The organism is uncultured Aquimarina sp. (assembly GCF_947500065.1).
In the GTDB taxonomy this organism is placed as follows: domain Bacteria; phylum Bacteroidota; class Bacteroidia; order Flavobacteriales; family Flavobacteriaceae; genus Aquimarina.
On record NZ_CANMQT010000006.1, the window covers coordinates 346,029 to 403,699 of the forward strand.

The window sequence follows — 57,671 nt, forward strand, 5'->3', positions numbered from 1 at the left end:
CAGGAAAGTTTTATGGAAAGGATAAAACTTTTGATAATTCATACAATTTCATGATGTATCAGGTGCTTTCTGCTTTGGGTAAATATGAAAAAGCGATTGATTTTCTAGCGTTATATAAAAAGAACGATGAAACGATCGAGTTAAATAAATCAAATGCCATAGCTATAATAGAAACTTTTAAGCTTAAAGATGATGATTATACTATAAAACCTCTTGAATTTAATTCTAAAGCATCAGAATTTGGTGCGGTAAAACTTGATAGTACTATATACTTTACTTCAGATAGAAGTTCTAATGGTTTTATGAGTAAGAATTATAAATGGACACACCGACCGTTTTTGGATATATATGCTGTAAAAGTTAATCAAGAAAATGCTGCTGTTTCAGAGATTGAAGCTATTTCAAGAGAAATTAATTCTAAGCTTCATGAAGGTAATTTTTGTTTCACCTCTGATGGTAATACTATATATTTTTCAAAAAGTAATTCAGAGAAAGGAAAAAAGAAATTTGATAGTTTAAGAAACAATGCAGTCCACTTATATAAAGCAGTAAAGGTAGATGGTTCTTGGCAGACTCCGGAAAAGCTAGTATTTAATAATACAGGATATTCTTTTGAGCATCCAACAATTACTGCAGATGATAAAACTTTATATTTTTCATCCAATATGTCAGGAGGATATGGAGATTTTGATATTTATACCGCAGAAATTAATGAAGATGGAACATACGGAACGCCAGTTAATCTCGGAAGTACTATAAATACAGCAAATAGAGAACAGTTCCCTTTTATTTCTAAAGAAGGGCATATGTTCTTTTCTTCTAATGGTCATTTGGGATTAGGAATGATGGATGTTTTTGTTTCAGAAGTAAAAGAAGGAACATTCACGAAGCCTATAAATTTGGGAACGCCAATTAATTCTAGTTATGATGATTTTTCTTTAACTTATTATAATGAAAATGATGGTTTTTTTGCTTCGAATAGAAAGAATAAAACAGAAGATGATATGTATTCTTTTTCGCAGATTGGAGAGATATTTTTAAAAGAGTATAAAGTAAGGTTTGAGGTAAGGGAATTTGCGACAGACAATTACATTCCTAACTCAAGTGTAACTCTATATGATACTGACAAGAAGATAGTTTATGAAAAAAAGTTAGGTTCTATAGCATCTTTTAATATACGTATTTTTTCAGGAAAGTATGATTTTAAAGCTTCTTCTGATGGGTATGAAACTAAAATCAAGCCCGTTGTGATTAAGGAAAAAGATGAGGAGACGTATATTATTTATTTAGAAAAGAAGAAAGAACCTGCTATTGCTGAAAATTCTGAAGAAAATAAAACAGAAGCTGTTAATGCTTCTAAAGAAGATAGGCGAACAAAGAATGAAAAACTTACAGCAGAAGAACTAAGACTGAAGCTGCTTTCTGATAAAGTAGGTCCGCAGGTAATTGAAAAGAATGGTAAGCTTTATTTTGATCTTCCTCCAATCTATTTTGATTATGATAAGTGGAATATTAGAGCAGATTCTAAAAAGGTATTAGATGAGTTTGCACTAAAACTAGATAAATATAAAACTGTGTATATTAAGATTGATTCTCATACAGATAGTAGAGGAACTGATTCTTACAATCAGGTATTATCAGAAAAAAGAGCAGAGTCCACACGTAATTATCTGGCATTAGTTGGGTATGTAAATGCAAGGAGAATGCAATTTGAAGGATTTGGAGAATCGAAACCCTTGATAAGTTGCGAAGATAAAATATGTACAGAAGAAGAACATCAAACAAACAGAAGAAGTGAGTTTGAGATTGTAAAATACTAAGTTAGAATATTAAGCTATGTTTTATTATTCATATTAAAAGATTATTTAATGAATCCATTAACACGTTTTAAAATAGAAGAATCTGAATATTTGGAGAAAATAGGAATGGATTATGAGGTAGTTAAATTAAGAATGAGAGCGTTGATTTTCTTACTTGATTATTCTCTATTCTTTATATTAATTTATTTAACGAATGAATTTGTGAAACTTTTTATTCCAGAAGTGCCTAATATCATTTTGTATGTATTGATAACATTTTATTCATTAGTTTTTATTGCTATAGAGTATTATTTTGATGGGACAATATTTAAGGTTTTATTTAATGCTCGATGTATGTCTCTAAATTGTGAAAAACTAAGATTACATATTTACCTTATTAAATTTTTACTGAGACCAATTGCTTTTGTCTTAGCTGTATTATATCTTAAGTTTTGTTTTTCCATAATTTTATGGCTTTTTGGAATTCATAAACCGTTATTTAAGTTTTTAGATGGTAGAATGGTCTTTATCTGGTATGATGAGCATATAAACCAAATGGTAACTAAAGTTCCAATAGAAAATGCATAGTAGAAGTAAAAGGAATTCAGTATCGTTTTTTAAATGGCTGGCAATTATAATTGTTTTTTTTACTTTGTCTTTGAGTTTGTGGGCTGTAATTTTGAACAAAGAAATAGTTTCAAAACTTGAATATGTAAAAATTCCCTTATCAAACTATTATGGAGTTTATCATTTAAATGGCGGGATTAATGATATCAATATTGAGTTTATTTTAGATACTGGTGCAAGCGAATCGATGATTTCCAAAAATGTACTTGATAGAATTACCGAAAAGGGTAATTATAATGTTGACCATTTAGAAGGAGGATATTATTCCTTAGCGGATGGTTCAAACGTTTTTTGTGAAAGGATAAATATTAAAACAATGATGATAGGAGGTTATACTATTCGTGATGTTGTTTTTGGAATAATGCCAACCGAAACAGATAATTTGTTAGGCAGAAATGTTTTAGATCAATTTAAGAAATGGACAGTCAATAAAAACTTAAATGAGCTTACACTAGTTAAATGATTTATTTATATAACTCTCTTTGCTTTCTAGTAAATTAAATTGTATTTTTGCAGCCCTTTTTAGCGAATAAGAGAATTTAAAAAGGATTAAAATGATTTAATTTAACGCTTCTGTATACGTTTTCGTATTGATTCTCAAACAAATACAGGATACAAATTTTATCTTCAATGTCTGAAGAAACAAAAAACACAGACGTTCAGGAAGTAGAGGCTCCAAAGGCAGCTCCAGCTGTATCTCCTCAACAAGAAAACCCTGAACAATTTTTAAAAGATTTTAACTGGCACAACTACGAGGAAGGTATTGACCCAATCGAAGATTCAAAACTTGTAGAGTTTGAAAAGCTAGTTGCAGAAAATTTTGTTGACACCCTAAATGATGAGGTAGTGGACGGAACTGTAATAAATATTACGGATCGTGATGCTATCATTGACATTAATGCAAAAAGTGAAGGTGTTATTTCATTAAATGAATTTCGTTACAACCCAGATCTTAAAGTAGGTGACAAGGTTGAGGTATTAATTGATGTACGTGAAGACGCTACAGGTCAATTAATCTTATCTCACCGTAAAGCACGTGTGATTAAGGCTTGGGATAGAGTAAATAATGCTCACGATACAGGCGAAATCGTAAACGGTTTTGTTAAGTGTAGAACTAAAGGAGGTATGATTGTAGACGTATTCGGTATCGAAGCGTTCTTACCAGGTTCTCAGATTGATGTGAAGCCAATTCGTGATTATGATGCATATGTTGGTAAAACAATGGAGTTTAAAGTGGTTAAAATTAATCACGAATTCAAGAACGTTGTTGTATCTCATAAAGCACTTATCGAAGCTGATATCGAAGAGCAGAAGAAAGAGATTATCGGTCAATTAGAAAAAGGTCAAGTATTAGAAGGTACTGTTAAGAATGTTACTTCTTACGGTGTATTCGTTGATCTTGGTGGAGTTGATGGACTTATCCATATTACAGATCTTTCTTGGTCTAGAATCAACCATCCAAATGAGATCGTTGAGCTTGATCAGAAATTAAATGTAGTAATCTTAGACTTTGATGAGGCTAAAACACGTATCCAATTAGGTCTTAAGCAGTTAAAACCACATCCGTGGGAAGCTCTTAACAATGAACTTAAAGTTGGAGACAAAGTAAAAGGTAAAGTAGTTGTAATCGCTGATTACGGTGCGTTTATTGAAGTTGAAGAAGGAGTAGAAGGATTAATCCACGTTTCAGAAATGTCTTGGTCTACACATTTACGTTCTGCACAAGATTTCGTAAAAGTAGGAGACGAGGTAGAAGCTGTAATTCTTACGTTAGATAGAGAAGAAAGAAAAATGTCTCTTGGTGTTAAGCAATTAACTCCAGATCCTTGGACTGATATTACAACTAAATACCCTGTTGGTTCTAAGCACACAGGTATCGTTCGTAACTTTACTAACTTTGGTGTATTCGTAGAGTTAGAAGAAGGTATCGACGGATTAATTTATATCTCTGATCTTTCTTGGACTAAAAAAATCAAGCATCCATCAGACTTTACTAATGTTGGTGATAAACTTGATGTGTTAGTTCTTGAGTTAGATGTAGAAGGACGTAAATTAAGTCTTGGACACAAACAGACTGAGGATAATCCTTGGGACAAATATGAAAAAGAGTTTGCTGTTGGAACTAAGCATACCAATACCATTACAGAGATTGTAGACAAAGGTGCTACTATCGATTTTAATGAAGATATTGTTGCTTTCGTACCATCACGTCATCTAGAAAAAGAAGACGGTAAGAAGCTGACTAAAGGTGATGAAGCTGAATTCCAGATCATTGAATTCAATAAAGAATTCAAAAGAGTTGTAGCTTCTCATACTGCCTTATTCAAAGAAGAAGAAGCTAAGATCGTTAAGCAAGCTGCTAAGAAAGCTGCTGCAAGTTCATCTGAAAAAACCACTCTTGGTGATATCGATGCATTAGCAGATCTTAAAGCTAAAATGGAAAAAGGAGGTAACTAAACTTCTTAATTTCAATATATAATGAAAGACCGTTCGAGAGAACGGTCTTTTTTTTTGTTTGTTGATTTTCCACGGAATCCTTACCAAGGTGTATTTAGAATTGTTAAAACTTATGATGATCTACTGATGTTATAACTCTAAAATTTATTACTTTTGTATACCAAATATCTATTTGGAGATTATGAGTCAAAAATTACTACTTAGTGCAAAAGAGATAGATATTATTCTGCACCGTTTGGCTTGTCAATTAATAGAAAATCATACTCATTTTGAAGATACAGTTCTGGTAGGAGTTCAACCTCGAGGGATTTTTTTAGCAGACAGGATAAAGAATATTTTAGTTAAAGATTATAATTTAACTGAGCTTAAAATGGGGTATCTTGACATCACCTTTTATCGTGATGATTTCAGAAGAGGAGAAAAACCTTTGGAAGCGAATAAAACACATATTGATTTTACTGTGGAAGATAAGAGAGTCGTTTTTATAGATGATGTTTTGTATACAGGACGAAGTATAAGATCTGCTTTGACGGCGATACAATCTTTTGGTAGACCTAGAGAGATAGAGTTACTTACGCTAATTGATAGACGTTTTAGCCGCCATCTACCAATACAACCTAACTATCGAGGTAGACAAGTGGATGCGATTAATCAGGAAAAAGTAAAAGTGCATTGGATAGAAAATGGAGGAGAAGATGCAGTTTATTTGATAAATAATTAAAGTTGAATAATTTTTGAAAAGTTAATCTTAACGTTTCAAAATACATAAGAAAGTAAACGAATGAGCGAATTAAGTGTAAATCACTTACTAGGAATTAAGTATCTTACAAAGGAAGATATAAATCTCATTTTTGAAACGGCGGATCACTTTAAGGAGGTGATTAATAGACCGATAAAAAAAGTTCCTTCGCTTAGAGATATAACGATTGCCAACCTTTTTTTTGAAAATAGTACGAGAACGAGGTTGTCCTTCGAACTAGCTGAAAAAAGATTATCTGCTGATGTTGTTAATTTTTCTGCAGCATCATCTTCAGTTAAAAAAGGAGAAACACTTATTGATACAGTTAATAATATCCTTTCAATGAAAGTGGATATGGTGGTGATGAGGCACCCAAATCCAGGAGCAGGTGTTTTTCTTTCTAAGCATGTAAATGCAAGTATTATAAATGCTGGAGATGGAGCTCATGAACATCCAACTCAAGCATTGTTAGATTCATATTCGATAAGAGAAAAATTAGGAGAAGTACAGGGGAAAAAAGTAGTTATTGTTGGAGATATTTTGCACTCTAGAGTGGCGCTATCTAATATTTTTGCACTTAAATTGCAAGGAGCTGAAGTAAAAGTGTGTGGTCCAAAAACCTTAATACCAAAATATATTGATAAACTTGGAGTTACTGTAGAAACTGACCTTACCAAAGCTTTACAATGGTGTGATGTAGCTAATATGTTACGCGTACAAAATGAGCGTATGGAAATAAGTTATTTTCCATCTACAAGAGAATATACTCAACAATTTGGAGTAAATAAAAGGTTATTGGATAGCCTTGATAAAGAGATTGTAATAATGCATCCGGGTCCCATTAATCGTGGAGTAGAGATCACGAGTGATGTTGCTGATTCTAAACAAGCCATAATATTAGATCAGGTTCAGAACGGAGTAGCAGTGAGAATGGCGGTTATTTATCTTTTAGCTTCAAAAATAAAACAATAAACTTATGATATTTAATAAAGAAGGTAGTACCACTATAATAACGCAGGAGAAAGCTACTATAGTAGAATTTGTAAAGGGAATTGAGGATAAGTATGAATCCATGAAAAACGATAATATTGTGGCAAATCTTTTTTCATTAAAAGAGATTTCTGTCGATGATATTAATGAGTTTCTAAGAGTTTCAAAAAAACATAAGACAAATAGAAGGTCTTTTGTTATTGTTACTGATAAAATAGCGTACGATGATACTCCTAAAGAAATTACCATTGTTCCGACTTTGATAGAGGCATTAGACTTAATCGAAATGGAAGAAATAGAACGAGATCTTGATTTCTAAAGTTTTGTTGTTTATTCTGTAATCTACAGTAATTTTTTACGTCATATCATATATGAATAAATTAGCCCCATTTATTCTTGTGCTAACATCCATGCTTTTTAGTACCGTTTATGCGCAAGATTGGAAGTACGATTTTGATGAAGCAAAAGCTTTAGCAAAAGAAAAAAACCAAAATATTGTTTTACTTTTTACCGGATCAGATTGGTGTCCGCCTTGTATTAAACTAGAGAGAAGAGTGTTTTCTGATCCTGAATTTGAGGAATTTGCGAATCAAAATTTTGTTTGGGTAAAGGCAGATTTTCCCAAACGTAAAAAAAATAGATTATCAGAAATTCAGCAGCAAAAAAACTTAGAACTCGCAGAACAATATAATCGAAAAATGGTATTTCCAGTTATTTTGATGATTGATAAAGAAGGTGAAGTTCTTGGTGCAACGGGGTATAGAAAAATGTCTGTTAAACGTTACATAGAGTTGCTTACTACTTTTGATTCTTTTGGCGACTGAGATTGATTAATATATCAGATTAGAGTATATTCACGCTGTTTTAAATTAAGATGTAAAATAAATTGAAAGTAACTATTTTAGGTTGTTATTCTGCAACTCCCAGAACGTTCACAAATCCAACCTCTCAGGTATTAGAAATAAATAACCACATTTTCCTTATCGATTGTGGAGAAGGTACTCAGGTGGAACTTAGAAGAAATAAAGTAAAATTCTCCAGAATTAATCATATTTTTATTTCTCATCTCCATGGAGATCATTTTTTTGGGTTAGTAGGATTGGTTTCTACATTTAGAATGCTAAATAGAGAAAATCCACTTCATATATATGGACCAAAAGGAATTAAAGAAGCAATTACATTGCAGTTAAAACTTGCTAGTTCTTGGACAGATTATCCTTTACATTTTCATGAACTTACCAGCCAAGATTCGGAAGTAGTATTTGAGGATGACGCGGTAGTGGTTCGTACAATTCCACTTCAACATCGAATATATTGTAATGGATTTTTGTTTGAAGAGAAACCTGGTGACCGAAAATTAGTAATGAGTAAGGTTCTTAACTATGATATTGATAAGGCCTATTATAAGTCAATTAAGAAAGGTAAAGATGCAATATCTGAAGATGGAGATATTATACCTAACTCCGAATTGACGGATGAACCTCTTCCTGTAAAAAGTTATGCTTTTTGTAGTGACACTAGGTATGATGAGCATAAAATTCCTTTAATTAATGGAGTAACTGCTTTGTATCATGAATCAACCTTTCTGGAAAGTCATAAACATTTATGTGAGAAAACTGGACATAGTACTGCTATGGAAGCAGCTACTATTGCAAAGAAAGCAAATGTGAAAAACCTAATTTTAGGACATTATTCAACCAGATATGGTAATATAGAACAATTTAAAGACGAAGCTTTAACAGTTTTTGAAAATGTTGAAGTTGGTGATGATGGTAAAGTTTTTACCTTTTAGATGAATGTACTTTCCTGATTTTAAAAATTTACCTTCAATAAAGTAGGGTGTTTTTAATGTAGTTTGTTTTTAATTATAGATACTCGAGTGTGTCTAATAACTTTTAAAACCAACTACCAATGAAAAAGATATCATTCTATTTTCTATTTTTTTTAGTATTCCATTTAGGTTTTAGTCAACAACAAAAATATGTTCCTGGAGAAGTTTTAGTTAAACTTCAAAAAGAATATTCAGCTAAAGCTTTTTTACAAGATTTTAAAAAATCAAATACGCAATTAAGTAATCCGGTTTTAGTTTCAAAATCATTAAATATTTGGAAATACAGTTTTGATGCTAATTCAATAAAAATGGAAGACGTGTTAAAAAATGTATCGAGAAATGAAAATACGCAAATCGTTCAAGTAAATCATATTATTAAAAAGAGAGCTACTATTCCCGATGATACTGATTATGATAGACAATGGCAATATTTTCAAGCAAACGATAAAGATATTGATGCAGATGAAGCTTGGGATATTACAACAGGAGGTACAACTGCTAATGGTCATGAAATAGTAGTTGCGGTTATTGATGATGGGTTACAATTCGATCACCCAGATATGCAAGGTAATATTTGGATGAATTCACAAGAAATAGCAGGAAACAATATTGATGATGATGAAAATGGATATGTGGATGATGTAAAAGGATGGAATACTGCAACTAATGATGACAACGTTGGAGATTTGGGACATGGAACTCCGGTTAGCGGAATAATAGGAGCGAAAGGAAATAATAATCTTGGAGTAGCTGGAGTGAATTGGAATGTAAAAATAATGGCTATAGATGGGGGAACGGGTGTCGAAGAAGAAGTTATTAGAGCGTATTCTTACATATTAGATAATAGGAAATTGTACAATGATACCAATGGAGCAAAAGGCGCTTTTGTAGTTGCTACAAATGCTTCTTGGGGAGTTGATTTTGGCCAACCGGCCGATGCTCCATTATGGTGTGCATTATATGATGAGTTGGGACGGATTGGAATTTTGAATGCTGGTGCAACAATTAACGATGATCAAAATATTGACGTGGTAGGAGATTTGCCAACGGCATGTCCGAGTGATTTTCTGATATCAGTTACTAATATGAATCAAAATGACGAAAAAGTTCAATTCGCGGGTTATGGAGAAACCACTATAGATCTTGGTGCGCATGGTGAAAATGCATATACAATAACTTCTGGAAGCGGTTATGGGGGATTTGGAGGTACTTCTGGAGCAACACCTCACGTAGCAGGTGCTATAGCTTTATTGTATGCTGCTCCTAGTAATACTTTTGCTGAGTTGGCTATAAGTAATCCGGAAGAAGCAGCAATAAAAGTGCGTGGATATATTTTAGATAATGTTGACCCCAATCCTAGTTTAGAGAATATAACAACTACTGGTGGACGATTAAACCTGTTTAAAAGTTTACAAGCATTAATGAATGACCAAACACTTTCTATAGATGACCTACCTAGTCAGCCTAATAATGAATTTTTCTTGTACCCAAATCCTGCCAAGGATGTAGTACATTTTAAAACCAATTCTGATATAAAGGTTACATCGATATCTATTTACACGACTACAGGGAAATTAGTAAAAGAATTTAGAGAAACCATGTCATCCATAGACGTTTCTAATTTAAATAATGGTTTATATATTGTTAGGTATAAAATAGAAGGGACTAGCTCCTTGTATCATACTATGTTGTTAAAAAGATAGGATCATTTTTATTGAATAAAGGATTAGAACTGTTGTTTTTGATCCTTTATTTAAAATCAAAAATGTATACCTTTACAAGATTGTTTATTTAATCAAAAAACTCTTTTTTTAATGAATAGAGATCTTACCGATTATAGAAAATCCTATGATAAAAAGGCTTTGGAAGAAAGCGAGTTACCAGCATCTCCTTTTCAGTTATTTTCTGATTGGTTTAAAGAAGTAGAAGCAGCAGGTGGAGTAGAAGAAGCTAATGCGATGACGCTAACAACTTCGGGATTAGATGGTTTTCCTAAGGCGAGAATTGTGTTGTTAAAACAATTTGATGAAAATGGATTTGTATTTTATACCAATTATGAATCTGAAAAAGGAAAAGCTATTGCGAATGACAATAAGGTTTGTATTTCTTTTTTTTGGCCTAATTTGGAACGTCAGGTCATAATCAAAGGAGAGGTGAACAAAATATCTGAGAAGAAAAGTATCGACTATTTTGAATCTCGTCCAAGAGGAAGTCAATTAGGCGCATTGGCATCTGATCAAAGTGTTATTGTAGGTTCAAGAGAAATTCTGGAAGAAAAACTTATATCATTAGAAAAGGATTTTGACAATAAAAAAATACCAAAACCCGACTTTTGGGGAGGGTATTGTGTCGAACCTATTGAATTTGAATTCTGGCAAGGTAGACCTAATCGATTACATGATAGAATACGGTATATAATAGCTAATGAAAACCAATGGAATTTTGATAGATTATCACCGTGATAAATAACTGCAAAAAAAAACTAATTACATAATAACAAAACTAGATCTGCGATTTTTGCGATATTCTTCTTCAGAACAATCTTCACCATCTTCACATTTATTCACTGGTTTAGCTTCTCCAAAACCAACGTACGATAAAATTCTATTTTCAGAAATATCTTTACTTAATAAGTATTTATAGATAGATTCAGCTCTTTTTTGAGACAATGCTAAGTTGTAATCAGTATCTCCACGACTATCCGAATGTGTCTCTATTTTAATGATCATGTCTGGATGCTCTTCATTCATAAGTGATACAACCTTGTCAAGCTCTACGATCGCTCTTTCGGTAATATCCCACTTATCAAATTCAAAATAAATTTCATTTAGTTTGATTAGATCATTTAAAGTTTTACTAAGTTTTATATTAGAATTTAATCCAGATTTTGGATCTCGCTCTGTTGTAACCACATCGTTATTATTGATCCCTGTACTTTCTGTGTTTTCTGACCTGTTTGATGTGTTTATTTCAACAATATTTTTATCTAATTCTTTTGTTCTATCTGCAAAATTTGTATTTGCATTAGGACAATTTAAACCACTCATATCAATAGCTAATTTAAGCTGATAATAATCCGGAAGGTTACATTTATTCATATAATTGTATCCTTTAGAATGTTTTTTTGTTTCATTAAGAGAACCATTAAATTCTGCAATTACCGGTTGATCTACAATGGTAACTTCTCCCATTTCATTTAATAGATCACAACTAGTGTTTACCTTTATAGAGTAGCGAATTTCAAAAGGTTCACTATCAATTTTTACCATCTTATTAGGTACAGAGAAACTTAATGTTCTAGAAGGTTTATTATATGTTACTTTGATTTTTTTAGAAGGAAGAATGATAGATTCTTTAGAAAAAATTACATTTTCTGGGAGTATATCCTTAATAATCGTATTCTTCGCATCATCATTACCATCATTACTAACAGTAAGGCTATAAATTATGTCCTGGTCAGGTTCAACCATATCATTAGGGAAAACAAAACTGTTATCGGTATAACGTGATCTCTTTATAATTTGTATTGCCGGCTCATATATTTCTACACTAAATGCCACTGCCATAACAGAATATCCATCATTATCTGTGAGCAATCTAAAACTTGATTTTGTTTGATTGTTACCTATAATACTATTTCTTGGGTTTTTTATATCAAATAGGTCAGCATCATATCCTAATGTATTTTGACTAGCAGGAACTCTGCTAGTAACATTCTTTCCATTTTCCGTAATGTTTGCATTAAAGAAATTGTTCATTGGATTGGTGTTGTCTGTGATACCTTTATATTTATTAGTTTCATTAGACATTACCTGAAAACGATCTCCACGTATTCCTTTATCACCTTCATAAGATATTACTCCAATTTTTCCATGTACCGCACCTTCTGGAATTGTCTGGAAGTTGTCAAAAGAAAACTCCACAGGTTTAGCCTTTGAATCAATGTTTACAAAACCGTCATACACATAAAAACGTTTTCGGGGTTTTGAGTTATCTTCATAAATAACTACCATTGTCCAGCCACCAGCAAGACCATTTCCTAAAGTGGCATCATCATTAACTTCCGAAGTAGTAGCAGGAATATTTGCGACTGTATAAGTTCCAGTTGGATTGTCTAGTTTTATAACTTCATTGGTAATATCTTTATAACAAGAGTATTGTTTAAACAAGGATTTAGAGTCATTATAATAATCATGAATTACTTGACCATTTGTAATAGAAGTATAAGATTCGGCACCTGGATATTTAATTTTTATGGAAGTAATATCATTTTTCCTATCTTCATCTGCATAAGAAGCAGTCCAGTATAGACCTACATGTTTAATAGAAGCGCAACCAGATTTAATATTTAAATCTGCACTACTAGAATTAAAAGTAGATGGGTCATTATCAATATCTATAAAGCCCATTCTAAATTGATTATTTAACCCACCATTATTATAGCTCTTGTTTGGGTTAAAAGGATCAGTTCCATCATCATTACTTACTTTTCCTAAAATAGTATTAGAAACAAACTTAAAGTCTCCTTTAATAGTAAACTCTGTTCTTTTCTCAAGAGGCACTTCTACCTGACCATATATATTACAAGAAAAATATAATATACCGATGATAAGGCTAAAATGAACCTTTTTAAGATTTATTATTTGATTTAAATTTTTTTCCACTTTTCCTTTTTTATTCCCTATATGTTTAACTTAAATTTTGTCCTTAAATTTTGTCCTTAAATTGTATTTAAATAATCAGGGTGTGCGTCTTCATTTTAAGGGGAAACCGTAGGTAAATTTAAATTTTAACATTTGATTATGTAAGTAAAAACTGTTATTTTCGATATAAAATACACTTTTACCGATTAAATGCATGTTATTATTTAGCTCATTTTCATCGTTTTATATGTTTTGTTTCACAAAAAATTATGATATACCATCTACTTTATTTGTTTTGTTGGAAATGTTTTGTTATTAAACATTTTTTTCACGGAAGCGTTTTTTTTTGATATTATACTAAGAATTGTAAATGCTTATTCTTAAACTTGCGTATGTAAAATCTATCTTGATTAAAATTTTCCTGAAGTATGAAAACTTTATATATTATTAGACATGCTAAATCTTCTTGGGAGTTTGATCTACAAGATCATGAGAGACCCCTTAATAATAGGGGATTAAGAGATGCTGATTTGGTTGGAAAGAACCTGAAAACCCTTATAAAACCTGTAGATAAAGTGTTAAGTAGTGATGCGGAAAGAGCGAAAACTACGGCAAAGATCATTTTAGATAACCTTGATTTAGACGATGATATATTTAGTTTGGAATCAAAACTTTATGATTTTAATGGTCATCAGGTTATAGAGGTGATTAAAAGTTGTGATGAAGATGTGAATACTTTAATGATTTTTGGGCATAATCACGCATTTACTTCTATTGCAAACCTTTATGGTAGTGAAGTAATAGATAATCTGCCTACTGCAGGAGTTGTAGGTATCCAATTTGATGTAAATAATTGGAAAGACATATCTGTAGGAAAAACCGTACTAACTATTTTTCCAAAAGAATTAAGGTAAATGACATATAATCAGTCGAATAGGTATATTAATCGAGAATTGAGTTGGTTGCAGTTTAATGCTAGAGTATTACAAGAAGCTGCTGATGATAGTGTTCCATTACTAGAAAGATTAAGATTTATTGGGATATTTTCTAATAATTTGGATGAATTTTTTAAGGTACGGTATGCGGCAATTAAGAGGATAGACCTTGCTGGTCGAGATGGAAAAAATGTTCTTAAGGGTAAGACCGCAAGTGAATTGTTGGAACAAATTACTAAAATTGTAATTAAACAGCAGTCTGAAAGTTTAAAAACCATTAGTATAATTGGTGAAAAACTGAAAGAACATGACATTTTTATGATTAATGAAAATGAAGTGACTGCTGAACAAGATAGTTTTATACGTAGATATTTTGTAGATAAAGTTAGTCCTGCACTGGTTACATATATGCTTAATGATCTAGATAAGTTTCCACATCTTAAGGATAGTGTAGCATATCTTGCTGTGAAATTAGTGTTAAAAGATAGTGTACCTAAAGAAGGAAAATTATCTAAAATTTTACAGCAAAAAACAAAGGAAAAAATCTATGCGCTAATTGAGATCCCGAAGAATACAGACCGGTTTGTCGTATTACCAGAAAAAGAAGGTAAGAAATACATTATTATTCTTGATGATCTGATACGATATTGTATGCAAATCAACTTTAGTATCTTTGATTATATCAGTGCTTCTGCACATATGATTAAAATTACGAGAGATGCGCAGCTTGATTTTGATAACGATTTTAGTAAAAGTTTTATAGAAAAAATTTCAAGCAGTGTGAAATCCAGAAGAGATGGTGAACCTGTTAGATTTGTATATGATAAAAACTTAGATAAGGATACACTTAATTTTTTGATGGAAAAAATGGGTGTAGATAATGCGGATAGTATTATTCCTGGCGGTAGATACCATAATCGTAGAGACTATATGAACTTTCCTGATTTGGGTAAAAAAGAGTTAGTATATCAACCTTTACTGCCATTAACGATTCCTGGCCTTAGTTTGCAAGGAAGTTTGTTAGATAAAATAGCAAAAAAGGACTATTTGCAATACACGCCCTATCATACCTTTTCATATACCGTAAAATTCTTGAGAGAATCTGCAATTGATCCAAAGGTAAAAACGATTAAAATTACGATCTATCGATTAGCAAATATCTCGCACATTGCAAGTTCTTTGATTAATGCTGCCAAAAATGGTAAAAAGGTTACTGTGCAGATAGAACTTCAGGCAAGGTTTGATGAGGCTGCTAATATAGGTTACGCCGAACAAATGCAAAGAGAAGGTGTAAATCTGATCTTTGGAGTTTCTGGCTTAAAAGTTCATTGCAAAGCGTGTGTGATTGAGAGAGAAGAAAAAGGTAAACTAAAAAGATACGGCTTTATAAGTACAGGGAATTTTAATGAATCTACTGCGAAAATATATACTGATTACACTTTGTTTACTACTAATGAAGCTATCTTAAAGGAAACGAATAAAGTATTTAAATTTTTTGAAATCAATTATAAAGTAAGTAGATATAAGCACTTATTTGTTTCACCACACTATACCAGAGGTTCCTTGGTGAAACTAATAGAAAATGAAATAAAAAATAGTAAAGAAGGTAAGCCTGCTGGAATTAAATTAAAATTAAATAGTCTTAGTGATTATTCAATGATTGATAAATTGTATGAAGCAAGCAATGCAGGTGTTAAGGTTGATCTAATAATTAGAGGAATATGTTGTTTGATTCCGGGAATTCCGGGAATGAGTGAAAATATAAGAGCAATTAGTGTAATCGATAAATTTTTAGAGCATCCAAGACTTTTGATTTTTGAAAATGGAGGAGACCCAAAAGTATTTATCTCATCAGCAGATTGGATGAGAAGAAACTTGGATAGACGAGTAGAAATAACGTGCCCTATTTATGATGATGATATTAAAGAAGAGCTCAAGGATACTTTCGAGATTTGTTGGAGCGATAATGTGAAGGCACGAAAACTTTCAGAAAATCAAGATAATGGGTATATTCGAAACGATAATGCGAAAGTGAGATCTCAGATAGCCACATATGACTATTATTTAAGAAAATTAGGAAATTAAATATTTTGTTGACTATAGAAAAATATGGAGCCATTGATATAGGTTCTAATGCAGTTAGATTATTAATCAGTAGTGTCCACGAAGAAGAGGGAAAGACTACTAGGTTTAAAAAAACCAGTCTTGTACGTGTGCCAATTAGGTTAGGTGCAGACGTTTTTTTGACTAATAGAATCTCCGATACAAATATTACTAGGATGATTGATGCTATGCAGGCATATCAACTTTTGATGAAAACTCATAAAGTGATTAGATATAAAGCCTGTGCAACATCAGCAATGCGAGAGGCAGAAAATGGTAAAGAAGTAGCGAACCTGATTAAAGAAAAAACAGGAATACAGATTGATATTATAGATGGTACCAATGAGGCAGCGATTATAGCTATGACAGATCTACATGATTTGATTAATTCTGATGCCACCTATTTATACGTTGATGTTGGAGGTGGAAGTACTGAATTTACATTGTATCATAATGGTCAAACAATAGCTTCTAGATCATTTAAGCTGGGAACGGTAAGATTGCTTAATAATGTAGTTTCTGATAGTATGTGGAATGAAGTAGAAGAATGGATAAAAACAACAACTAAAGGGTATTCTAGATTATCATTAATTGGTTCTGGAGGAAATATTAATAACATATTTAAAAACAGTGGGAAGAGCAATGGGAAACCACTTTCGTTCCTATATCTAAGTTCTTATTATGATTTATTGAATTCGATGTCTTATGAAGAGAGGATATGGGAGCTTAATCTTAATCAGGATAGAGCGGATGTTATATTACCAGCAACAAGGATATATTTATCTGCTATGAAATGGAGTGGTGCACGAGAGATTTTTGTTCCAAAAATTGGTCTTTCTGATGGAATCATAAAATCTCTATACAGTGAAAAATTACATGAAATTTGAGCGGAAAATTCCCTTTTTTGAATAGAAAAAATAAAAAAATGATTTTTTTGTCTTAAATTGTCCAAGTAACCAAATATCTAATAAATACTTATGCTATGAATAAAACTTTACTTTTAGTATGTGCTTTGTTAATCGGAATTGTTGCCGTAAACGCTCAAGAATCAAGATACGGAATTAGAATAGGAGCAAATTTAAGCTCTATTAGCTCTGATGATATTACCGGAGATCTTGACAAAAGTAGGATAGGCGTTTTAGTAGGTTTTTTAGCAGATTTTGCGCTAACCGAAAAACTTAGATTACAACCTGAATTTCAATATTCAGGACAAGGAAATAAAGATAAAAATTTACGTGTCAATTACCTTCAAGTACCAATTATCTTGAAATATAATATAACAGACCTATTTAATGTTCAATTAGGACCTCAAGCCGGAATTAAGATATGGGAATGGGAAGATAATCAAGCTAATATTACCGATTTCAGCACCTTTGATTTTGCAGGTGTCGCCGGAATAGGAGTTAATATTACAGACAATTTCTTTGTTGATTTACGATATGCCTTTGGTTTATCCAATGTTTTTGATGAAGATGGTTCTTCTATCGAAATTGATGGAACTAGTAGAAATATACAGTTATCTGTTGGGTACAGGTTATAGATTTGCACTAAATAGATTTATAATATACAAACCATCTTAAGGGATGGTTTTTTTTATGAAATCAATTTTATCCTGTAGCTTATCATTTCCTGTAAAATCTAATTACTAGTCTTTATAGAATGTAAAAATTTTTATTGAAGGTCAAACATTCTAAAAAAGTCCTTCTTTAGAAAAAGGTGCTGATTTTTATACTCCAATAAGGATTTTTTTTTAAATTCATTTAGAAAATTATTAGTAGTTACTCTTGATGTTCTTGTGTAATCAGCTAATTCATTTTGATTAAATGGATAATTTATGTCATCGTGGTTAGAAGAACTGGAGAGGCAACTAAGTTTCTCTTGTAATTCGATTAAACTAAGAGCTAATCTTTTTTTAGCACACCTTAGGTTCAGAATTCTAATACGCTTTTCCATTTCAAAATATTCTTCGCCTAATAATAATAAAGGAATTAGACAAGTATCAGTATTTTTTAATTTCGATAAATTTTCAACTTCAAATTCATAGATAACACTATCATTAATAGATGAATATGAGAAGTATGAATAGGTGCTATAGAAATATATATTTATACCAAAGACTTGATTTTTAATAAGTATAATAGCAATTGTTTCATATCCTTTTTCACTAATGTAGGATGCTTTTATATATCCTTTCTTAATATAATATATTTTATCAGAGCTGCGTGCTTTAGGTAATATCACTTCTGCTTTATTGTAAGTCCTTTTTTTATAATGACCGTTTTTGATTAAAACGTTCAAGTATTGCTTGTGTGAGTTGGGGTTCATTTTAAATTATTAACAAAAATTTAATATTAAACTGTTAATAAAATGAATTATTGTCAATAAATATGATTGTATATTATCATATTAACACATTCTTTTTACGTTTTAACAATAATTAATAAGTGTTTAGTAACAAAAAAAACAAAATTTAGTGTTCGTTTTTTTATATGATTAACCCTCATCCAACGATAATTTCGATTTCTATATATAACAATATTAACCTCATTTAATTAACACATTATGAAGTCGAAAAAAATTAGATCATTCAATCATTTTGAGACAATCAGAAGTTATTTCTATTGTCTTTACAGAAGTAAAAAGTATTCAATTCAATTTGCTTTTAACCCGTAGATATAGTCATGGGAACCACAATAATTCGTGATACTTCTGAAGCAGTAGGTCACGGAGTTAATGGATTTTCTCTAATTACAGATAAGGATTCTTTTTCAGAAGAAGCGATACGTAACTTATCGCTTTCTGATCAATATCTTTTTCAAAGATTTGGGCAAGGTCCGATAACAAGAATACCACATCGTTGCATTCATCATGCTTTTGAAGCACAGGTAAAAGCAAACCCTAATGAGGTAGCAGTATGTCATAGAGGAGAGTCAATAACCTATAAGGAATTGAATGAAAAAGCTCAGTTGTTAGCTTTAGAGTTAATAGAAAACGGAGTTAAAAAAGGTGATAACGTTGGATTATTCATTCAACGATCAATTCCTATGATTATAGGGATATTAGGTATTATTAAAACAGGAGCAGCTTATGTACCCCAACATATAGGGTTAACGCCTGATGAACAATTGAAACATGTTATAAAATCAGCTTCAATAAAGGTAATATTAAGTATTTCTGAGTTTAAAAATTTACTTCCCTCTAATTCTCAGTTGAAAACTATATTAATAGATGAATTTATTGAAGGAGTACAGGAATTTGAAAGTATTCCAGAATTACCTGAAATCGATATTTCAGAAAACGATGTTTGCTATATTATTTTTACCTCAGGAACTACTGGAGAACCTAATGGTGTACAAGTTACCCATGGTAATTTATGCAATATGTTACTTACAGATCCAGGTAACTTAGGAATGAGACCAGGTCTTAAAGTTGGTCAAATATTGAGTATAAGTTTTGATATGTCTGTTTGGGAAATTCTTGGAGCTCTAACAAACGGTGCTACTTTAGTAATTAGAAATAAAAATATTCAGGAAACCGTAAGTGAAGTGGATATAGTGATATCAACACCAACCATTTTAAGTTCACTGGATGTGAATTTATGTAAAAATGTTAAGGTTGTTGCGGTCGCAGGGGAGCCTTGTCCTAGAATTTTGGCAGAAAAGTGGTCAGAATTTAGTGCTTTTTATAATTCTTGTGGTCCTACAGAAACGACAATTGTTAATACAGCCCTACGATTTTTTTATACAGATGATATACTTTCTATTGGAGTACCAATGCCTAATAATACGGTCTATATTTTAGATGAAAATATGGAACCTTGTAAAATAGGCGATATTGGCGAAATGTGGGCTGGAGGATATTGTGTTTCCAAAGGATATGTTGGTAATAAAGCTCTTACGGATGAACGTTATTGGGATGATCCTTTTTTAGGTAATGGACATAAGATGTTTAGAACAAGAGACCTAGGAAGATGGACAAAAGATGGAACTTTGGAACATTTTGGTAGAACGGATGATCAAGTGAAAATTTGTGGATTTAGATTAGAATTAGATTCGGTATCATCAATAATTGAAAAAATGCCCGGCAGTAAACGAGCGGTGACATTAAAAGTGGATAACAAAACCTTAGTAGCATTTGTAAGCCCTGAGGAGGTGGATAGCGAGTCTGTAAAAAAGACTATTGCCTCATCACTCCCATATTATTGCGTGCCTAAAATAGTTATTTCTATGAAAGAATTACCAAAGACTAATAGAGGTAAAATTGATAAGCAAAAGCTGTTGAAACAAATAAACCATTTAGAGGAATTGAAAGAAGTTTTGCCATATATACCCAGCAAAAACCCTATGGAAAACTCTAAAACTCTTACTGAAAAAAAAGAGGGTGCTTTACCAGAATTTGAAAAAATACTATTACCTCCTCGAAAAAAATATATTTCTAGAATATGGAAAGGAGAAAAATTAATGCATTACTATCGTTTGTTCGCATTATTGATATTAGTAAATATAGGAGCATTCGTTTATGGGGTAGTAATTGGAGATTGGTGGCGGCCGGATAATATAAGACTGGATATACTATCTAAAGCGGCACTTATTAATTTTACAATAGGTATTGTTATTAGGCAACAATATATTATCAATTTATTATTTTGGATGGCAACTAGTATACCTCTTCATTGGCCCCTATCTATAAGAAGAAGGGCTGGTAAAATATATCATTTTGGGGGAATTCATATTGGAGGAACAGTTAGCGGATCAATTTGGTTTGCAACTTTTTTATCAACAGTGTTTTATGATTTTTTCAATCCAGTAAGTATAAACGTTAAGAGTATAACTCTTCTTTGGATAACAGCATTAATTACTGGAATATTGATATTTATGATTGTAATGGCATTGCCAAAAATGCGAGCAAAATATCATAATAATTTTGAAAAAACACATCGATTTGGAGGATGGTTTGCATTAGCGCTATTTTGGATTCAGATGTTTTTAGTTCATAATTTACAATCATCACATGAATATATATATCAATCTTCTAGTTTTTGGCTGCTAAGCACTATCACATTAAGTATTATGTTGCCTTGGCTTCGATTAAAAAAAGTAAAAGTAGATATTACTAGACCGTCTAATCACGTGATTTTAGCAAGGTTTAATTATGGTGTTACCCCTTTTGCAGGATCATCTACAACAATTAGTAGAGATCCATTAATGGAATGGCATTCTTTTGCAAATGTTCCAGAACCTGGGAGAGATGGATTTAGATTGACTATTTCCAGAGCAGGAGATTGGACAGGTCAATTAATTGATGATATGCCTTCTCATCTTTGGGTAAAAGGTATCACTACTGCAGGTGTAGGTAATATAGATAAACTTTTCAAAAAAGTGGTATGGATAGCTACTGGAAGTGGAATTGGTCCTTGTTTACCACATTTGTTATCACAAGAAGTCCCGGCTAAACTAGTTTGGGCTACCAGAAATCCAAGGAAAACGTATGGAGATGCTCTAGTGGATGAAATATTAGAGGTTCAACCCGATGCCGTTATTTGGGATACTGATACACACGGAAAACCTGATATGGTAAAATTGGCATATAAGGTTTATAGTGATTTTGATGCTGAAGCGGTCATATGCATTTCTAATAAAAAGCTTACCTGGAAAGTTGTATATGGTATGGAAAGTAGAGGTATTCCTGCTTACGGAGCTATATGGGATTCTTAATTAGATGAATACACCTTATTTCTAGTACAAACCAGTACTAAAACAAAACTTTTTTAATGCACATAAATTGTAATGATATGTCTTAGCACATAATCATAGAGGCTGTTTATGTTTAAAATTTAAACAAATGAATATTACAATAGAACATAAAGAAAGGGTTGTTATGCTAACCCTAAATAGACCAAAAGCATTAAATGCATTGAATACAGAAACGATGCTAGAGTTAGTGGATGTAATGAAAACAATGGATAAAAATCCCGAAGTTGGGTGTTTTGTAATTACAGGTTCAGAAAAAGCTTTTGCCGCAGGAGCGGACATTAAAGAGATGGAAAATAAATCTTATCTGGATATGTATAATGAAGATTACTTCTCAAGGTGGGAAGAGTTTACAGCGATAAGAACTCCAAAAATAGCTGCTGTATCTGGATACGCATTAGGAGGTGGGTGTGAACTTGCAATGATGTGTGATATTATTTATGCGTCTGAGAATGCAAAATTTGGCCAGCCAGAAATTAAACTAGGTGTAATTCCGGGAATAGGGGGTACTCAACGATTAACAAAAACTGTTGGTAAACCTAAAGCTATGGAACTGATTCTAACTGGTCGTAGTATCAGCGCTTCAGAAGCAGAACGTATTGGTTTAGTATCAAGCGTTTTTCCATCACCTAATTTTATTGATGAAGTAGTGGAGATAGCTAATGTAATAGCTTCCTATAGTAAGCCATCTGTAATGTTAGCTATAGAATCTGTCAATAGAGCTCTTGAGTTAGGAATGCGAGAAGGTATTTTGTATGAACGTAGAATGTTCCACTCGTTATTTAGTACAAAGGATCAAAAAGAAGGTATGCGTGCTTTTATCGAGAAACGTACTCCAAATTTTAATACACAAGATCAAGAACAACTCATAAACTTATAATATCGATCACTCTTTAAACTTTAAATAAATTAATCATGAAAAATATAATCATATTTAGTATCATAACCTGCTTCACTCTTTGTAGCATAAAAGCTCAAGAAGAAAATAAAAAAAAGGCAACCCTAGCCGTAAAAGTAATTCAGAATAGTGTAGCTGGTTTTTCTCCTTTGTTTTTAGGAAGTTTTGAAACTAACAAAAACTTTGATATCACTTTCTATAGTATGTTTTGGACGAATACTTCTTTTGGTAATTTGCAATCCGGTAGTGATCAGTTATTGGAAACAGGCATAGGTTTGGGATTTAAATTAATGAAAGGTAATTTATATTTAAATCCGGGAGTTGGCTTTGCTCATGGTAAATTCTTTTCAACAGTTGGCGGTACACTAATTGGAGAAGCTGTTATACCAAATACTTTTGTTGCTTATCACAATAGCATTTTTGATATTGAAGCATATATTGCTTATTATAAATCACTACGTAATAGAGAAGATATATCTACCAGAGATCTTTTTCTTTTTTGGGCAGCACCAGGAATTAATGTAAGTGAAAGAGTAGTTTTAGGAGCCTTTTTTGAAGAGTTAGCATTTATGGGGCTTGAAGATGACACCCTTCCAGATGATAACATACAGGTATATCGGTTTTTAGGAGGATCAATCAAATTAAAACTAGATAGTGGTATATCGTTTAGGTTTTCTGCGGGAGCAAATCTTGTTACCGATGTTGGAGCTTCTGATGAATTCTATAAAGTATCTGCTTTTATACCTTTAAAATAAAAAAATCATCTTTTAAAGAGGTGTTAATTATATCAAGTACTGTTATAAGCCGATTTGTTTAAATAATTTGATAATAGTATGAGGTATAATAGGGACGAGATTACCTACTATGGGTAGTCTCGTTTTCTATAAAAAATGAATTTTTATATATTGTATAAAACAAACTTATTATCCATGTATAGATTCTTTCTTGCTTAAAGATTTCATAATCTCAGCTTCATAAACAAGTAAATCTTCCCATTTTTTATCAACTTCCTTTCGATCACCATACTGTCTTGCAAAACCAAGGAACATAGTATAATGATTCGCCTCACTTACCATAAGGTCTTTATAAAATTTTGCTAATTCTTGATTTTCTAATTCTTCAGATAGTAGTTTGAAACGTTCACAACTTCTAGCTTCGATTAATGCAGCGTATAATAAGCGATGCACTAATTGTGTTGTTCTACTACCGCCTTTTGGAAAAAAGGTAACTAATTGAATAACATATTCATCTTTGCGATCTCTACCAAGCGTCCATCCTCTTTCTATAATTTTATCATGAACCATTTTAAAATGACTAATCTCTTCTTTTACCAGTTTGGTCATCTCTTGAACCAGTTCCGTATACTCTGGGAAACTTACAATGAGTGATATCGCTGTCGAAGTTGCTTTTTGTTCGCAATAGGCGTGATCAGTAAGGATTTCTTCAATATTTTTTTCTACAATGTTTACCCATCTGGGATCTGTTGGAAGTTTTAAGCCTAACATGATTTATTTTTTGCGAATTACTATATAACAAAATTAGCGTTTTGCAATTTCTTAAACTAATTGGCTTTCTTAAAAATAGAAACCAAAAACCATTGAAATTAAGAACCTTAACATTTTAAAAGAAATTTGTTTACTAGTCTTTTTTATTAAACTCATATTTCAATCCAACTTGTGGTTTTAATTGATACGCAAAGGACATACTTTGATATGGTAACGGATTTTCCAGAGCAATCTCGTAAGGTATTGTCAATGAAGATTCTCCTCTTGTCAATCTTAGATGCTCATAGATATGTACTTCAGTATCAATGATAATAGATTCATTATTTTTTGTAGCATCAAAGATCACTTCTTTAGAAGGTAATTCTTGCGGTAATTCTATTTCTATAGAAGCTATAGCTTCACGAGTATCAAAAATGGTTTGTGTTGTAATATCTGAAGATGCATCATTAATGTTATTACTAATTACATCTACTTTTAATAATACATTAGTTGGAATTAATGTAACGTCACTAGATAATTGAGGAAGCATATTCGCTAGAATAGGGACATAAGATTCTCTAAATAATAAAGCATCTAAAGTTTCGCTGTATAGTATGTGAAACGTATCTGGATTCGGTATTGTAAAAGTTACTGCGTCTGCTAGATAATATTCTTTAATGTAGTCTGATAGCCCTAATTCTGTAATCAGTTTTTTTGCAAAATCCAGAGAATCTTTATTGATCTCTAAAACAGAAAATTGTACTTCTGATTGATCAAATAAAGGTGCTACTAAATTGATAAAAGGAGCGTAAGGACCACATCCAGCATAGAATATATTGACTGTCTCATTTGGTTTTCCTTTTTGGATATCTTTAATAGCTTTTACAATACCTCTTAAAAATTTACTTGTTCTTTTATAATCTAATAAGCATTGGGCAGCGTGATTGAGTGATAAAGCCATACCACTAGCAGTAGGAACTGCGGCTAAATGTTTAAATTCCATGTCATATCCAGAAATAGAAGTTATTTCATTAAAATATCCGTGGATCTCATTAATAATAGTGATACTTTCTTCATCAGAAATATCCTCTTTTAAGAGTTGCGTAGTTAATTTTTTGATGTTAGGTTTTGGTATAGCGCTATCCATGGTTCAATTATTAATAATGGTAAAAATTGAAGCCTAAGATAGTTAATCTGATGATATCATATATATAAATTAATTATGTTAATCGATCAATAATAATTTATAATCTAACAACTGTTTTTTAAGTAAAAAATACCCTCTGGATAATAGATATGCATAATTATTTAAGGCAATAAAAAGTATTTCTAAATTCTTGTCATTATAATTTTCACCTGCAAAATATTGTAAATCTTCAGAAATGTATGCTTCAAAATTAAGTTTTATTTCATCAGTTATTTCTGATGTATAATTGATATCACTCATAAGAGTTTTAATATGCTCTTTTAATTGCATCTCTTTTGGGAGAATTGCTCTAAAGTTTGATCGTATTTGATCAAAAGGAGTGGTTAAGCTGATAAAATGTAATTTGTCTGATAATTCGGTGTATAGGCTGATTTTAGTTTCGTATTCTTTATCATACGCGAATAATTCAGTATAAAGCGATTGTAATTTTCCTGGTTGTTGTTCTTTATTTTTAAAAAATCTAAAAATGGAAATATCATTTTCTTTAAGACTTTCCTGAATGTTACTTAATTCTACTTTTAATTGGTCCATCAATTTGATGCTATCTTTTTGATGGTATTTCTTTCCATCGTAATCAAAAGATTTAATTTTAATTGTCTTGTATGCTATTTTGCTAATTGTTTCAATATCATTTTCTATGGCAATTTCAGAATACGCAAGATCTACAATGGAATTGGAAAACAATTCATTTAAAGTTAGATTGTTCGACTCATTTGAAATTGTATTTAAGTCGAAATGAATTGGGTTTTTTACATCATAGTAACCATTAAACAATTTCGAAAAGGAATTTTTTATAAAGTCTTCTTTGAAAGATTTTTGAAATGACTCTAAAGAATTGAATACAGGTTCTTTTTCATAATTCACTTTAGCAAATAGTTTTTCGGTTAAATTTTCCTGTAACTGAGTGATGTTATTAAATAACTTGTTAGCGGATATGTTATTTGTATTAATTGCAAAAAGATTTGTTTTTTCAAGATTAGCAATACGCTCATCAATACTAGGGTGTGAAGCCCATTGATCTTTAATCACTAACTTTGATTTATTAAATTTATTTAAATCATTTTGAGTCACGTTTGGAAGGCTATCAATTATTGGGATGCTATCTTCCTCAGCATAAAAATTCATAATATAAGATTGCTCTTCGAAAATGTTTTTACTTTTGATACTTTCGGAAACTTTACCTTCATAAAAACCAAGGACCGAATTAAAAGAATGATCTGCCAAATTCATTCTTAATAATGATGTCATTAAGGGCTCATAGCCAGTTACGTTGGCGGCTATCTCATCAGCATGAAATTCCATTTCTCTAGATAAGCTTAAATAACTCTTATTTATGAATCCATACATTTTTTGTAAAATCCACTGAATTCCTTCAATAATTTTCACTGCTATTATTACAAAAATGGCAAAGTACCCGCTCGCATTAGCCCAGCCTTGAATCATCTTATCATAAGATTCATTGTCAAATAGCATATTAAAAATAACTTGATTAACATTATAAACGTAACTGCCAACTTTCATTGTACGTTGGCTAAAATGGCCAAATTCGTGAGAAAGAATTGCTTTGAACTCTTCTTTGTGAGTAGAGTTGACTAATCCCATTCCAATGAGTAAATTTTTCTTTATGGGGAAAAACATACTCCAAAAACTAGAATCATAAAACACAGAAGCATTTACTTCTGGAGATACATAAATTCTCTTAGGAAAAGTCGTACCAACCTCTGATACAATTTCATTAATGAGATTAAAAAGTTCTGGTTCATCTTTTTGTTTTATCTCTGTTAAGTGAGAACGGTCAATGGAGTTAGTCTTAAATAAAAATTTTATCAAGAAAAGTAAAATTAGAAACCCTAAACTCGCTAAACCAATTCCCAAAGCGATAGTAATAAAACGAGGTACCTGTATTACCAAAGCAATTCCTGCATAAACAGATATAGCAGTTAATGCAACCGCAAAAAGAAAAATAAGAATATATACGATAGCAAACACAATAATGGATGCTATTGCTTTTGTGGTTTGAGATTTAAATTCACTTGATAATTTAACTTCTTTTTGTATCATAGAATTTTAATTTTATGAAGAGATATTTATTTTAGTTATCGTGATTAACAATAGTAAGTGTTATAGAACAGCATATTGTTACCCTATAAAGTGTATAAATATATTTTTAGTTGGATACATTCCTAAATTCTAATAGGGATATTTTTTGAATTTTTTTAGTTATAAAAAACACAAAGGACTATATGTCCAAATCAAAATCTGCTCGTAGTTTATCAATAAGAGGATTTTTTTCTCGAAGCTTTTCGTATTTATCTTGAGGAGTGAAGGCGTACTTTTTAGAAGCTTCTTCATTTACTTTAATGTCAAGAGCAATACTATAATTATTTAGTTTTTTATATAAAAACTGAAATAATCCAGGAAGTGCACTTTCCATATCTACTTTCATAGATTGATTAGGGAGTTCCAGATAAATTTTACCATCTACAAGAGTCGGAATATTCATTGCAAACATAGATCCTATGATTCGTTCTCCTTTTTTATCTTGTTTTTTTCCATATTCTTCCCAGAATTCCTGCATTTGGGATTCTGTGAATTCATCACTTGGCAAGTTTTTAGGATCTACAATGGTATCTACCTTTTTCTCTTCGTGCTCTTTTTTCTTTTTAATACTGCTAAGAGATAAGCCAGAAGTTTTACGTGCTCTTTGCTGTATTGTTAATCTATTTTCTGTAGCAGTAGAGGTTATTGTAGCTGTTTGTCCAGAATTATCGGATTGTGATGATAGATCTTCAGGTTTGTTATCCGCTGTATTGGGTATAGCAGGAGCTTCAGAAGTTTCTTTAGATGTAGCTTCTTCGGATTTCTCATTAGCTACTTTTTCTTCGGCTTTCTCTTTAAGTTCTGGAGATATTTTAACCGGTTGTATTCCTTTTTCTTTAAAATAATTAGGAGGAATTATGTAGGGCTGGTCATTTTTTTTTTCTCCGTCTTTAGTAAGAACAGAGGCAAGTTGCATTAAACATAGTTCGACCAATAGTCTTTGGTTGCGACTGGTTTTGTATTTGAGATCACAATCGTTAGCGAGTTCAATTCCCTTAATCAGAAATGAATGGGGGGATTTTTGTGATTGTTCTAAATATTTTGTTTTAGTTTGTTCACCAACCTCTAGAAGATTAATAGTTGCTTGATTTTTACATACTAATAAATCTCTAAAATGGGATGCTAATCCAGCAATGAAATGATGACCGTCGAATCCTTGAGCCAGAATTTCATTAAATTCTAATAAAAGTTGCGGGATATTATTTTCTAATATAAGATCTGTAGTTTTAAAATACGTTTCGTAATCTAAAACATTAAGATTTTCAGTAACTGCTTGTCTGGTAAGGTTTTTTCCACTAAAGCTTACAACTCTATCAAAAATAGATAAAGCATCGCGCATAGCACCATCTGCTTTTTGAGCAATAATTTGCAAGGCATCTTCATCTGCGATTATTCCTTCTTGCTCAGCTACCTGCATCAGATGTTTTTTTGCATCAGTAACGGTGATTCTTTTAAAATCAAAAATCTGACAACGTGATAATATCGTTGGTATGATTTTATGCTTTTCTGTAGTGGCAAGAATAAAAATAGCGTGTTTTGGTGGCTCTTCTAATGTTTTTAGGAACGCATTAAAGGCTGCTTGAGAGAGCATATGTACCTCATCTATAATATATACTTTGTATGTACCAACTTGAGGAGGAATACGAACCTGATCAATGAGGCTTCTGATATCATCTACAGAGTTATTAGAAGCAGCATCTAGTTCAAATATATTAAAAGCAAAATCTTCATCTGGATTTTCGTGACCTTCTTGGTTAATGGTTTTTGCCAAAATTCTCGCACAAGACGTTTTACCAACTCCACGAGGCCCCGTAAATAATAAGGCTTGAGCGAGATGATTATTTTCTATAGCATTAAGCAGCGTATTGGTAATAGCTTGTTGCCCCACAACATCCTTAAATGTTTGGGGTCTGTATTTACGTGCAGATACTATAAAATGTTCCATCGATACAAAGTTAAAAATTGATTGGAAATAAAGAATTGTTGCTTTTGGTTTTTATACCGAGTTATTAACATTAAAAATATTACAGATTTCTGAATTATGGTATGCAAATTGTACTATTTTTGCCGAAAGCAGATCACCTTATCGTCGTGTGCCGAACTTGTTTCGGCATCTTATAAAGTTATCGAGAGGTAAAATGAAAAGATCCCAAATCAAGTTTGGGACAAGGAGGAAAGTCCGGACACCGTAGTGCAGCATAGCGGGTAACGCCCGTCCGTCGTGAGATGAGGACAAGTGCAGCAGAAAGTATGTACAGGTAAGGCTGTAGTGAAACCAGGTAAACTCTATGCGGTGCAACGCCATGTAAACCAACGCTTAAGAGTTGCGCGCTCAATGTTGGAGGGTAGGCGGTTTGATATTGATAGTAATGTCAATACTAGATAAATGATAAGGAGTCCGCCATTGGCGGATTACAGAATCCGGCTTATGATCTGCTTTTTTTTATTTTACTAGTTGGGCATACAATTTGATGAATAAATATTTAAAGGATTCATCATGAAAGTCAAGATCACTTCTGTTTTTTTTCTTCTAATTACATCTATAGTATTTGCTCAAGAAACTATTCCTCAGAAAAAAGAATTGTTAGGAAAATGGGTTATTAAAAAAGATACTTATAATAAATTCAAAACTTATCTTGTTAATTCTAAAATAGAAGAAAGTAATGAACCAGAAGGAATTAATATTTTTATAGATACTTATACAGGAACTATGAAAATAGAATATGTCAGACCTCCTGGAATAACGAATCAACCTCCTAGGCCTAGGTGTGCAACGGGTCCTAGATCAGTTAAAAACTTTTATCGAGATTATGATAAATATACAGTTTGTGCATATGATCCGAAAAATGGGAAATTAAAAGTGTCTGATCCAAGTTTCTTAAGAGGTAAATTGTTCCATGTTAAAAAAGTTAACTTTAGAGAAATTCAATTAATTAAAATCAAATAACTTTTTTACAAATCCTTTAACAAGGAGCAATACTAATTTTCTTGTACATTGTGCGATGAAAAGAAAATTGTATTTATGAAATGAGCCATAATAACAGAGTTGTTATTAATTTCTAGGATTATTGGCGAATTCCATCTAACCTATTTGAAAAATAAAGTAAATAGATGAATATTGCTATTGTTTGTTATCCAACTTTTGGAGGTAGTGGAGTAGTGGCCACTGAATTAGGAATTGCACTTGCTAAACTAAATCATCAAGTACATTTTGTTACTTATAAACAACCTGTAAGACTTGGACTGCTAAACCCTAACATCCATTTTCATGAAGTTACAGTGCCAGAGTATCCACTTTTTCAGTATCAACCTTATGAATTGGCATTATCTAGTAAGTTAGTGAACACTATTAAGAAGTATGATATAGAATTATTGCATGTGCACTATGCCATACCTCATGCATATGCGGGCTATATGGCTAAAGAAATGCTTGCAGAAGAAGGAATCCATATACCTATGGTAACTACATTGCATGGTACCGATATTACACTAGTAGGGAACCATCCGTTTTATAAGCCAGCGGTTACTTTTAGTATTAACAATAGTGATATTGTTACATCCGTTTCACAAAGTCTAAAGGATGATACATTACGACTTTTTGATATCAAAAATAATATAGAAGTTGTTCCCAATTTTATTGATGCAACGCTGCGTAAAACTGATTTTACAGATTGCCAGAGAGAATTAATGGCAACTCCTGAAGAAAGAATAGTTACCCATATTAGTAATTTTAGACCGGTGAAGAGAATTATGGATATTGTAGATATATTTTATAATATTCAGAAAGAGATTCCTGCTAAATTGTTGATGGTAGGTGATGGACCAGAACGCGAACCTGCAGAAAAAAAATGTAAAGAATTAGGAATTAAAGATAAAGTCATCTTTTTAGGAAATAGTAATGAGATTGATAAAATATTATGCTTCTCGGATTTATTTCTATTACCATCAGAACGTGAAAGTTTTGGACTAGCTGCTCTAGAAGCTATGGTCAATAAAGTACCTGTAATATCCAGTAATGCAGGTGGTATACCAGAAGTTAATGTAGAAGGAGTTTCAGGTTATTTAAGTGATGTTGGCAATATAAAAGAAATGTCTGAAAATGCAATCCGAATCCTGAAAGATGATGATACGCTAAATACCTTTAAAGAAGGAGCGTTTGACCAAGCATTGAGGTTTGATATAGATAATATTGTTCCTATGTATGTGGAGTTGTATGAAAATGCATTAGAGACGGTATAAAAATAAAGCACTATTATAATATAATAGTGCTTTACAACTAAACATAAATCAAATCAATTGATCTATAAGGGTAATTAAAAGGTGTATCTTGCTGCTATACCGATATTTACTCCAAAATTGTCTACATCGTTAAATCCTGCAGTATTTTCTATATTATGAATATCATAGGTAGGGCGAACACTAAAGGCTACCTGCAATGGGAAATCAAAACGATAATCTACTCCAAAATCCGCTCCTACATATGGAAAGAATTCACTATCTCTGTTATTAGATATTCCTATACCAAAGAAACTGGTTTTAAAATCAATATATCCAGCACCAATTCCCGGGCCTGCAAACCAATTTAAATTATCCCAGATATTGTAACTCCAATGAAAATAGCCACCTCCGCGATAGGTGTTAATAAAAGAATTAGTTCTCCAACTTAGGTTAACATCAATTCGGTTATGTTCTCCAAACATTTGTCGTTGATATGTGATTTCTGGACCAAATCCTTCATCACCTACAACACCTTCGGATATTCTGATACCAATGGCGCTTTTAGGGATATCCTGAGCTAGTAGGTTAATACTTGTTACGATTAAGAGTACTCCAAAAAATAATTTCTTCATGATTATAAGGTTTTTTTAAATTTACCTTTTGTGTCATATCGAATCCATAGGTTAACATATAAGTTGTTTTTTTTGTAAAAAGAAAACCCTGAACAATTATGTCCAGGGTTTTCTTAGTTGGTAATCTTATTTATGATATACTAAAATTTGTATCTGGCACTAAATCCCAGATTAAAAATAATGTCATCATTACTGTAGTCGTCAAAATAAATTTCTGGTCTGAAATCTAACGAAATCATTAATGGGAAATCAAAATTATATTCGATACCTACATCTCCAGTTACAAAGCCAAAAGTCTCTAAATTATCTCTATTATCAAGATCATCATCAAAATCGACTAGTCCACCACCGATTCCTGGACCAACATACCAATTAAGGCCTCCATCAATATTAAATACCCACTGATACATTCCTGTCAGTTTTAAGGCATTATATCGATTTCTTCCTTGTACACCTAAATCTAATTCGATTCTGGTATTAGAACTTAATTTAGCTTGATAGGTAGCCTCTGCCCAAAAACCATCACTTTCACTTAGGCGTAAACCAATTGCGTGTTCCGAAATGTCCTGCGCTTGTGCAGTAAAAATAGAAGCTAGTAATAATGTGGTAAAGATAAAAATACGCTTCATCATTGTAATTTTGTTTTTTATTGTTACCTCAATATAACGTTAGATCTAATTTTTTAATGTGACAAGATTGCTTAAGATTTTGTTAATTTAGTTAACACTTTCCTAAGGAGAATCAGATGTCATTTAAACTTCCTGAAGCTTCATATCGGTGCTTTCGAAAATTTTATCCGCAGAGTTTGCGATAAACCCAGTAAAAAGGTGTCCATTTTCCTCCTTATACCTATAGGCAAATTCATAATAACAAGAAGTAACCTCTTTAATTCCTTCTTCGAATTCAACTTTAATTACATCTGCAAGGATACTAGATTGTTCTAATAACTGAGAAGGAGCTCCTTTGATTTCTCCACCTGATGAATTCATAGAAAAACCATTGTTTTTAAGAAAATCATTTAAATCATTTAAATTGGTGAATCCTTCTAATTTATTAACATTTATTGTAAAGTGATTAGAACAGAATCCATTAACATACATCCAGGCTGCATATTCTGATTCCTCTTGTAGTGCTTTGTAAGTTTTATAAGAAGGTGTTCCCCAAATCCTACCTTTCAAAATAAGGTCATCTTCATGGAAGACATTGTGATCACAATTATCTAGTATTTCCTTTATTGTTGTTTGTAATTCATCAGAGAAATGATGAGTTAACAATTGACTTATGAAGATTTTTGGTGCGTTTGGATTGTCAATATGCTCATAGTGCTTTGCATATAGTTTCTTAGCTTCAAAATGATATTCACCCATTTCTTTATATCCCATAGCTATAAATGGTCTAGCGATCACTTCTATATCTGTCCTGGGATCATCAAATGTTCTAATAGCAATATGATCATTAAAAATAGTTTCTCCTTCTCTCTCTAGAAGTGAGTTCACTTTATATGCAGATGGAGTTTTACTTGCATATTGTTTCCATAGTTCTTCAAAAAAAAGTGTAGAATTCATTTGTTTATCTGTTTATTTTTGATGTAAAAATACTATTTTTGACTAATTTTATTTATTAAGACAATTGATTTAATTGATTATTGTTTTATTTTAAGTCAAATTGATTTTACTTGAAAACAAGCTTTATTGTTTAAGTATAGATCTTTTAAAATTTTACTATTTATGAATCATTTTGATTATATAGACCAACAGATATTGTTACAGATCCGTAAGGATGCTAGAAAACCTTTTTCTCAAATTGCAGAAGAACTAAAGATTTCTAATTCATTAGTCCATCAAAGAATTCGAAAATTAAAAGAGAATGGTGTTATACATAAAGCAGAGTTTGTAATCGATGAGAAACAGATAGGATATAAGACCAAATCTTATGTAGGTATCCGACTTAAAGAAGCTAGGTACGCTAAATCTGTTGTTGAAGACCTTGCTAAAATACCTGAAATATTAGAATGCAATTATGTTTCTGGTAATTACGCACTTTTTATTCTGATATTTGCATACGATAATCATCATCTACGCAATATACTATATGAACAGGTACATCAAATTGATGGAGTAGGTGGAACAGATAGTTTCATTTGTTTTGATACTAATTTTAAAAGACAAATTACCTTAGATTCATTGGTAAAAGGAATACAATTATGATTAGAGAAACTGACCTGAAAATACTAAAAGATCGGTTAGATGGAGAACTAAAGTTTGATTCACTTACTAAATCATTGTATGCAACTGATGCATCGGTATATCGAAGGATTCCTGCTGCGGCAGCTTTTCCAAAGAATATATCGGATATAAAGAAGATTATTGATTTTGCTAATAATCATAATTGTGGTTTAATTCCTAGAACAGCTGGGACATCCCTAGCAGGACAATGTGTAGGAGAAGGTATTGTGGTGGATGTATCTAAATATTTTACTAAAATAATTTCTGTTGATAAAATTAATAAAACGGTAACCGTTCAACCCGGAGTTATTAGGGATGATCTTAATCGTTTTTTAAAACCACATGGCTTGTTTTTTGGCCCTAATACATCTACTTCTAATAGATGTATGATTGGCGGAATGGTTGGTAATAATAGTAGTGGAACTACCTCTATACAATATGGCGTAACACGAGATAAGGTAATTGAATTACAAACGTTACTGTCTGATGGTAGTGAAGCTGTTTTTACAGATGTTTCTAAAGAAGATTTTGAGCATAAAACGAAACTAAATACTTTAGAAGGAAAGCTATATCAAACTATTTATAAAGAGCTCTCACCAAAGGATATACAAAAGCGTATAGATGATAATTTTCCAAAAAAGGAGATACACAGACGTAATACAGGATATGCTATTGATGAGCTCCTGGCATCAGCTGTTTTTTCTCATGAGAAGGATAGCTTTAATATGTGTAAGTTATTATCTGGTAGTGAAGGAACATTGGCTTTTACTACTCAGATTACCTTGCAATTAGATGAATTACCACCACAAGAATCATTGATGATTGCTTCACATTTTCGCTCCATTGAAGATTGTCTTAATGCGGTAGCACCTGTAATGCAACACGAATTATTCACTTGTGAGATGATGGATAAAACGATTTTGGATTGTACTAAGAATAATATAGAACAGCTTAAAAATCGTTTCTTTATAAAAGAAGATCCACAAGCAATTTTGATGCTCGAACTAAGAGCAAATGATACAGAAAGTCTTGAAAAACAAAAGTTAGCACTTTTATCTACCATAGAAAAAACAGAATTATCATATGCAAATCCTATTTTATTAGGAGAAGAAATACATCAGGCATTAGAACTTCGAAAAGCAGGATTAGGACTATTAGGTAATATTGTTGGTGATAAGAAAGCAGTTGCGTGTATAGAAGATACAGCAGTAGCTTTGCCCGATTTGGCAGATTATATTGCTGAGTTTTCTGATCTTATGAAAAAACACGATCAGCAGGCTGTTTACTATGCACATGCTGGTGCGGGAGAACTTCATTTGAGACCTATTCTAGATCTTAAAAAGAAAGAGGATGTGGTGCTTTTTAAAAAAATAACCGATGATGTAGCTGCTCTAGTAAAGAAGTATAAAGGATCCATGAGTGGAGAACATGGAGACGGAATTGTACGTGCAGGATATATTCCTTTTATGATTGGTGATGAGAATTATGAATTGCTAAAGCGAATTAAAAATGTTTTTGATCCTAAAAGTATTTTCAATCCAGGTAAAATCGTAGATGCCTATGCGATGGACGAGCAATTGCGATATGAAATTGATCGCAAAGAACCTGAAATAAAAACATTGTTTGATTTTACGGATTCACAAGGAATATTAAGGGCAGCAGAAAAATGTAATGGTAGTGGCGATTGCAGAAAATCTGTTGAAGCAGGTGGAACGATGTGTCCAAGTTACAGAGCAACTAAAAATGAGAAAGATACCACTAGAGGTAGAGCAAATGCTCTAAGAGAAGTGTTAACTAATAGCACAAGTAAAAATAAATTTAACCAAAAGGAGTTAAAAGAAGTTTTTGATTTATGCCTTAGTTGTAAAGGGTGTTCTAGTGAATGTCCTTCTAATGTAGATGTAGCTACCTTAAAAGCAGAGTTTGAATATCAATACCAAAAAGAGAATGGAGTTTCGGTAAGAACAAAGTTATTTGCAAATAATAACAAATTGAATAATCTAGGAAGAATTGCTCCTGGATTAACAAATTTCGTTTTTAAAAATACAATTACTTCTGGAATTTTAAAATCTACGTTAGGTATCGCTAAAGAAAGAGAATTACCGTTGTTAAGTAAACAATCTCTTAGAAATTGGTGTAGTAAAAATTTAGTGTCCACTCAACCAAAAAATCCAATTAAAACTATTTACTTTTTTATAGATGAATTTACAGATCATTTAGATTCCAATATAGGAATTGATGCTATAGAATTACTTACTAAATTGAATTATCAAGTAAAAATTACTAAGCATAAGGAAAGTGGTAGAACTTTTATTTCGAAAGGTTTATTAAAGCAAGCCAAAGCTTTGGCAAATCATAATGTAAGTGTTTTTAGTAATTTGATTTCGGATGAAATACTTCTCATTGGTTTAGAACCTTCAGCTATATTAACATTTAGAGATGAATATCTGCGATTAGCAGATCATAAAGAAGAAGCTAAAACACTTTCTAAGAATGTTTTTCTTATCGATGAATTTTTAAAATCAGAAATTGAACTTGGAAATATTACTTCTGATCAATTTACAAAAGAAGAAAAGGTAATAAAGCTTCACGGACATTGTCATCAGAAAGCGTTATCTACTATTCATACAACGTTTGTATATCTTAACTTACCTAAAAACTTTAAAGTTACTATTATACCATCAGGATGTTGCGGTATGGCGGGATCCTTTGGGTATGAGAAAGAACATTATGATATCAGTATGCAAGTAGGAGAGCAAACTTTATTTCCGGCTGTTAGAAAAACCCCAGAAACAACTATGATTACCGCGGTTGGAACGAGTTGTAGACATCAGATAAAAGATGGAACACAGCGTATAGCCTTGCATCCTGTTAGTGTGTTAAGAAAAGCTTTGTTATAGTTTTGATCAGTATAATTCATTTAAAATCATATAGTTATAAAATTGTGAATATCTATTACTATAATTCGTGTTGAGATTTTTTTTTAAGATTTATATTTGGCATCCTAAAAAAGTAAATATATGAGCGCTACTTGGTACGAATGTAAAGTAAAGTATAGAAAAATCAATGATTCTGGAGTACAGAAGGTTACTACAGAACCTTATTTGGTTGATGCTGTATCTTATACAGAAGCAGAAACTAGAATTAATGAAGAAATGGCAGCTTATGTTAGCGAAGAATTTAAAATCACTAATATAAAAGTTGCAAATTTTGCAGAGATACACCCATTTGAGAATTCTGATCGTTGGTTTAAATCAAAGGTATCTTTAATTGCTTATGATGAAGAAAGTGGTAAAGAGCGAAAAACCAATCTGTATTTGTTAGTGCAGGCTAATGATGTAAAAGAGGCCTTTGATAATACCAATAGTATGATGAAAGGCACTACAGGAGATTATACTATTCCGGCTATTACAGAATCGCCAATTATGGATGTATTTCCTTATTTCACAGGAGAAGAAGATCAATTAGAAAAATTTAAAACATTACGAGATTCTGTTCAAGTTGTAGAAGAAGTAGAGATAGATGAAAATGTGCCTGCAGCTCCCGGTTTTATTTTAAAAGAAGAAGAAGAGTAATCTCTTTTTAGATACTATTATTAGAAACCTAAAATAATATTGGTTTCTATTTTAAAAGTTTTTATATCTGTGATCCAGTCATAGATATAGAAACTTTTTTTTGCTCTAGAATTACATGCTAGGTTATTAAATTGATTTTTATTAAAGTATTAGTAACTTATTCTACAATTAATCGTCATACACATGATGATTATTCTTAAGCAATTTCACATACCAATCAAAAATAACGAACCACATGAAATCTTTACAAAAAATTAAATCACTTGTACTTGTAGGCCTATGTATAATTAGTTTTATACCCGTTCAAGGTCAAAATATGGAAAAAGAAATTGATGCCATCGTTTCTTCAATGTATATAGCAGATGAACCAGGAGTTTCCATTTTAGTAGCAAAAGATGGTAAATCTATCTACCGCAAAGCATTCGGAAAAGCAAGTTTAGAATTAGATGTTCCTTTAAAACCAGAAAATGTATTCGAGATAGGTTCTATTACCAAACAATTTACAGCAGTCGCTATTCTAATGCTACAAGAACAAGGAAAACTTAAAGTTGAAGATGATATCACAAAATATATTCCAGATTATCCTACTAATGGAAAAAATATTACGATTCATCATCTGTTAAATCATACTTCTGGTATAAAAAGTTATACTGGGATGGAAAGCTTTATGAAATCTGCACGTACAGATATGACACCAAAGGAATTGATTGATGTTTTTAAAAATGAACCTATGGATTTTGATCCAGGAGAAGAGTTTAAGTATAATAATTCTGGTTATATATTATTAGGATACATCATTGAAGTAATTACATCTGATACCTATGAAAATTTTATAGAGAAAAATATCTTTGAAAAGATAGGTATGAATTCCTCTTATTATGGAAGCATGAGTGAGCTGATTAAAAACAGAGCATTAGGATATAAGAAACAAGGTGATACATATTTAAATGCAGATTATCTTAGTTTGACATTACCATATGCTGCTGGTTCATTGATGTCTACAGTGGATGATTTATTAAAATGGCAAAATGCAATAAGTGCTAATACCTTTATTAAAAGAACAAGTTTAGAAAAAGCTATCAATGGTTCTACATTGAATAGTGGCGAAGAAATTAATTATGGATATGGTTGGGGTAAGACTGATATACAGGGTTCTAAAGGATATTCTCATAGTGGAGGAATTTTTGGATATACAACTAATGGGATTTTTCTAGAAAAGGAAAATGTATATGTAATTGGGCTAACCAATTGTAATTGTAAAAACGTACGTGAAATTACTATGAAAGTAGCCGCTACGGTAATAGGTAAACCGATTCCGGATAAGAAAGATGCAATAACATTATCTGTTGATGAAGTAAAGAAATGGGTTGGTGCTTATCAATTCGAAGGAGATGTAATAAGACATATTACCTTAAAAAATGGTAAGTTATTTAGTCTTAGAGAAGGTGAGAACTCAAGAGAATTTGAGATTTATCCAATGAAAGATGGTTCATTTATTTTTGATGATGGAACGATATCATATACTTTTTCTTTGGCAAATGATGGTAAGCGACAAACAATTTTTAAAACTGCTCAAGAAAGTTTTATTGGAAAAGGAATTGATAAAGCACTTCCTGCAGAAAGAAAGACTATAACAGTTGCTCCAGATGTTTTAAAACATTATGTAGGTAAGTATGAACTGCAACCAAATTTTATTATTGATATTACCTTAGAAGGAAATTCAATATATGCTAAGGCTACAGGTCAACCTAAATTTGAGATTTTTGCAGAAAGTGAAACGCTATTTTTCTTAAAAGTAGTTCCTGCAGAAATTACATTTAATAAAAGTGATAAAGGAACTATAGACAGTTTAACCTTAAATCAAGGTGGAAGACAAATGCCAGCAAAGCGGATAGAATAACTTTAGCTTTAATCAAAAGAAAATTTAGAAACGATACGTAGATAAGATATTGAAATTATCCATGTATCGTTTCTTTTTTACCATATTTCTGGATAAGTTCTCCTTCAAATTTTAGTAAATCCTGCCATTGTTGATCCACATCAATATCTTTTCCGTACTTACGTGCAAAACCAATAAAGGTTGTATAATGACCGGCTTCACTGATCATAAGGTCATGATAGAATTTTGATAATTCTGGATCCTTTATTTTTTCAGAAAGGAGCTTAAAACGTTCACAGCTACGAGCCTCAATCATTGCCGAAAAAAGTAATCTATTGACTAGACCTTGTTGACGACTTCCACCTTGCTTTGCTTTATATTTAAATAGTTCATTTACATAACTATCCTTTCGCTCACGACCTAGTGTGTAACCACGTTTTTTTATAAGCTCGTGAACCATTTGAAAATGCTCTAATTCTTCTTGAGCTAAGATCAATAAATCGGTCACAAGATCTTCGTGTTCAGAGTTTAGTGTGATGATTGTAATTGCATTGGTCGCTGCTTTTTGTTCGCACCATGCATGATCGGTAAGGATTTCTTCAATATTTGATTCTACTAGAGCAGCCCAACGAGGATCAGTAGCTAATTTTAAACCCAGCATAGTCTTTTTGTTTTGGATGATTTGGAATATTTAGTCAAAGATACGTATTACAGATTTTGTTTTTAAAAATTAGTGTTTTCTAATACTTATATCATTACTTAATTTAATATACTATAATAATTAAATACTACTTTTTTTGTGACATTTTGGGTTGTTTGCATACTTATATAGTAAACATAAAAGTACACGTAAAGATGAAAAATAACACTTCGAAATATCAAGAACTAAAAAATAGGTTTTTTAAATTTTATCAATGTGAAGTAAAACAATTTAATAAGATATTTGGGATTATAAAATTCAGTGTTTTGTAGAAGGTCTTACTAGCAATAGGTTTTCCTCTATACAATGGTAAATAATTCTATTTGTTCATTTTTTCCTCTTAATGAAGTTTTATCTATTGCCTTATATGTAAAACCAGAGTCTATTTTTAATTTTTGAACTAAATGATCAGAAATAAGAATGACTTGTTCATAGGTGTTACAAAGTCCTTGAATTCTAGCTGTAGTATTAAGAACATCTCCTGTAAATACGATATTCTTTTTTATAGTTCCAATTTCTCCGGCTGTTATCATTCCGTAATGAAACCCTGCTTTAAACGTTGGTAAGACCCCAAATTGTTTCAGATATTTTGGAGATTTTTTTTCCAGAGCTTCTTGCATAGAGTAAAAACAATGAATGCAATTATCGCTTTTAAGTCCTTTATCCAAACTCCAGGAAACTACGATTTCATCCCCTACATACTGATATACGATACCCGCATGTTGTACTATAGCGTTAGATAAATCGGAATAATATTCCGCTAGCATCTCAAAATATTTTACGTGACCTAATTTTTCAGCGATTGTGGTAGATGATTTCATGTCTAAAAACATAAAAATGCGCTCTTCTTCAATAGGTTTATGATATTTTCCAGTAAAAAAATTAAATAATACTTCCTGACCAATATTATCACTTACTTCCAGATAAAATAAAGAAAGTCCAATAGTTGTTATGATATATAGTATAATACTCAGAAAAGCAATATTAGTAACAAAATTCCGGATGTTTATCCATACGTTTTTATCAAATAAATTAGTTTCAAATTCAACTATGAATGATACGGCGGCAGTACTAATTAAGAAAATAATTACCACGGTTATATAAAAAGCTATTTTGTAAATTATCTTTTTGAGAAAGCTCTTAGAAGAAAAGAATTTATTAAAATAGAGTACTTCAAAAGAACCTATAATCAATCCAAAAATAGTTGCAGAAATTATGGAAATAATGATACTGTTATTAAAGTTATAAGGATTATTAGTAGAAGGGTAATGAGTAGCATCACCAAGAATTCCTTTTTCTAAAAATAAATAAATAAAGGATGAAATAATAAAAAGTATAACGAAAGGAGCAATCCTATATATTAATCTTTTTTTTAAAGGAGAAAGTATACTCATTAAAAGTATGAATGTTAGCTAATGGTTAAAGAGAGTCTTGCTCTCTCAAATTTAAGAATAAATATTTTGGGTATTAACAATTGATCCAGAAAAGGATTGATCACATTATATAAAGTTGCATAGAAGTCTTTGCTATATTTTAATTAGAAATGAATTGATGATTATTTTTTCATTAGGGTATTAATAGCAAAAGATGCTTGAATCGTTTCTAAACTAATATCTAAATCTTCTATTTCATCATCTAAAGATGTGTCAGTTTCTTTAGCTTCATTTTGATAGCTTATAAGTTTCCACTCTTTGTTATTGTATTCTAGAGAGGTCAAGTTTTCAATCCAATCACCAGAGTTTAGGTATATACAAGATCCGTTTTTATTAGATTTTTTAGTGATTTGAGGTTGATGGATATGTCCGCAAATTACATAATGATACTTATTATCAATAGCTAAATCTGCTGCTACTTGTTCAAAATCATTAATATACTTTACGGCCTTCTTGACACTATTTTTGATCTTTTTGGATAAAGAGAATTTTTCTTTTCCAAACTTTACTAAACACCAATTCATAAGTTGATTTATTAATATCAAAAGATCATATCCCCAACCACCCAGTTTGGCAAGCCATTTTGCATTTTGTATAGAAGCATCAAAGATGTCTCCATGAAATATCCAAGTTTTTTTATTATCTAACTCCAAAACAACTTTATCTACTAATTGGAAATTACCCATTTTGGTATCACTAAACTTTCTTAGCATCTCATCATGATTCCCTGTTACATAAATAACTTCAGTACCTTTTGAAGCAAAATTGATAATCTTTTTGATGATTTTAAGGTGTGATTTAGGAAAATAATGTTTTCTAAATTGCCATATATCTATAATATCTCCATTCAGAATAAGTGTTTTTGGTTTTATACTATTTAGGTAACTTAACAATTCTTTTGCCTGACACCCGAATGTTCCTAGATGGACATCAGAAATCACAACAACTTCAACAATACGTTTTTTCATAGACTATAGTAAGCCTCAAATTAACTACACATAGATTAAAAAACAATTAACTGATTGTGAGTATATTGTTATGCTTTACGCCTCTTAGATTTCTTATGTTATCATCATGTTAATAAGGAGCTTGGATTCCCTAAAAGCTTGTCTACATTTTGATAAAATGGTTCTATATACTTTCTTAACAACTAAAGAATTGGTTTGTTTTGCTTTTTTCTTATCCTGAAGTATATCTAAATTCGTCTTGTAAATCTTAACAGTATTCTTACTGAAAGGTTCGAAATATCTTTTTCTAATTAAAATTATTTTATGACATTTTTACAAATGAAAAATTATACTAGAAAAATATTATTGTTTGTCTTGGTTAGTGTATTGTTATCCTGTGAATCTAAAACTGTAGATACTTCAAAAAAGGATGTGACAATAGATCCTATTGAGAATAAAATTGATAGTGTACTTTCTAAAATGTCTTTAGAAGAGAAAATTGGTCAGACCGCTCAAAGGGGTAAATCAAGTAGAGTAAAAGATTTACCTAAAGATCTTAAAGAAGCCGTGAGAAAAGGACAGATTGGTTCTTTTCTTAATATTATGAATAAAGAAGATGCAAAAGAATTACAAAGGTTAGCCGTAGAAGAAAGCCCTAGCAAGATTCCATTAATTTTTGCACGAGATGTAATCCATGGTTTCAAAACAATTTTCCCTATTCCGCTAGGGCAGGCGGCTTCATTTAATCCTATGTTAGTACAAGAAGGTTCTAGAATAGCGGCAATAGAAGCAAGTACAAGTGGTATTAGGTGGACTTTTGCTCCTATGTTAGACATATCAAGGGATCCTAGATGGGGTAGGATTGCAGAATCAGCAGGAGAAGATCCTTATCTAACAAGTGTAATGGCAGAAGCATATATAAAAGGTTTTCAGGGAGAAGATTTATCATCTCCAACAAGTATGGCTGCCTGTGCAAAACATTTTATAGGATATGGTGCAGCAGAAGGAGGAAGGGATTACAATACAGCGAATATTAATGAAAATTTACTACATAATACTTATTTGAAGCCATTTAAGACAGCTGTAAATGCCGGTTCTGCAACATTTATGACTAGCTTTAATGATCTTAATGGTGTTCCGGCATCTGCTAATAAACATATTCTTAAAGACATTTTAAGAGATGAATGGGGTTTTGACGGTTTTGTTGTAAGTGATTGGAATTCTATTATAGAAATGGTAAATCATGGATTTGCAAAAGATCAGAAGGAAGCAGCAGAGAAATCAATAAATGCAATGTTGGACATGGAAATGACTAGTACTTCATATCAAGATCATTTAAAAGATTTAATTAGTGAAGGTAAGTTTTCTGAAAAAAAATTGAATGAGATTGTTAAGAATATCCTTCGTGTAAAATTTAGGTTAGGGTTATTTGATAATCCACATTTCGATCCTAATGATGCAATTCTTTACGATAAAAAGCATTTAGCTTCGGCCCAAGAATCCGCTACAGAAAGTACAGTATTATTAAAAAACACTAATAACTTATTACCATTAAATCCCAAAAAGAAATTGGCTATTATTGGACCATTAGCAAATGTTCTTCATGAACAATTGGGTACTTGGACTTTTGATGGTGAAAAGGAACATACAATTACTCCGTTAAAATCATTTCAACAGGATAATCAGTATACAATTCAATACAGCGAAGGATTATCATACAGTAGAGATAAATCAACAGAAGGTTTTAGAAATGCAATAAATGTTGCAAAGTCTTCTGATGTGATTCTATTTTTTGCAGGAGAAGAAGCTATTTTATCTGGAGAAGCGCATAGTAGAGCCAATATAAATCTTCCTGGAACTCAAGAAGAATTAATTACAGAATTATATAAAACAGGAAAACCTATTGTTTTGGTTATTATGGCAGGAAGACCAATTACTTTGGGAAATGTTATAGATAAGGTTGATGCCATTTTAATGGCTTGGCATCCGGGAACTATGGGCGGACCTGCTTTGAAAAATATTATAACAGGTGAGGTTTCACCTTCAGGAAAACTACCAGTTACCTGGCCAAAAGAGGTTGGACAAATACCGATTCATTATAATCATAAAAATACTGGTAGACCTGTGATTCCAGAAGAATTTGTACATATGGATTCAATACCAATTGCAGCTTGGCAAAGTTCACTTGGTAACACATCTCATTATTTGGATGCTGGTTTTTTACCACAATATCCTTTTGGATATGGGTTAAGTTATAGTAATTTTAAGTACTCAGACATTGCTATTTCATCAACAAGTCCGAAGATAGGAGATACAATTACTGTAAAAGTTAGTGTTACCAATACAGGAAAAATAAAAGCTAAAGAAACGGTACAATTGTATTTTAGAGATCTGGTAGGTAGTTTAACCAGACCAGTTAAGGAACTCTTACGTTTTAAAAAAGTAACTTTAGAAGCAGGAGCGTCAAAAGAAGTTGTATTTAGTTTTTCTACGGATGATTTAGCTTTTTACGGGCCAGATAAAATATGGGTTACAGAACCAGGTGATTTCAAACTATGGGTAAGTGAACATTCGATGGATGAAACTAACGAATTAGAATTTACATTAGAATAAAAGTAACAAGGATATTGTGAGCAAAGGTATTGTATACATACTATACGGGGTTTCTGGAAGTGGAAAAACCACTATAGGAAAAAAGTTAGCTAAAGATTTCGATATTCCTTTTTTTGATGCTGATGATTTTCATCCAGAAAGCAATATTCAAAAAATGTCAAATGGATTTCCATTAGATGATACCGATAGAGAACCTTGGTTGCAACGATTAGCGAATGAAATAATTGATTGGAGTACTAAAAAAGGAGCAGTATTAGCTTGTTCTGCTCTAAAGCAAAAATACAGAGAAACACTTAAATCTATTGATCCGGAATATATAGAATGGATACTTCTGGATGGAAGTTTTGATTTGATTGCCAATCGTATGGGAGCAAGAAAGAATCACTTCTTCAAAAAGGAAATGCTGGTTTCTCAATTTGAAACTTTAGAAAAATCAGAAGAAGGTATTGTAATAGATATAGACAAAAATAGTGATGAAATTGTGAATGAAATTAAATCTAAATTGAATACAAATAAATCACAGTTAGGATTGATAGGATTAGGAGTTATGGGAAAGAGTTTAGCGATAAACCTCTTATCTAATAAGTTTACGCTGTCTGTATATAATAGACAAGTAAAGGGGAAAGAAGTTGATGTTGCTAGAAAATTTGAAGAGGAACAGTCTAATAATGGGAGAATATTAGGATTTGATGATTTACAATCTTTTGTCAATTCTTTAGAGCAACCACGTACAATAGTCGTTATGGTGAATGCAGGAAAACCTGTCGATTTAGTAATCGATGCATTAGTACCATTGTTGTCTAAAGAAGATTGTATTATTGATGGAGGGAATTCTCATTATAAAGCTACATTAGAAAGAAGTAATAAACTTATCAAACATGAAATTCATTTTTTGGGAACCGGAATTTCAGGAGGAGAAGAAGGTGCGTTAAAAGGTCCATCAATTATGCCAGGTGGATCCGAAGAAGCATATGATACATCTGGATTGTTTTTAGAAGCTATTGCAGCAAGAGATAAGAATGGTGATAGCTGTTGTGCATATATAGGGCCAGAAGGATCGGGTCATTTTGTGAAAATGGTTCATAACGGGATTGAATATGCCGAGATGCAATTATTGGCAGAAACCTACCATGTCTTGCGTTTTTATGCAAATAAAACTCCAGTTCAAATAGCGGATATTTTTAGTATTTGGAGAAATAATGGATTAGATAGTTATTTACTAGAGATAACTTCACGGATTCTTCTTGAAAAAGAAGGAGATGATTTTCTAATTGACAAAATCTTAGACAAAGCAGGGCAGAAGGGAACAGGTGGTTGGTCTACGAATGCTGCTTTAGAATTAGGGATTCCTTTATCTACAATTTCTGAGTCCGTAATGGCTCGTAATATTTCTGGAATCAAATCCCAACGTGTAGAAGCTTCAGAGAGATATCAGCTAAAAAAGTCTAGTATTTCTTCAGATGACACTGTATTTGTTGAAAATTTAGAAAAAGCCTTTAAAGCTACTTGTGTTATAAATCATCATATTGGTTTTGAGTTAATTAAAGAAGCATCTAATGAATATAACTGGGAACTAAACCTGTCCAAAATAGCTAGAATATGGACCAACGGCTGTATAATACGAAGTGATTTAATGGAACAAATTTGGGAGTTGTTTTTAAATAATAACGACACTTCTTTATTAATGTTACCTGATATAGTTACTATTATGAAATCTAATATAAGTTCACTTTCGGAAATAGTTTCTATTGGATTAAAAGCTGGATTTTCATTACCTGTTCTTTCTGCAGCGACTAACTACTTTTTAACATACACATCTGCTCAATCATCGGCAAATATTATACAAGCACAACGGGATTATTTTGGAGCGCATACCTATCAAAGAGTAGATACATCACTAGATGAATATTTTCATACAAACTGGAAACATTAATTTATGGACTATCAATTATTAATTGCTGTCGGAGTAGGCATCATTGCATTGCTTTTTATGATCCTGAAATTAAGAATGCAAGCATTTATTGCATTGCTTATTGTTTGCATATTAGTAGGAATTGTTGCAGGATTACCAGCAGATGATATTCTTAATAGTATTAAGAATGGAATGGGAGGAACCCTGGGTTTTGTTGCTACGGTTGTAGGTTTAGGTGCACTGTTTGGTGGTTTGTTAGAAAATTCTGGAGGTGCACAAGGATTAGCTAATTACATACTTAAATTAGCTGGAGAAAAAAATGCATCGTGGGCATTGATGATTACAGGGTTTATAATCGCAATCCCTGTATTTTTTGATGTGGCTTTTATAATTTTAGTACCAATAGTGTATGCAATTGCAAGAAAAACTAAAAAATCTTTATTGCTTTATGCAATTCCTTTATTAGCTGGATTAGCAATCACACATAGTTTTATTCCACCTACTCCAGGTCCGGTTGCTGTAGCTGATATATTAGGAGCAAACTTAGGTTGGGTAATTGTATTTGGATTTATTACAGGTATTCCTGCTGCAATTATTAGTGGACCTATTTTGGCAAGATATCTTGCTAAAAAAATAGATATCACGATCCCTGAAACTAATGATTCTAATATAACTATTGACAATACTCCTAATCCTATTGGTATTATTGCAATTATTGCATTGCCTATTTTATTAATAGTATTAAAAACGGTTTTACTCGGAGATTGGTTTGCCGAAGGCGCATTGCCAGAATCAATGGTATATATGATTACATTGTTGGGGCATCCTTTTACTGCTTTGATTATAGCGAATTTAATAGCTTGGTATTTTCTTGGAATTAAGAGAGGAGTTACCAGAGATGAGCTTTTAAAAATATCAATGAAATCATTCAAACCCGCTGGAGCTATTATTTTACTAACTGGTGCCGGTGGAGCTTTTAAACAAATACTAGTAGATACCAAAGCAGGAGAGTTATTGGCTTCTTCGCTACAGAGTTCGTATATCCATCCATTACTATTTGCATTTATAGTAGCTGCTTTGATTAGAGTTTTGCAAGGCTCTGCTACAACGGCTATGATTGCGGCAGCTGGTATTACTTCGCCTATTATTCTTGCTGGAGATTTTAGTGCAGCTCAGATAGCTCTTTTTGTAATTTCCATAGCTTCTGGAGCAACCATCTTATCACACGTAAATGACAGCGGGTTTTGGTTGGTTGGTCAATATCTGGGAATGACAGAGAAACAAACCTTTCGTTCCTGGACTGTTATGACAACTCTTATTGCAATTACAGGATTTTTGATGTCTTTATTATTGTGGTATATTTTTTAGTATATCGTTAGATGCTATTCCGAAGAGAATAAATTAAAATAATTTATTCAGTTAATAACCATTTAACTACCCGTTTAGGGTGGGAATATTATCATTAATAAAATGTAGTTTTAAGGTGATTAATAATTTAAGTGGAGTATTATGAAAACATTACATGATCTGAAAAAACTGTATAAAGAATTAGAAAAAGATGAAAAGTATAAGATTAATGGAGGTACTCAACAAAAATCTGTTGTGATATGGTGTAGAATGGCGCTTACTTATGAACCTTGTGGATAATCATTTTGATTATTAAAGAGTAATATTAGATTTTGGAATTCATCTTCGAATATATAATTATGTTATTCTTTATAGAATCATTAGGATAAACAAAGATTAAAAATTACTTTCTTTGTTTCATAATGAATCCAGAAATTTTTAAACATATAGAGTTATTATTAGGTAGCGTAGGTTTTATCATTGCGCTATTCTTTGGGGTATTTCTATTGGTAACTAAAGAACAGAGAGCTATTGCCAATGTATTCCTAGCTATGTACCTTTTGGCATTTAGTCTTAGAATTGGTAAATCCTTGTTTTATAATTACTTTCCTATTGATCCTATAATTAGAAATGTGTTTTTAGGATTGCTGTTGGCAATTGGTCCTTCATTATGGTTTTATACAACACGATTATTTCTACCAAGTGAAATAGAGAAGTGGAGATCAGTTTTGATTCAATATGTTCCTATGGTTTTATTTATAGGATTTTGTTGGATAATCCCAAATGATGCTTCCTTATTTTCTAGAATCATTTTTATAGGCTTATTACTTCATATATTAATCTACGGAGTATATACGCTATATTGGTTGTTTATCAATAAGAATCATAAGTCTCAAGAAATATATCGTTGGTTACTATTTTTTACAGTACTTACTATTGCCATGTCACTTATCCAGATTGGAGTTTTTTTAAATTTGGTTTCATATCTGAGTACAGCATTCTTATTCTCAGTCGTAGTTCTTATTTTATCTATTTGGGCATTAAAGAATCCTTTTCTGTTTCAAATAGAAAATGAAAAGTACGCCAATTCTTCATTAAGTAATGAAAATGCAATAACATATTTGAAAAAGCTAACAGATTTAATGGAAAAGGAGAGATTGTTTTTAGATCCAGAAATTACATTAACTAAACTTAGTAACCGAATTGGAATTACATCTAAACAACTATCTCAGGTAATTAATCAGAATAAAAACGAAAACTATTCGCAGTTTGTAGCGAGATATCGCATAGAAGAAGCTAAACGATTATTGAGCTTGCCAGAATATCATAATTATAAAATATCTGCAATAGCATATGAAAGCGGTTTTAATAGTATCTCTTCTTTTAATACAGCTTTTAAAAAGCTAGCCAATACCACTGCAGTGCAATACAGACAGTCTCAATTAAATTCTTTATAGCGTTTTATAGCTTTAAGTTGTAACTATTTTAGTTTACAAGTGTCTCATAGGAAGGAAGAAACCTAAAAATAGATATGATAAGCATTGATAAAGTAAATACAGGTAATAACCCTATTTCTAAGATTGCTGAATTAAACGCTAAAAATCATAAAGGATTTTTTCTGGATCTAGTGATCTATCTATCTGTAATGTTCCTAATTAGGGAGCTATATTTCTCTAATCTTAGTTTTATTATTAATGGTCTTTTTTGGTCATTTACTTGTTTTGCAGTTGCTACTTGGAGGATGAGAGTTAGGGGTATAACATGGAAAGATTTGGGATTGAGTAGACCAAAAAATCTTTTTAAAACATTCATGATATCTGGTTTAATTTTGGCTGCTGTTGTCATATCATTAGTTTTATTTAATGTCATTATAGATCAATTTTCATTGTTTGATACTCCAGAAGTTTCATCAGAAAATACTGTTTCTAAATTTGGAGATCTTAAAGGAAACTGGAAGCTTTTCTTTTCAATTATACCATTAGTATTAATTGAATCCTGTTTAGAAGAGTTACTCGATAGAGGGTTTTTAATAAACTGGTTTGAAAAACTATTTTCTAAAACATCTATAGCAACATTTTTGGCAGTAGTATTACAAGCGGCAATTTTTGGTTTCAGACATTCATATGATTTGTCTGAACGATCTATTACTGTTGGTATTATTGGTTTAATTATGGGGATTGCCTATGTGAAATTCGGAAGAAATCTATGGCCTCTAATTATAGCACATTGTATACTGAATACTATGTCGTTTATTGATAGGGTATGATACATATTCATTAATTACAATTAAAGTGTATTCCTTTTAATTTCAGTTAGTACTTTTTTCGTTTTATCATTTAATGCTGTTTCTCCATCTATTCTCAAAACTTTACAGTGTAATAATTTGATCCAATTGTAGTGAATCTTTAAAGATCTTCCATCAAAATTTGGGTTCTCATATTGATTAGCCCATTCTAAGAAAGCTTTCGAAATCTGTTGAGTTTTTTTATCTGAAAAGAGCTTTTCCCCATACCGTTCCTTTTCTCTTTTATAAAGACGGTCCATTCTTTTCTTATTGTCCAAAATCATAAATATTGCTAGATCAAAGGATGTTTCCCATTCTTTTCCCCAAGTCACTAATGAACCACTAACAACAACGTTTTCAAAATTTTTAAAATCAGCTTTGAATCTTTTATTTCGTGCGATCAGTGGTGTTTTTTCCTGGAAGGGCGGTGTAGTTTTTTTCCAATAATAATCATCGACATCTAAATGAATAAAATCTGTTCTTTTTTCAATTTCCTGAGCTAGCGTTGTTGTTCCAGAACCTGATGCTCCAAATATTATTATTTTCATCTATCTGGGTTTTGTTTTAAATAAAAGTAGACCACTAGATAATATCCAAGCAGCTATGCTAAAGGTAAATATTCTAAAACCTGTTAAACTCGTAAATACAAAATCAGTTAATCCTCCGGTGATTGCAAAAATTGTAATAAAAACTCCTAAATACCCAATCCATTTGGGATATTTGTTTTCTAACAGGATGATAATAGCGTATACTAATATAGCGAAGCAACAAGCGACTATAAAGATATAGTCCAAAGGAATATTTATAGCAAAACTATAGTTAGTAATAGGTTGTAAAAGTTCAATATTCTCCTCTAATCTTTCTGAGTATTGATTCAAAAAATAGGGTAGTGTAAGTCCATTAAAAAGAGCTGCAAACATAGCGGCAATTAAACCAAATGAAATAATGATGAATGCTAGAACAGCTAATTTCCACTTATCTAAAAGGGCCATTGTTAAACCGTAAAATCCAAATAAAAGTATTGGTAAGCTGAATATGGCCAATGAATGGGCAACACGGATTGTTTTAGAAATTTTGATAATATGTTCAATACTTCCACCAGATGGGTGTAGAATCATTGTTGCAATAATTAATAATGCTCCAGAAATAAGAGAGATACCAGTACTCTTATACATATGATTTTCCATTTATTTGATATTTAATTATAACATCAAATATCAATGCTTTGTTTAAAAGTATCACTTGATTCTAATCAAGAAATTACCTGATTCGTTTTCGTACTCTACTAAAAGTTTCTGGTGTGATTTTTAAATAAGATGCTATTATTTTTTGTGGAAATTCTTGAAGAAGTTGAGGTTTGTTTTTAAGTATATATTCATACTTTTCATCAGGTGTATTGTTATTGTCGAAAAAAGTAATTCTGGAAGTAGATTCCTCCAGAATCCTTCCTATTTGAAAAAAGGACTGGGATAGAGCAATTAGTTTGTGTATAGAATCAATAGATAGTTCGAATACAGCGCTATCCGTAAAAGCTTGTATTGCATATTCAGAGGGTTTTCTAGAAGTAAAACTTTTATGATTGATAACCCAATCATTCTTTATACTCAAATCTATGATGTTTTTATTGAGATCTGAATCCATTTTGTATTGATGAAAACTACCCGAAACAACAAAGTATAAGGAAGAACAAGTATCACCTTTCTGAAGTAAAAAGGCTTCTTTTTTTAGTTCTATATATTGAATTTCTTGTTGTAGAAGTAATGATTCTTTATCGGAAAACTTACCAGCTCTGTCTATAAATTCCAAAATTGATTCATCCATAATTTGTGAGTTAGTAGTTCTCTTTTTCTAAATAATCCCAGAGTGCATTCCCTATTTTTTCTCCATACATAGAGTTTGTAAATAACACATATCCTGATTTTTTAGACACATCCATCAGATACCAACAAGTAAAACCGTCATTTGTTCCCCCATGGAAATATGTGTTCTGATATTCTGAGTCTGCAGTAATAAATCCTAAACTATAATACACATTTATTCCTGCCGACGTGGTTGTAATTTTTGAATGATGTTTGAATAATTCATTATAACTATCTTCAGATAAAACTTTCTTATTCATTACACCGATCATCCATTTAGAAAAATCAAGAGGTTCTGAACGAATGGAAGCTGGAGCAACAAATTTGCCCTTGTCTTTTTTATACCAATAATCATTTTTCCAGTCAATTAACTTACCTTCTTTATCATAAGGTTCTGCTTTATGTTCCGTGGTATACGCATCTTCAATAAAAGTAGTGTGCTCCAGTTCTAGGGGTTTTGCAATTCTTTTTTGAAAGATGGCTTCTAAACCATTCCAATCAGTACCTTCTAGATGCTTTAAAACCATTGCCAGATATTGATATCCTTCTCCAGAATATTCATAATTAGTACCTGGATCGAATTTTAGTATCAGTTTTTTATCTTCTTCGTTTTCTCTCCAATTAGGAAACCCAGACCTGTGACTAAGAATCATTCTGGCTGTTATTTTTTTATAGCGTTCATCATAAGCGATATCTTTATAGGGTAGATATTCGTACAGAGGTTTGTCTAAATCTAGTTTTCCTTCTTCTACATACGTCATAACAAAACAAGCAAACACAGATTTTGATATCGATGCTCCTTCAAAAATTGTTTTGTTAGTAACGAGTATTTTTTTTTCTAAGTTAGCATATCCAAGCATATGATGATACACAACCTTACTGTCGTTTATTATTGCGATTGACAGTCCTGGAATATGTAATGAGTCCATTTTAGACTTGAGAAAAGTGTTTATGGAATCGGGTGAAATATGAACTCCCTTAAGGTTTTCAATTTTTAATTTCTTTTCGTTCTGAGAATAGCAACTCGTTAATGTGCTCATTAGTATAAACGTAAATAATACTTTAAAATAACGTGTTGTCTTCATTTTGTATTGATTTGTTCTGGAATTAAAAATAGCTAATTTCCGATTAAGCACTTAGCCAAAACTCTTTATTTTTAAAGATTTTAATCATAATCAAAAGGAATCACAATATTAGGATTAGTCTCAGGAAAATCAATCATCAATTGTCTAAACCATTTTTGAATTTTTCTATGTTTACCTCACTTCAGATTTTTATATTAGAATACAGGTGTTTGTTTTTCAGTATTCGACTCCAGAAGCATATTGAATAGTATTTTTGATTTATTAGATTGTATTATTCCTTTATATTTTTTTAATGGATTGGGATATAGGACGATTTGGATCTAGTTTCCATACATTGAATGATCCATCAAATAAACTAGATAGAATTCCTAGGCTAGCAAAAGCTATCATTGCGACAGTACCTGAATAACCAGCTCCACAAGAACAAATTATTTTTTCAGTTCGCCAATTTGGAATACTATTATCAAATAGTGTCATAATCTCTTTTGCTTCAAGAAAAAGTCCAGTGTCTTTGTCTAGAAGAGAATTATATGGAGCACTAATGGCTCCAGGAATATGGCCGGTGCGCGGGTCTTCTGCTTTTCCATTGTATCCAGCAATACCACGTCCATCAATAACGCAGGCATTATTTTTTTCAATAAGGAACTCTTCCATAGATTGTCTTAAATATTCTTGACATTCTGGTTCAAAAGTACCTTTCGATACATTTTGTATTTCTTGAGAAACAGAAAAACCTAATGATTTCCAATGTTTTAATCCACCATTTAGAACTCTAACATTATCAAATCCCCAATAACGCATAGCCCACCAAATTCTACCTGCAAACATATGGTGGTAATCATCATAAAGTATAACAGTATCTTCTTTATGAATGCCTAAGTTTATAAATGACTGTTCCGCTTCTTTAAAGGATGATACTTGTGCTAAACTAGGCACCACATTTATTTCTATAAATTCTTTTCTCCAATCGAGAAAACTTGCGGTAGGAATATGTTCTAAGGTATACTCATTATAAAGTGATCGTGGATCTGTTCCCCAAACCCCTCTTACATCAAAAACTTTCACATTGGGTTGTCCCAAAATATCATTTAACTCTTTAGCAGCTACTAGAGGTGAGAAAAAAACCTCACCTCTAGTAGTATTCAAATGTTCTCTTTCCATGGGTAGTATATTTTATACCGGTAGAATTGCCTTTTATTATGTTCTTCGAATACTTCTGATTTGCTGTTTTAATGTTTTGAATTTAAAATGGTTAAACAAATATTTATTCCTTGTCTGATATTTCCAATTCTTATATTTTCATTAGGACTATGTTGATTATTGTCCATATTTACCATAGGAATAATCACAGTGGGAACCTTTAATTTGTTTATAACAGGTACAATGGGAACAGTACCTCCCATTAATCTTATGACTACGGGTTCTTCTCCAAATTTTTCCATTAATTGAGCTCTTATTTTTTTTCCAAAATCGGAATCAGGATTTGTCCTAAAGGCATTTAAACTGCGAGATGCTATAAATTTTACAATTTTTGGATGACTTCTTCTTTCCTCATCCGTAGGATCTCTGTCAATAACATAATATCCTTGTTGTTGAATATGCTTTTTTACTTTTTGTAATTGAACCTTTCCATCTGTTTCCGGAACCAACCTAATATCCAAGTTGGCTGTCGCATATTCGGGTATGACCGTTTTTAATCCTTTCCCTTTCCAAGATGTTCCGATTTGTCTGACATTTAGGGAAGGGTATTGTAGTGATTCTTGATAATTATTACCTACTTTTTCTGATGCGTATATGCCTAGATTTTTATTCAACTTTTTCGAATTAAAAGGAACTGATTCTAAAAGTTTATATATTTCCGGAGATATTTCTATGCCTTTATAATAATCCTCTATTAATACCTTTCCTTGTTCATCTTTCATACTAGACAATAAGTTTGCTAAACTAAAAACAGGGTTTGGTACATAATTTCCATAGTGACCACTATGCTGTGGTAATTTTGATCCATACGTAGTAATTGAACAGGTTGTAATTCCTCTACACCCAAAAGTAACTGTTGGTTTGTTAGAGTTATGTGCTGGACCATCCATTACAATAAAATAATCCGATGCATATCTTTCTTTATATTTCTCTAAAGTTGATAGTAAGGCTTTGGAGCCGTATTCTTCTTCAGGATCAAAGATTACTTTTATATTAATATTAGGTTTAACTCCTTTATCTTTTAAAATTTTTAACGCAGATAATAACATTATAATGGGAGCTTTATCATCTGCTGCTGCTCGCGCAAATATTCGCCATTCATCATTAATTTCATTATTTAAATTTTTCCAATCTATTTGGTTCCAAACACCATTTTCATTTTTCTCTTTTAAAACTGGATCAAAAGGATTTTTTTGATTCCAAGATTCAGGGTTGATTGGTTGCCCATCAATATGAAAATAGAATAGTACTGTTTCATATGTTGGATCATATTTCTTTTCCGCAATTAAGATTGGAAGTGTACTTGATTCAAGTGATGTGGTGTTGAAACCTAAATCATTATATTCTTTTTTTACCCAATTTATATTTTGGAGCATTAAACTCTTATTTTCTGGTAGATTAGGAATGCTGACAAACTCCTTATGCATCAATAAGATATTTTTGAAACTATCATTCGTTATATCATTATTGGATTGTCCGTGCATTAAAAATGAAACTAGAAATAGAACAAAAGCACTTGTTGTTTTCATAATTTATTTGTTTTGTATACTATATAGTAATATACATAAGTTAAATTTTAAATAGATAATAGCTTACTCTTCTCTTAATTTACCTTTTATTGGGCTAATGAAACTTTTTATATCACTTTTAAATTCTTGATAGTCTTTTTTATTCAGTTGAGTAGCAACACCAAGGTATTGTAATAGTATATTCTAAAATTGCCTTACTGCTAGATGTAGTCTTGTAAAGCGTTTTCTTTTAGGTTGTTATAGAATTCGTTTCTATCCGCGTTATTAGGTAATCCAGCGACTTGTCCGTCTCCAAGTTCCATAATAATCCAGCCTCCATTTTTCTTTTTAGCAATATCCATTGTAAAGAATTTACTATCAATATTTTGTGCTATTTCGATAAAATCATCAAGTTCAGGTTTCGTTTCTCCATACTCTCCCTCGTCCCAGTAATCAAATACTTTTACTATCTTCTTATTGATAAAAAACACTCTGAATTCCTTAGTCAAAGGCATCCTGCTTTTTGAGTGTTCAGTCAAAAACTCAAGTTCCTCGAACTGCCTAAATACTAACCCTTCATTTAATGAATTTCCTCTTAGCTCAATGAATTTATCTACTATAGATTTTACTTTGTCAGAATCTGACGCATTAGGAATGAAGCAAGCGTCTTCCCAATTATGCTTTTCAGATT

Annotated in this window: 49 protein-coding genes and 1 other RNA gene (2 of these 50 cut by a window edge); 31 read left to right on the top strand and 19 right to left on the bottom strand. The window is 31.6% G+C overall.

Annotation, left to right across the window (positions count from 1 at the left end; all coding sequences use genetic code 11):
- The 11 genes from Q0975_RS18735 to pdxH form a co-directional block, all read left to right on the top strand.
- Positions 1 to 1,820, top strand: partial view of an OmpA family protein gene (locus tag Q0975_RS18735; protein WP_299439453.1) — the 3' portion only. 238 nt of this gene lie to the left of the window's left edge; only the last 1,820 of its 2,058 coding nucleotides appear in the window; its start codon lies beyond the left edge, outside the window; the stop codon is at positions 1,818 to 1,820.
- 48 nt (positions 1,821 to 1,868) lie between these two features.
- Positions 1,869 to 2,387 (top strand): hypothetical protein, encoded by a 519-nt coding sequence (locus Q0975_RS18740; RefSeq protein ID WP_299439455.1) that lies wholly within the window; start codon positions 1,869 to 1,871, stop codon positions 2,385 to 2,387.
- Positions 2,388 to 2,478: 91 nt separating this feature from the next.
- Positions 2,479 to 2,889 (top strand): retropepsin-like aspartic protease, encoded by a 411-nt coding sequence (locus Q0975_RS18745; protein WP_299439458.1) that lies wholly within the window; start codon positions 2,479 to 2,481, stop codon positions 2,887 to 2,889.
- A gap of 167 nt (positions 2,890 to 3,056) precedes the next feature.
- On the top strand, positions 3,057 to 4,883 hold the full coding sequence (gene rpsA, locus Q0975_RS18750) for a 30S ribosomal protein S1 (protein WP_299439460.1): 1,827 nt from the start codon (positions 3,057 to 3,059) through the stop codon (positions 4,881 to 4,883).
- A 181-nt stretch (positions 4,884 to 5,064) separates the two neighbouring features.
- Complete coding sequence (gene pyrR / locus Q0975_RS18755) at positions 5,065 to 5,604, top strand: bifunctional pyr operon transcriptional regulator/uracil phosphoribosyltransferase PyrR (RefSeq protein ID WP_299439462.1); 540 nt, start codon at positions 5,065 to 5,067, stop codon at positions 5,602 to 5,604.
- Positions 5,605 to 5,664: 60 nt separating this feature from the next.
- Positions 5,665 to 6,594 carry an aspartate carbamoyltransferase catalytic subunit gene (locus Q0975_RS18760; protein WP_299439464.1) on the top strand — a complete coding sequence of 310 codons (930 nt, stop codon included), beginning with the start codon at positions 5,665 to 5,667 and terminating at the stop codon, positions 6,592 to 6,594.
- A 4-nt stretch (positions 6,595 to 6,598) separates the two neighbouring features.
- Complete coding sequence (locus Q0975_RS18765; RefSeq protein ID WP_299439466.1) at positions 6,599 to 6,931, top strand: ribonuclease Z; 333 nt, start codon at positions 6,599 to 6,601, stop codon at positions 6,929 to 6,931.
- Positions 6,932 to 6,983: 52 nt separating this feature from the next.
- Positions 6,984 to 7,436 (top strand): thioredoxin family protein, encoded by a 453-nt coding sequence (locus Q0975_RS18770; RefSeq protein WP_299439468.1) that lies wholly within the window; start codon positions 6,984 to 6,986, stop codon positions 7,434 to 7,436.
- A 62-nt stretch (positions 7,437 to 7,498) separates the two neighbouring features.
- Positions 7,499 to 8,404, top strand: coding sequence for a ribonuclease Z (locus Q0975_RS18775; RefSeq protein ID WP_299439470.1), 906 nt, complete (start codon positions 7,499 to 7,501; stop codon positions 8,402 to 8,404).
- A gap of 119 nt (positions 8,405 to 8,523) precedes the next feature.
- Entirely contained in the window at positions 8,524 to 10,146 is a 1,623-nt protein-coding gene (locus tag Q0975_RS18780; protein ID WP_299439472.1) for a S8/S53 family peptidase, read from the top strand.
- A 111-nt stretch (positions 10,147 to 10,257) separates the two neighbouring features.
- Positions 10,258 to 10,905: a pyridoxamine 5'-phosphate oxidase gene (pdxH, locus tag Q0975_RS18785; RefSeq protein WP_299439474.1), complete on the top strand. Its 648-nt coding sequence runs from the start codon at positions 10,258 to 10,260 to the stop codon at positions 10,903 to 10,905.
- 24 nt (positions 10,906 to 10,929) lie between these two features.
- Here the strand turns inward: pdxH and Q0975_RS18790 are convergent, their stop codons facing one another.
- Entirely contained in the window at positions 10,930 to 13,107 is a 2,178-nt protein-coding gene (locus tag Q0975_RS18790) for an OmpA family protein (protein ID WP_299439476.1), read from the bottom strand.
- 407 nt (positions 13,108 to 13,514) lie between these two features.
- Here Q0975_RS18790 and Q0975_RS18795 point away from each other — a divergent pair, with 407 nt between their 5' ends.
- The 4 genes from Q0975_RS18795 to Q0975_RS18810 all read left to right on the top strand — a co-directional run bounded on the left by Q0975_RS18795 (position 13,515) and on the right by Q0975_RS18810 (position 17,664).
- The gene (locus Q0975_RS18795; protein WP_299439478.1) at positions 13,515 to 14,000 is read left to right on the top strand and encodes a histidine phosphatase family protein; all 486 of its coding nucleotides are present in this window, start codon (positions 13,515 to 13,517) and stop codon (positions 13,998 to 14,000) included.
- A complete protein-coding gene (gene ppk1 / locus Q0975_RS18800) occupies positions 14,001 to 16,106 on the top strand; it encodes a polyphosphate kinase 1 (protein ID WP_299439480.1) in 2,106 nt (701 codons plus the stop codon). It abuts the gene before it with no gap.
- A 5-nt stretch (positions 16,107 to 16,111) separates the two neighbouring features.
- The gene (locus Q0975_RS18805) at positions 16,112 to 17,011 is read left to right on the top strand and encodes an exopolyphosphatase (protein ID WP_299439482.1); all 900 of its coding nucleotides are present in this window, start codon (positions 16,112 to 16,114) and stop codon (positions 17,009 to 17,011) included.
- Positions 17,012 to 17,106: 95 nt separating this feature from the next.
- The gene (locus tag Q0975_RS18810; RefSeq protein WP_299439484.1) at positions 17,107 to 17,664 is read left to right on the top strand and encodes a porin family protein; all 558 of its coding nucleotides are present in this window, start codon (positions 17,107 to 17,109) and stop codon (positions 17,662 to 17,664) included.
- A gap of 131 nt (positions 17,665 to 17,795) precedes the next feature.
- On the opposite strand, the gene Q0975_RS18815 is transcribed toward Q0975_RS18810, so the two are convergent.
- Positions 17,796 to 18,422 (bottom strand): Crp/Fnr family transcriptional regulator, encoded by a 627-nt coding sequence (locus tag Q0975_RS18815; protein WP_299439486.1) that lies wholly within the window; start codon positions 18,420 to 18,422, stop codon positions 17,796 to 17,798.
- Between the two features lie 383 nt (positions 18,423 to 18,805).
- On the opposite strand from Q0975_RS18815, the gene Q0975_RS18820 reads away from it, so the two are divergent.
- The 3 genes from Q0975_RS18820 to Q0975_RS18830 all read left to right on the top strand — a co-directional run bounded on the left by Q0975_RS18820 (position 18,806) and on the right by Q0975_RS18830 (position 23,527).
- A complete protein-coding gene (locus Q0975_RS18820) occupies positions 18,806 to 21,838 on the top strand; it encodes an AMP-binding protein (protein WP_299439487.1) in 3,033 nt (1,010 codons plus the stop codon).
- Positions 21,839 to 21,965: 127 nt separating this feature from the next.
- Positions 21,966 to 22,754: an enoyl-CoA hydratase gene (locus Q0975_RS18825; RefSeq protein WP_299439489.1), complete on the top strand. Its 789-nt coding sequence runs from the start codon at positions 21,966 to 21,968 to the stop codon at positions 22,752 to 22,754.
- A gap of 35 nt (positions 22,755 to 22,789) precedes the next feature.
- Positions 22,790 to 23,527: a DUF6733 family protein gene (locus tag Q0975_RS18830; RefSeq protein ID WP_299439491.1), complete on the top strand. Its 738-nt coding sequence runs from the start codon at positions 22,790 to 22,792 to the stop codon at positions 23,525 to 23,527.
- Positions 23,528 to 23,695: 168 nt separating this feature from the next.
- Here Q0975_RS18830 and Q0975_RS18835 read toward each other — a convergent pair whose 3' ends face one another.
- From Q0975_RS18835 to Q0975_RS18850, 4 genes are all read right to left on the bottom strand, one after another.
- Positions 23,696 to 24,277 carry a tRNA-(ms[2]io[6]A)-hydroxylase gene (locus Q0975_RS18835; protein ID WP_299439494.1) on the bottom strand — a complete coding sequence of 194 codons (582 nt, stop codon included), beginning with the start codon at positions 24,275 to 24,277 and terminating at the stop codon, positions 23,696 to 23,698.
- Positions 24,278 to 24,410: 133 nt separating this feature from the next.
- Complete coding sequence (locus tag Q0975_RS18840) at positions 24,411 to 25,403, bottom strand: phytanoyl-CoA dioxygenase (RefSeq protein ID WP_299439496.1); 993 nt, start codon at positions 25,401 to 25,403, stop codon at positions 24,411 to 24,413.
- A 78-nt stretch (positions 25,404 to 25,481) separates the two neighbouring features.
- Positions 25,482 to 27,524 carry a M48 family metallopeptidase gene (locus tag Q0975_RS18845; protein WP_299439498.1) on the bottom strand — a complete coding sequence of 681 codons (2,043 nt, stop codon included), beginning with the start codon at positions 27,522 to 27,524 and terminating at the stop codon, positions 25,482 to 25,484.
- 178 nt (positions 27,525 to 27,702) lie between these two features.
- The gene (locus tag Q0975_RS18850) at positions 27,703 to 29,508 is read right to left on the bottom strand and encodes a DNA polymerase III subunit gamma/tau (protein WP_299439500.1); all 1,806 of its coding nucleotides are present in this window, start codon (positions 29,506 to 29,508) and stop codon (positions 27,703 to 27,705) included.
- A 190-nt stretch (positions 29,509 to 29,698) separates the two neighbouring features.
- Between Q0975_RS18850 and rnpB the strand changes: the two genes are divergently transcribed.
- The 3 genes from rnpB (at position 29,699) to bshA (ending at position 31,802) form a co-directional block, all read left to right on the top strand.
- An RNA gene (gene rnpB, locus Q0975_RS18855) (RNase P RNA component class A) lies at positions 29,699 to 30,008 on the top strand.
- A gap of 52 nt (positions 30,009 to 30,060) precedes the next feature.
- Positions 30,061 to 30,510, top strand: a complete 450-nt coding sequence (locus Q0975_RS18860; protein ID WP_299439502.1) for a hypothetical protein — start codon at positions 30,061 to 30,063, stop codon at positions 30,508 to 30,510.
- Positions 30,511 to 30,674: 164 nt separating this feature from the next.
- On the top strand, positions 30,675 to 31,802 hold the full coding sequence (gene bshA / locus Q0975_RS18865) for an N-acetyl-alpha-D-glucosaminyl L-malate synthase BshA (protein WP_299439504.1): 1,128 nt from the start codon (positions 30,675 to 30,677) through the stop codon (positions 31,800 to 31,802).
- Between the two features lie 74 nt (positions 31,803 to 31,876).
- Here the strand turns inward: bshA and Q0975_RS18870 are convergent, their stop codons facing one another.
- The 3 genes from Q0975_RS18870 to Q0975_RS18880 form a co-directional block, all read right to left on the bottom strand.
- Positions 31,877 to 32,413: a hypothetical protein gene (locus tag Q0975_RS18870; protein ID WP_299439506.1), complete on the bottom strand. Its 537-nt coding sequence runs from the start codon at positions 32,411 to 32,413 to the stop codon at positions 31,877 to 31,879.
- Between the two features lie 140 nt (positions 32,414 to 32,553).
- Positions 32,554 to 33,045 carry a hypothetical protein gene (locus tag Q0975_RS18875; RefSeq protein WP_366889156.1) on the bottom strand — a complete coding sequence of 164 codons (492 nt, stop codon included), beginning with the start codon at positions 33,043 to 33,045 and terminating at the stop codon, positions 32,554 to 32,556.
- 120 nt (positions 33,046 to 33,165) lie between these two features.
- Positions 33,166 to 33,978, bottom strand: coding sequence for a DUF1338 domain-containing protein (locus Q0975_RS18880; protein ID WP_299439508.1), 813 nt, complete (start codon positions 33,976 to 33,978; stop codon positions 33,166 to 33,168).
- A 162-nt stretch (positions 33,979 to 34,140) separates the two neighbouring features.
- Between Q0975_RS18880 and Q0975_RS18885 the strand changes: the two genes are divergently transcribed.
- The 4 genes from Q0975_RS18885 to Q0975_RS18900 all read left to right on the top strand — a co-directional run bounded on the left by Q0975_RS18885 (position 34,141) and on the right by Q0975_RS18900 (position 40,113).
- On the top strand, positions 34,141 to 34,620 hold the full coding sequence (locus Q0975_RS18885; RefSeq protein ID WP_299439510.1) for an Lrp/AsnC family transcriptional regulator: 480 nt from the start codon (positions 34,141 to 34,143) through the stop codon (positions 34,618 to 34,620).
- On the top strand, positions 34,617 to 37,538 hold the full coding sequence (locus tag Q0975_RS18890) for an FAD-binding and (Fe-S)-binding domain-containing protein (protein ID WP_299439512.1): 2,922 nt from the start codon (positions 34,617 to 34,619) through the stop codon (positions 37,536 to 37,538). The genes Q0975_RS18885 and Q0975_RS18890 overlap by 4 nt, the downstream gene beginning before the upstream one ends.
- Before the next feature lie 120 nt (positions 37,539 to 37,658).
- Positions 37,659 to 38,213: a DUF4494 domain-containing protein gene (locus tag Q0975_RS18895; protein ID WP_299439514.1), complete on the top strand. Its 555-nt coding sequence runs from the start codon at positions 37,659 to 37,661 to the stop codon at positions 38,211 to 38,213.
- A gap of 316 nt (positions 38,214 to 38,529) precedes the next feature.
- Entirely contained in the window at positions 38,530 to 40,113 is a 1,584-nt protein-coding gene (locus tag Q0975_RS18900; protein WP_299439516.1) for a serine hydrolase, read from the top strand.
- Positions 40,114 to 40,168: 55 nt separating this feature from the next.
- On the opposite strand, the gene Q0975_RS18905 is transcribed toward Q0975_RS18900, so the two are convergent.
- The 3 genes from Q0975_RS18905 to Q0975_RS18915 form a co-directional block, all read right to left on the bottom strand.
- On the bottom strand, positions 40,169 to 40,753 hold the full coding sequence (locus Q0975_RS18905; protein ID WP_299439518.1) for a tRNA-(ms[2]io[6]A)-hydroxylase: 585 nt from the start codon (positions 40,751 to 40,753) through the stop codon (positions 40,169 to 40,171).
- A 338-nt stretch (positions 40,754 to 41,091) separates the two neighbouring features.
- Entirely contained in the window at positions 41,092 to 42,186 is a 1,095-nt protein-coding gene (locus tag Q0975_RS18910) for an adenylate/guanylate cyclase domain-containing protein (RefSeq protein ID WP_299439520.1), read from the bottom strand.
- Positions 42,187 to 42,347: 161 nt separating this feature from the next.
- Positions 42,348 to 43,193, bottom strand: a complete 846-nt coding sequence (locus tag Q0975_RS18915; protein WP_299439522.1) for a UDP-2,3-diacylglucosamine diphosphatase — start codon at positions 43,191 to 43,193, stop codon at positions 42,348 to 42,350.
- Positions 43,194 to 43,496: 303 nt separating this feature from the next.
- On the opposite strand from Q0975_RS18915, the gene bglX reads away from it, so the two are divergent.
- The 6 genes from bglX to Q0975_RS18945 all read left to right on the top strand — a co-directional run bounded on the left by bglX (position 43,497) and on the right by Q0975_RS18945 (position 51,310).
- Complete coding sequence (gene bglX / locus Q0975_RS18920; protein ID WP_299439524.1) at positions 43,497 to 45,785, top strand: beta-glucosidase BglX; 2,289 nt, start codon at positions 43,497 to 43,499, stop codon at positions 45,783 to 45,785.
- A gap of 16 nt (positions 45,786 to 45,801) precedes the next feature.
- Positions 45,802 to 47,718, top strand: coding sequence for an NADP-dependent phosphogluconate dehydrogenase (gene gndA, locus Q0975_RS18925; protein WP_299439526.1), 1,917 nt, complete (start codon positions 45,802 to 45,804; stop codon positions 47,716 to 47,718).
- 3 nt (positions 47,719 to 47,721) lie between these two features.
- A complete protein-coding gene (locus Q0975_RS18930) occupies positions 47,722 to 49,065 on the top strand; it encodes a gluconate:H+ symporter (protein ID WP_299439528.1) in 1,344 nt (447 codons plus the stop codon).
- A 141-nt stretch (positions 49,066 to 49,206) separates the two neighbouring features.
- The gene (locus Q0975_RS18935) at positions 49,207 to 49,344 is read left to right on the top strand and encodes a hypothetical protein (protein ID WP_299439530.1); all 138 of its coding nucleotides are present in this window, start codon (positions 49,207 to 49,209) and stop codon (positions 49,342 to 49,344) included.
- A gap of 122 nt (positions 49,345 to 49,466) precedes the next feature.
- The gene (locus Q0975_RS18940; RefSeq protein ID WP_299439532.1) at positions 49,467 to 50,501 is read left to right on the top strand and encodes a helix-turn-helix domain-containing protein; all 1,035 of its coding nucleotides are present in this window, start codon (positions 49,467 to 49,469) and stop codon (positions 50,499 to 50,501) included.
- A 74-nt stretch (positions 50,502 to 50,575) separates the two neighbouring features.
- On the top strand, positions 50,576 to 51,310 hold the full coding sequence (locus tag Q0975_RS18945) for a type II CAAX endopeptidase family protein (protein ID WP_299439534.1): 735 nt from the start codon (positions 50,576 to 50,578) through the stop codon (positions 51,308 to 51,310).
- Positions 51,311 to 51,330: 20 nt separating this feature from the next.
- Here the strand turns inward: Q0975_RS18945 and Q0975_RS18950 are convergent, their stop codons facing one another.
- The 7 genes from Q0975_RS18950 to Q0975_RS18980 all read right to left on the bottom strand — a co-directional run.
- Positions 51,331 to 51,876: an AAA family ATPase gene (locus Q0975_RS18950; protein WP_299439536.1), complete on the bottom strand. Its 546-nt coding sequence runs from the start codon at positions 51,874 to 51,876 to the stop codon at positions 51,331 to 51,333.
- Complete coding sequence (locus tag Q0975_RS18955) at positions 51,877 to 52,515, bottom strand: hypothetical protein (protein ID WP_299439538.1); 639 nt, start codon at positions 52,513 to 52,515, stop codon at positions 51,877 to 51,879.
- A gap of 73 nt (positions 52,516 to 52,588) precedes the next feature.
- Positions 52,589 to 53,149 (bottom strand): Crp/Fnr family transcriptional regulator, encoded by a 561-nt coding sequence (locus tag Q0975_RS18960; protein ID WP_299439540.1) that lies wholly within the window; start codon positions 53,147 to 53,149, stop codon positions 52,589 to 52,591.
- A gap of 10 nt (positions 53,150 to 53,159) precedes the next feature.
- The gene (locus tag Q0975_RS18965) at positions 53,160 to 54,272 is read right to left on the bottom strand and encodes a serine hydrolase domain-containing protein (protein WP_299439542.1); all 1,113 of its coding nucleotides are present in this window, start codon (positions 54,270 to 54,272) and stop codon (positions 53,160 to 53,162) included.
- A gap of 279 nt (positions 54,273 to 54,551) precedes the next feature.
- Positions 54,552 to 55,433, bottom strand: coding sequence for a rhodanese-like domain-containing protein (locus tag Q0975_RS18970; RefSeq protein WP_299439543.1), 882 nt, complete (start codon positions 55,431 to 55,433; stop codon positions 54,552 to 54,554).
- Positions 55,434 to 55,501: 68 nt separating this feature from the next.
- Complete coding sequence (locus tag Q0975_RS18975; RefSeq protein ID WP_299439544.1) at positions 55,502 to 57,001, bottom strand: M20/M25/M40 family metallo-hydrolase; 1,500 nt, start codon at positions 56,999 to 57,001, stop codon at positions 55,502 to 55,504.
- Positions 57,002 to 57,201: 200 nt separating this feature from the next.
- Positions 57,202 to 57,671, bottom strand: partial view of an ATP-grasp domain-containing protein gene (locus Q0975_RS18980; protein ID WP_299439545.1) — the 3' portion only. 433 nt of this gene lie beyond the right edge of the window; the window shows 470 of its 903 coding nt (coding positions 434–903); its start codon lies beyond the right edge, outside the window; the stop codon is at positions 57,202 to 57,204.

Excerpts from the sequence above, each read along its gene's own strand:
- Q0975_RS18900 (WP_299439516.1), top strand. The coding sequence starts at position 38,530 with ATGGAAAAAGAAATTGATGCCATCGTTTCTTCAATGTATATAGCAGAT.
- Q0975_RS18950 (WP_299439536.1), bottom strand. The coding sequence starts at position 51,876 with ATGAAAATAATAATATTTGGAGCATCAGGTTCTGGAACAACAACGCTA.
- Q0975_RS18795 (WP_299439478.1), top strand. The coding sequence starts at position 13,515 with ATGAAAACTTTATATATTATTAGACATGCTAAATCTTCTTGGGAGTTT.
- Q0975_RS18960 (WP_299439540.1), bottom strand. The coding sequence starts at position 53,149 with ATGGATGAATCAATTTTGGAATTTATAGACAGAGCTGGTAAGTTTTCC.
- Q0975_RS18780 (WP_299439472.1), top strand. The coding sequence starts at position 8,524 with ATGAAAAAGATATCATTCTATTTTCTATTTTTTTTAGTATTCCATTTA.
- Q0975_RS18820 (WP_299439487.1), top strand. The coding sequence starts at position 18,806 with ATGGGAACCACAATAATTCGTGATACTTCTGAAGCAGTAGGTCACGGA.
- Q0975_RS18890 (WP_299439512.1), top strand. The coding sequence starts at position 34,617 with ATGATTAGAGAAACTGACCTGAAAATACTAAAAGATCGGTTAGATGGA.
- Q0975_RS18885 (WP_299439510.1), top strand. The coding sequence starts at position 34,141 with ATGAATCATTTTGATTATATAGACCAACAGATATTGTTACAGATCCGT.
- Q0975_RS18940 (WP_299439532.1), top strand. The coding sequence starts at position 49,467 with ATGAATCCAGAAATTTTTAAACATATAGAGTTATTATTAGGTAGCGTA.
- Q0975_RS18835 (WP_299439494.1), bottom strand. The coding sequence starts at position 24,277 with ATGTTAGGCTTAAAACTTCCAACAGATCCCAGATGGGTAAACATTGTA.
- Q0975_RS18825 (WP_299439489.1), top strand. The coding sequence starts at position 21,966 with ATGAATATTACAATAGAACATAAAGAAAGGGTTGTTATGCTAACCCTA.
- Q0975_RS18760 (WP_299439464.1), top strand. The coding sequence starts at position 5,665 with ATGAGCGAATTAAGTGTAAATCACTTACTAGGAATTAAGTATCTTACA.
- Q0975_RS18880 (WP_299439508.1), bottom strand. The coding sequence starts at position 33,978 with ATGAATTCTACACTTTTTTTTGAAGAACTATGGAAACAATATGCAAGT.
- bshA (WP_299439504.1), top strand. The coding sequence starts at position 30,675 with ATGAATATTGCTATTGTTTGTTATCCAACTTTTGGAGGTAGTGGAGTA.
- Q0975_RS18830 (WP_299439491.1), top strand. The coding sequence starts at position 22,790 with ATGAAAAATATAATCATATTTAGTATCATAACCTGCTTCACTCTTTGT.
- ppk1 (WP_299439480.1), top strand. The coding sequence starts at position 14,001 with ATGACATATAATCAGTCGAATAGGTATATTAATCGAGAATTGAGTTGG.
- Q0975_RS18915 (WP_299439522.1), bottom strand. The coding sequence starts at position 43,193 with ATGAAAAAACGTATTGTTGAAGTTGTTGTGATTTCTGATGTCCATCTA.
- Q0975_RS18810 (WP_299439484.1), top strand. The coding sequence starts at position 17,107 with ATGAATAAAACTTTACTTTTAGTATGTGCTTTGTTAATCGGAATTGTT.
- Q0975_RS18905 (WP_299439518.1), bottom strand. The coding sequence starts at position 40,753 with ATGCTGGGTTTAAAATTAGCTACTGATCCTCGTTGGGCTGCTCTAGTA.
- Q0975_RS18850 (WP_299439500.1), bottom strand. The coding sequence starts at position 29,508 with ATGGAACATTTTATAGTATCTGCACGTAAATACAGACCCCAAACATTT.
- rpsA (WP_299439460.1), top strand. The coding sequence starts at position 3,057 with ATGTCTGAAGAAACAAAAAACACAGACGTTCAGGAAGTAGAGGCTCCA.
- bglX (WP_299439524.1), top strand. The coding sequence starts at position 43,497 with ATGACATTTTTACAAATGAAAAATTATACTAGAAAAATATTATTGTTT.
- Q0975_RS18965 (WP_299439542.1), bottom strand. The coding sequence starts at position 54,272 with ATGAAGACAACACGTTATTTTAAAGTATTATTTACGTTTATACTAATG.
- Q0975_RS18875 (WP_366889156.1), bottom strand. The coding sequence starts at position 33,045 with ATGATGAAGCGTATTTTTATCTTTACCACATTATTACTAGCTTCTATT.
- pyrR (WP_299439462.1), top strand. The coding sequence starts at position 5,065 with ATGAGTCAAAAATTACTACTTAGTGCAAAAGAGATAGATATTATTCTG.
- pdxH (WP_299439474.1), top strand. The coding sequence starts at position 10,258 with ATGAATAGAGATCTTACCGATTATAGAAAATCCTATGATAAAAAGGCT.
- Q0975_RS18845 (WP_299439498.1), bottom strand. The coding sequence starts at position 27,524 with ATGATACAAAAAGAAGTTAAATTATCAAGTGAATTTAAATCTCAAACC.
- Q0975_RS18955 (WP_299439538.1), bottom strand. The coding sequence starts at position 52,515 with ATGGAAAATCATATGTATAAGAGTACTGGTATCTCTCTTATTTCTGGA.
- Q0975_RS18975 (WP_299439544.1), bottom strand. The coding sequence starts at position 57,001 with ATGAAAACAACAAGTGCTTTTGTTCTATTTCTAGTTTCATTTTTAATG.
- Q0975_RS18765 (WP_299439466.1), top strand. The coding sequence starts at position 6,599 with ATGATATTTAATAAAGAAGGTAGTACCACTATAATAACGCAGGAGAAA.
- Q0975_RS18910 (WP_299439520.1), bottom strand. The coding sequence starts at position 42,186 with ATGAGTATACTTTCTCCTTTAAAAAAAAGATTAATATATAGGATTGCT.
- Q0975_RS18945 (WP_299439534.1), top strand. The coding sequence starts at position 50,576 with ATGATAAGCATTGATAAAGTAAATACAGGTAATAACCCTATTTCTAAG.
- Q0975_RS18930 (WP_299439528.1), top strand. The coding sequence starts at position 47,722 with ATGGACTATCAATTATTAATTGCTGTCGGAGTAGGCATCATTGCATTG.
- Q0975_RS18860 (WP_299439502.1), top strand. The coding sequence starts at position 30,061 with ATGAAAGTCAAGATCACTTCTGTTTTTTTTCTTCTAATTACATCTATA.
- Q0975_RS18935 (WP_299439530.1), top strand. The coding sequence starts at position 49,207 with ATGAAAACATTACATGATCTGAAAAAACTGTATAAAGAATTAGAAAAA.
- Q0975_RS18770 (WP_299439468.1), top strand. The coding sequence starts at position 6,984 with ATGAATAAATTAGCCCCATTTATTCTTGTGCTAACATCCATGCTTTTT.
- Q0975_RS18840 (WP_299439496.1), bottom strand. The coding sequence starts at position 25,403 with ATGGATAGCGCTATACCAAAACCTAACATCAAAAAATTAACTACGCAA.
- Q0975_RS18970 (WP_299439543.1), bottom strand. The coding sequence starts at position 55,433 with ATGGAAAGAGAACATTTGAATACTACTAGAGGTGAGGTTTTTTTCTCA.
- Q0975_RS18870 (WP_299439506.1), bottom strand. The coding sequence starts at position 32,413 with ATGAAGAAATTATTTTTTGGAGTACTCTTAATCGTAACAAGTATTAAC.
- Q0975_RS18740 (WP_299439455.1), top strand. The coding sequence starts at position 1,869 with ATGAATCCATTAACACGTTTTAAAATAGAAGAATCTGAATATTTGGAG.
- Q0975_RS18895 (WP_299439514.1), top strand. The coding sequence starts at position 37,659 with ATGAGCGCTACTTGGTACGAATGTAAAGTAAAGTATAGAAAAATCAAT.